This window comes from Dactylosporangium sp. CA-139066 (genome assembly GCF_050936175.1).
Taxonomy (GTDB): domain Bacteria; phylum Actinomycetota; class Actinomycetes; order Mycobacteriales; family Micromonosporaceae; genus Dactylosporangium.
Genome location: NZ_JBNJNH010000001.1, coordinates 228,848 through 286,228, shown reverse-complemented (window position 1 = coordinate 286,228; position 57,381 = coordinate 228,848). Strand labels below are relative to the sequence as shown.

Here is a 57,381-nt window from a genome sequence, read left to right as displayed (position 1 = left end):
CCAAGTGGGCCAACGTCGCCCGCGGCGACGAGGACGCGCGCATCGACCGGCTCGCCACGTACATCAAGGCCAACTTCAACAAGCCGTTCTTCATGGTGCTGCACCACGAGCCGGAGAACGACGTCAACCCGGCCGCCGGCTCGGGGCAGACCGCCAAGGACTTCGCGGCGATGTTCCGCCACACCGCGCTGCGCCTGAAGGCCGACGGGGTCACCAACGCCGTGTTCGTCGTGGCCTACATGAACTACGAGAAGTGGAACAACACCTCGTGGTGGGGCGACATGTACCCGGGCGACGACGTCGTGGACTGGGTCGGCGTGGACACCTACAACAACGCGCAGCCGGGCGGTTTCCACTACGGCGACTTCAACTACATGATGAACCGCACCAACAGCGCGAGCTTCCCCGGCTTCTACAACTGGGCCACGACGAAGCACCCGAGCAAGCCCATCATGGTCGCCGAGTGGGGCGTGTACGACTCGTCGCCGACGGTCGTGGGCAAGAACAAGGCCGACGTGTACGCCACGGTCCTGCCGCAGCTGGCGAAGATGCCCCAGATCAAGGGTCTGGTGTACTTCGAGACCGCGCACGACCAGAGCGGTCACGACATCCGCATCGACGACACCCCCGAGGCGCTGGCCGGCTTCAAGAAGATCGCCGCCGATCCGCGATTCAACGTCAAGCTCTGATTCCCGGTTCCCCCCGGTGAGCGAAGGCCGTCTGGACTGCCGTCCAGGCGGCCTTCGCCATATGCAAGACCGGCGAAGGCAGGAACGCCGCCCGTCGGGCGAAAAATCCGACATGTCGGGATGCGCCAGCATCCTGACATGTCGGCCAAAGCCCTCGGAGTCCCGGAAACGGGCAGAGCCGAACAGCCCCGAGGTCGGCCGAGCGGCAAGCACAAATTCGGGTGCGGCGAAATCGCAAAACCGTTTGGCAACCGAGCGTGACGCAAGGGGCTGAGCGCGAAACGGAATGCCGGCAACCGGGCTGCTCCCGGCGGGGTCCCGCGAGCGCCACCCGCGCACCGCAATCTTATTTCAGCAAGGAAATGCAATAACGAATCACGGCAGGTCACCAATGACGCTACGAATGCCGGCTAACCGTAAAGGGATGCAGACATAATGACGAAGAACATCGCCCGTCGCGCCATTACCGGAATCTTCTTCGGCGCCGCCGCCACGGCCGCCACCGCCTTCACCTTCGCCGGTGCCGCCGCGGCCGCGCCGGCCGAGGGCGCCGTGCAGGGAACGGACGCCGCCGGCGCGCTCAAGGACCAGTACATCGTGGTCATGAAGGACGGCACGACGACCACCTCGGACGCGCTCGCCGACAAGGTCGGCGGCAAGGTCGAGGACCGGTTCAGCAGCGCGGTGCGCGGTTTCTCCGGGCACATGAGCGCCACCGCCGCCCGCCGCCTCGCCGCCGACCCGGCCGTCGCCTACGTCGAGCAGGACCGCAAGGTCTCGATCGAGTCGTCGCAGACCGGCGCCACCTGGGGCATCGACCGCATCGACCAGGCGGCGCTGCCGCTCAACGGGACCTACACGTACGGGCCGGCGAGCAACGTCACGGCGTACATCATCGACACGGGCGTCCGCCTGACCCACAGCGAGTTCGGCGGCCGGGCCCGCTCCGGCTACGACTTCGTCGACAACGACGCGGACGCGAGCGACTGCCAGGGCCACGGCACCCACGTCGCCGGCACCGTCGGCGGCAAGACCTACGGCGTGGCCAAGGACGTCAAGATCGTGGCCGTGCGCGTGCTCGACTGCTCCGGCAGCGGCTCCTACTCGCAGATCATCGCCGGCGTCGACTGGGTCACCAAGAACGCGGTGAAGCCGGCCGTGGCCAACATGAGCCTCGGCGGCTCGGCGGGCGTCACGCTCGACAACGCGGTGAAGAAGTCGATCGCGTCCGGCGTGACCTACGCGGTCGCCGGCGGCAACGACTCCGCCAACGCCTGCACCAAGTCCCCGGCGCGCCTGCCGGAGGCGATCACCGTCGGCGCGACCGACAACACCGACGCCCGCGCGAGCTACTCGAACTTCGGCACCTGCATCGACATCTTCGCCCCGGGCTCGAACATCACCTCGAGCTCCAACTCCTCCAACACCGCCACCCAGCGGATGAGCGGCACCTCGATGGCGACCCCGCACGTGGCCGGCGCCGCGGCGCTGTACCTGGCCGCGCACCCGACGGCCACCCCGCAGCAGGTGCGTGACGCGCTCGTCGCGGCCGCCACCAACGGCGCGGTGAAGAACGCGGGCAGCGGCTCGCCGAACAAGCTGCTGTACACCGCGACGCTCGGCAACGGCGGCACCGAGACGCCGGCCACGCCGACGACCCCGCCGACGACCCCGGCCGACCCCACGACCCCGGCCGACCCGACCACGCCGGCCAACCCCACCACGCCGGCCACCCCGGCCGCCTGCACCGTGACCAGCACCGCCAAGGTCTCGATCCCGGACCCGGGCACCGCCGCCAGCCGGCTCGTGGTCGCCGGCTGCGCCGGCGCCGGCTCGAAGACGGCCGGCATCAAGGTCACGATCAACCACCGGGACCGCGGCGACCTGCGCGTCGACCTGATCGCGCCGGACGGCACCGACTACAAGGTGAAGAGCTCGACCTCCGGTGACGACAACGCGTTCGCCACGGCCACGTTCAAGGTCGACCTGTCCAGCGAGGTCCGCAACGGCACCTGGACCCTGCAGGTCAAGGACGTGTTCGCGGGCGACGCGGGCACCCTGACCGGCTGGACGCTCAGCCTCTGAATCGCCGCATGACCGAAGGCCCCCGCCGAGCCCGGCGGGGGCCTTTCATGTTTTCCACGAATCACCCTCAATCGGGGCGAATCAGACGTACGGTGTGGGCATCTACCAGCTGAGACGGCAAGGGGGACCACCATGAGCACCGCCAGAGAGTCGATCGAGGTGGCCGTACCGGTGGCGGTCGCCTACGAGCAGCTGACCCACTTCGAGAACTACTCGCAGTTCATGTCCGGCATCATGAGCCTGGCGCCGATCGACGCCTCGACCGCGCACATGGTCCTCGACATCGGCGGCAACCGGGCCGAGTTCGACGCCCGGATCACCGAGACCCGCACGGACGAGTTCCTGTGCTGGGAGGCGATGGACGGCCCGCAGGTCATCGAGGCGCTGCGCCTGGAGCCGATGGCCGACGACATGACCCGCGTGATCGCCGAGCTGCAGATCGACGCCCGCGAGCTGATGCCGAGCGAGCAGCACGCCGCGGAGGTCCTCAACCGCCGGCTGAAGTCCGACCTCAAGGGCTTCAAGCGGTTCTGCGAGGAGGCGGCGGCCAAGGCGGCGGAGGCCGAGGAGCCGGCCGAGGAGAAGGCCGAGAAGAAGCCCCGCCCGAGCGTGGCGAGCATCGCCCGCGGCATCGCGTCGGCCTCCGGGCTCACGCACCCCTCCAACGAGCGGCCCGTCCAGCCCGCGCCGCCGAACGGCAACCTGGGGCCGATGCAGCACGCCGACGACCACAGCGCGCGCCTGCGTCAGCAGCACGACCTGTAACGACACCGTCCAAGCGGGGCGCCGGCCGGACGGCCGGCGCCCTTTTGCCATCCGGCGGATCTCCGGCAAAAAGCCGCATATGCTGAAAATCCGGCAACGGTTGAGAGGAGCGGGCCGACCTATGACCGCGATCCTGGTCGCCGACGACGACATGGACATCAGGGACCTCGTCGCCTTCAAGCTGGAGCAGGCGGGCTACGACGTGGTGGCCGTCGACAACGGCCTCGCCGCGCTGACCGCGGCCACCGAGAACCCGCCGGACCTGGTGGTCCTGGACGTCATGATGCCCGGCATGTCGGGCATCGACGTGTGCCGCCAGCTGCGCCAGGAACAGGGCACGAAGGCCCTGCCGATCATCCTGCTCACCGCGCGCGCCCAGGAGGGCGACGTCGAGGTCGGCTTCGGGGCCGGCGCCGACGACTACATCGTCAAACCGTTCAGCCCGCGGGAGTTGGTGAGCCGGGTCGAGGCGGTCCTGGCCCGCATGCGCACGTGACGCTCGCCGGCGCCGCCCTGGTGGCGTTGTTCTTCGTGCTGTTCGCCGCGCTCGTCCTGGCCGGCCTCATCGTCGGGGGGCGGACCGCGCGCCGCGCCCGCGAGGCCCGGCGCGCCCGCCTGGCCAGGCCCGCCCGCCAGCTGCTGCTGGCCATCGCCGCCGGCGACGACGACCCCGCACAGGTCGACGAGCTGGTCGGGCTGCCCGAGGAGGTCTGGCTCGCCGTCGAGCCCAACGCCGTCGCGCTGCTGGGCAAGGTCCGCGGCGAGGCGCACGCCACGCTCGTGGACGTCTTCGAGCGCCGCGGCGCCGCCTGGCGGGCCCGCAGCCAACTCAAGCGGCGCGACCCGGTGGCCCGGGCGACGGCCGCCGAGGTGCTGGGCAACCTCGGGCGCAAGGACGCGCTGCTGCCGCTGTGCGACCTGCTCAGCGACCCCGACCCGGACGTGCGCGTGGTCGCCGCCCGCTCGCTCGGGCGCATCGGCGACGCCGGCGCGACCCAGCCGCTGCTCGCCACGCTGCCCAGCCGCCGCCCGGTGCCGGCGCACGTGGTGGCGACCGCGCTCACCCGGCTCGGCACCTCCGCGCAGAACGCGCTGCTGGCCGCGCTGGACGACCCGCGCACGCCGGTGCGCGCGACCGCGGCGGAGGTGCTCGGGCTCATCGGCGCGGTGGGTGCGACCGTGCGGGTGGAGAGCGCCCTGCGGGCCGACCCGGCCGTCGAGGTCCGGGTCAGCGCGGCGCGCAGCCTCGGCCGGCTCGGCACCCGCACGGCCCTGGCGCCGCTGCTGGACGCGCTGGAGGAGGACCGGCCGCCGGTACTGCGGGCCGAGGCCGCCCGCGCGCTGGGCGAGCTCGGCGCGGTGACCGCGGCGCCGGCGCTGTCGGCGCTGCTGGCCGACCCGGACTACGCGGTCGCCCACAACGCCGCGCGCTCCCTGCTCCGGCTGGGCAACGCCGGCCGGGCCGCGCTGGTGGCCGCCGAGCACCGCGCGCACGTGCGCCCCCGCCACAGCGCCGAGCCCGACGCCGGCCCGGACCCGGAGGTGCTGCTCAGCGCCGCCCACGCCCGCGAGGCACTCGCCGCCGCCGAGTTGGACGACCACCGCAAGCAGACCCTCGCGGGGGCACAGCAGCGCGCTGAGGTCCCATGACGGCCGAAATTATTCGGGACGTCCTGCGGGTCACGGACGTCTTCATCCTCACGTACTTCCTGCTCATCAACAGCAGCTACCTGGTGCTCATCGTGCTGGCCGGCCGCGAGTTCGTGCACCATCTGCGGCGGGTCCCCTTCGCCGGGCACGAGGAGACGTACCGCAGCCCGCTCACCCAGCCCGTCTCGGTGCTCGTCCCGGCGTACAACGAATCGGCCGGCATCGTGCAGTCGGTCCAGGCGATGCTGGCCCTGCGCTACCCGGTCTTCGAGGTCATCGTCATCGACGACGGCTCCGACGACGACACCTTCGAGCGGCTGCAGGAGGAGTTCGGGCTCGTCGAGGTCCCCCGCGTGGTGCCCGACGCCACCCCGACCCGCGGCGGCATCGTCTCCATCCACGTGCCCCGCGACCGGCCCGACCCGCTCGTGGTGGTGCGCAAGGAGAACGGCGGCAAGACCGACGCGCTCAACACCGGCATCAACGTCGCGCAGTACCCGTTGGTGTGCATGGTCGACGCCGACTCCATCCTCGACCCGCAGGCGCTGCTGTCCGTCGCCAAGCCGTTCTCCGACGACCCGGTGCGGACTGTCGCCTCCGGCGGCGTCATCCGGGTCGCGAACGGCTGCACCGTCGTGGCCGGCCGCATCGTCGACGTCCGCATGCCGCGCACGTGGCTGCCCCGCGTGCAGGTCGTCGAGTACCTGCGGGCGTTCCTGCTCGGGCGCACCGGCTGGTCGCGCATCGGCGGGCTGCTCATCATCTCCGGCGCGTTCGGCATCTTCCGCCGCGACCTGCTCGTCGAGGTCGGCGGCCTGGCCCACGACTGCATCGGCGAGGACGCGGAGCTCGTGGTGCGCCTGCACCGGCACCTGCGCCGGCAGAAGCGCGACTATCGGATCGTCTTCGTCGCCGAACCGGTGTCCTGGAGCGAGGCGCCGAGCACGCTCAAGGTTCTCGGCAAGCAGCGCCGCCGATGGCACCGCGGCATCACCGAGATCCTCAGCAAGCACCGCGGGATGATCGCGAACCCGCGGTACGGCCGGATCGGGCTCGTCGCGATGCCCTACTACGTGCTGTTCGAGCTGCTGGCCCCGGTGATCGAGCTGGCCGGCGTGGTACTGGTGCCGCTCGGGCTCTACGTCGGCGCGGTCGACGCCGGCTTCGCGCTCGTGTTCGTCTCGGTCGCCTACGGCTACGCGCTGCTGCTGAACCTCATCGCGCTCACCGTCGAGGAGTACTCGTTCCACCGTTACCACCGGTGGACGGACCTGGTCGCCTCGGTGCTCGCCTCGATCCTGGAGAACGTCGGCTACCGCCAGCTGACCGCGCTGTGGCGGACCATGGGCATGTGGTCGGCGATCCGGGGCGGCAAGCACGTGTGGGGCGAGATGACGCGGACGGGCTTCCAGACGGTACAGACGCAGCCCTTCGAACCGGCACCGGAGCCGCCGGCGGCGACGGCTAGAGCCAGACCGGACGCTCCCGCGGGATCCGGATCGTGAACGTGGTGCCGTGCCCGACGAGGCTCTCCACCGAGATCTCCCCGCCGTGACCCTCCACAATGGTCTTGGTGATCGCCAGGCCGAGGCCCGCGCCCTGCACCGCCTCGCGGACCGCGAACGTGCCGCGGAAGAACCGGGTGAACAGCTGCGGCTGCTCGTCGGGGTCGATGCCGACGCCGTTGTCGCGGACCCTGATCTCCACCCGCTCGCCGTCGATGCGCGCGTCGAGCTCGACCAGGCCGCCGTCCGGCGTGAAGTTGACGCCGTTGATGAGCAGGTTGGACAGCGCCCGCTGCAGCTGCTCGGGGTCGGCCTCGACCGTGCCGAGCCGGCCCTCCACGCTGAGCACCAGGCGGTGCCCGCGCCGCTTGGCCCGCGGCTCGACGGCGGCGCAGGCGGCGCTGAGCACCTCGTGCAGGTCGGTGGCGCGCAGGTCCAGGTCGAAGACGCCGGCCTCGACCTTGGAGATGGTGAGCATGTCCTCGATGAGGGCGCGCAGCCGGTCGGAGTTGCGGCCGATCACGCCGAGCATGCGCATCTGGGCCGGGGTCAGCGGCCCCGCGTCGCCGGAGGTCAGCACCTCGAGGTGGCCGATGACGTTCGTCAGCGGCGTGCGGAACTCGTGCGACACCGTCGCCACGAAGTCGCTCTTGGCCACGTCGAGCTCGCGCAGCCGGGACACCGCCTCGCGCTCGTGCTCGTACGCGTGGCGCAGCGCGTCCTCGGTGCGCTTGCGGTCGGTGATGTCGTGCACGAACGCGTTGAACGTCCAGCCCATCATCGGGTCCTGGACGGCCCACACGGCCAGTTCCACCGGGAACTCGTAGCCGTTGGCGTGCCACGCGGTGATCTCGATGCGGTTGTCGAGGACCCGCTTCTCCCCCGTCGTCAGGAAGCGCCCGACGCCGAGGTGGTGCGCCTCGCGGTACTGCGGGGGCACGATCGTGTCGGCCAGCCGCCGCCCGATCGCCTCCTCCTTGGACAGCCCGAAGACCTTCTCCGCGGCCGCGTTCCAGGAGGTGATCATTCCGCTGTCGTCCATGGCCACGAACGCCTCGACGCAGCTGTCGAGGATCCGCTCCAGCCGCTGCGAGCCGAACAGCAGCGCCTGCCGGGCCGCCATGCGGTCCGCGACCCGGCCGAGCTGGATGCCGACGTCGGCCATGATCTCCAGCAGCCCGGCGTCGGGCTCGGCCGGCGCGCGGGTGAAGAACTCCAGCACCGCGGCGACGACGCCGCGGCCGGTGATGGGGAAGGCGATCGCCGCGCCGACCCCGGCGACGCTGGGCCGCACGAACGAGGTCTCGTGGGCGACGTCGGCGATCCACTGCGGCCGGCCGGTCTTCGCCGCGCGCCCCACGACCCCGGCGCCGTACGGGAAGCGCACGTCCTCGCTGGCCTTGCGCAGCTCGGCGAACTCGCCGGGTACGTCCTCGTGCCACACATCGGTGGAGACGAACGTGCGGCGGTCGCGCTCGTCGGGCAGGCACAGGTGCCCCACCGGCCAGCCGGTCGCCGCGCAGACCGCGTTGATCACCGGCAGCCCGGCGTCGCGGATGTCGTCGGCTTCGTTCGCGATCCGCGTCGCCTCCTGCAACAGGGAGACGAGCACGAGTTCGCGATCCTTCGGCACAACTTGATCCTAAATGCCGGACCCGCCGCAATTAGCCGATTTCGGGCTAACCACGGCGGGTCCGATGCGGGTGCTCAGGCGGCGGCGGGCGAGTGCTGGACGGCGTCGGCGATCTCGCGGACGTACCGGTAATGGCCGACCTCGCCGGCCCGCACGGCGTCGCTCGCCGCGGCCAGCCGGACGCCCTGCTCGATGCAGGCCTGGACCAGCCGGAGCCCCGGCAGGCGGTGCCGCTCGCTGATCTCCACGACGGTGCCGTTGACCCGGCACGCCTCGACGAGCTCGGCGATGGCCGTGTCGGGCACGGCCGACTCCTCGATGCCGGCGCGGATCAGGAAGTCCAGCGGCCGGGCCAGGCGGGTCGGCGCGTAGCGGGAGACGCGCTCGACGGCCAGCCCGGTGACGGTGACGACCTGGTCGACAACGTCGAGGGCGCGCATGGCGCCGGCGTCGATCTGGGTCCGGACCGCGTCGGGGCTGAGCAGGCCGGCCGGCAGCGGCAGCCGGTTGAACCCGACCGAGATGACCTCGAGCCCGCTCAGGTCCGACGGGAACGCGAGCCACCCGTCGATGCCGATCGCCTCGACCTCCACGCCGCGGCGCAGGACCAGGTCGGTGCGCTGCTGGGCCCGCTGGATCGACGAGAGGTACGGCGGCAGCCAGCTGGTGTCCGGCCCGACCCGGTCGGCGAACGTGAGCTCCGTCAGGCCGGCCTGCTCGGCCGCGGCGACGAGCACGCTGACGCTGTCGCGGCCGGACGAGAACGCGGTGTGGACGTGACCGTCGGCGGAGAGGTCGATCATGTACGACTCATTTCGTGGGCGGTGGGTGACAGCTACAAGGTTGATCCGAGCGAGTCGCCGGTCCCGTTCCCGCCCGGGTGCGGGTGGGTTTACTCAGCCCGGTCCATGACCGGACGGCGGTAGCGGTAGCCGAAGCCGCGCACCGACTCGATCGGCGAGGCGTCCGGATCGGTCCAGCCGAGCTTGCGCCGCAGCCGCAGCACCGCGAACTTCACGCGCTCCGGGCCGATGCCGGTCGGGTCGTCCCACGCCTGGGCCAGCAGCTGGTTGGGCGACAGCACCGCGCCGGCGTGGCGGACCAGGACGTTGAGGAGCCGGAACTCCGTCGGGGTCAGGCGCACCTCGTCGCCGGCCACGAACGTGCGGCGGGCGGCCGGGTCGATGCGCAGGACGCCGTCGTCGTACACCTCGTCCGCCCACGATGCCGGCCCGGCGCTGCGCCGCAGCAGCGCCTCGACCCGGGCGACGAGCTCGGCGTTGGTGAACGGCTTGGTGAGGTAGTCGTCGGCGCCGCCGCGCAGGCCGCGGACCTTGTCCGACTCCTGGCCGTGCGCCGTGAGCAGCAGCACGGGCACGTCGCTCACGTCGCGCAGCCGCTCCAGGACCTGCCAGCCGTCCATGCCGGGCAGGCCGATGTCCAGGATCACCAGCTCGGGGCGCTCGGTGTACGCGTCGCGGAGGCCGGTGCGGCCGTCCTTGGCGTGTGCGACCTGATGCCCGGCGCGCGTGAGGAGCAGGCGCAGTGCCATGGCGATATCAGGATCGTCCTCGACGACGAGAAGTCGGCTCACGATCATCCCCCATTCCGTGCCGGTCGCGTGGGCAACGACAGCGTGACCGTCGTGCCGACCCCTTCAGTGCTGGCGACGCTGATGCTGCCGCCGTGTAACTCGACGATGGCCCGGCTGACGACCAGCCCGAGCCCCGTCCCGGGCATGACCTGCCGCCCGACCGCCGCGGTCACGTTGGAGCCGCGGAAAAACGCGCTGAACAGCCGCGGCAGGTCCGCCGCGGGGATGCCGACGCCGGAGTCGGCGACCGACACCGACCAGCCCTCGTCCTCCGGGCCGGGCCAGGCCTTGACCGCCACCCGCCCGCCGCTCGGCGTGAACTTCACCGCGTTGCTCACGAGGTTGTCGACGACCTGGTGCACGCGGGTGTCGTCGCAGACGATCTCCGGGCCTTCGTCGCACTCCAGGCTCAGGTCGATGCCGGCCGCCCGTGCCGCCGGCAGCCGCTCGGCCACCGCGACGCCGAGCAGGTCGGGCAGGCGGGTCGGGATCGGCTTGAGCTGCAGGGTGCGCGCCTCCAGGCGGGACAGCAGCAGCAGGTCCTCGATGAGGCGCAGCAGGCGGTTGGCGTTACGGTCGATGACGGAGAGGTACGTGCGCTGGTCCTCCGACAGCTCGCCGCTGGTGCTGTCGCCGAGCAGGTGCGAGAACGCCACCACCGAGGACAGCGGGCCGCGCAGCTCGTGCGAGACGCTGGCGATGAACTCGTTGTTGAGCGCGGTCGCCTCCACCAGCGCCTGGTTGCGCTCCTCCAGGCCCCGGCTGCGCTCCTCCAGGCCGCGCCGCACGGCGACGCGGGCGGTCACGTCGCGCAGGTGGATGAGCGTGCCGCCGTCGGCCGACCCGCCCAGGCGGGTCGGTGCGGTGACCGGCACGAGGTCGAGCTCGAGCACCCGGCCGTCCTCGAAGCACAGCTCCTCGCCGACGACGGCGCGGCGGGAGCGGAAGCCGGCGCGCAGCCGGTCGACCCGGAACGCCTCCGGGCCGAGCCGGGCGATGGTGCGCTCGATGACCGCGGCCCAGTCCAGCGGCTCGGCGTCGTCGGGGTCGTGCTCCGGGCTGACGTCGAGCACGCCGGTGTCGAGCAGCCGGTGCGCGGCCCGGTTGGCCAGGCACACGTGGCCCTGGTCGTCGAGCATGAGCAGCCCGTCGTCCATGGTCTCGACGAGCCGGGCGAGGCGCTGCTGCTCGATGCGGGCGGTGCGCTCGGCGTCGCGCTGCGCGGTGACGTCGAGGCCGAAGAAGACGACGGCACCGACGTCGGCGTCGTCGACGAAGCTGCGCGCGGCGACCTCGATGGTTCTCCACCGGCCGTTGACGGTGCACACGCGCAGGTCGGTCGCCCGCTCGGGCTGGCGACCGGCGCAGCAGGCCAGGAACAGGGCCACGGCCGCGGGCCGGTCGTCGGGGTGCACGATGTCGAGCAGGCGGAAGTCGGGCGGGCGGTGCCGGTCGTAGCCGAGCACCGTGCTGAACGAGTCCGACAGCGCGCTCCAGCCGCGGCCCGGCTCGACGCTGACGATTATCGCGCGGGCGCCGGCGGTGATGGCCCACGCCAGCGGCGAGCCCTGCATCGGCGGCGGGGACACCGCGCGGCACGGCTGGCCGAGCGCCCGGTCCGCCGCGGCGGCGATCTCGGAGGCGGCGGCGAGCAGCTCGGTCCGGGCCGGCGCGGCGCTGAACTCGACCCGCAGCTCCTGGCCCCACTGGGCGGGCCCGACGGGCAGCCGGTCGAGCAGGTCGAGCTCGCCCACGGCCGGGGCCAGCGCCGGCACGATGTCGGCCGAGCGCACGCCGGAGAAGCCGCGGAGCTCGGCAACGAGCCGTAGCGCGTCCACCACGGTGGCCGCGTTCGCCGCACGCACCACCAGGTCGACCACGGCACCCTCGATCAGGCCGGTGTCGACCAGGCGGTCGGTCTCTCCACGCAAAGCACTCCTCGCCGGCAGCGTCCGCGGCATTTGTCGCTTACTGTCGGTACGCCCGTATTCTACGCAATGTAATGACATGTCCTGTAACGTTTCCGGAGGACGAGCGGGGCTGCATGAACGACGAACGGGCCGGCCCGCCGGCCGAGATCGCGATCGACGAGCGCGGGGTCATCCGTGCCTGGCCGCCCGCGGCGACGGATCTGTTTGGCTACGAACGATCCCGCGCGCTGGGCGCCGAGTTCGCCGAGCTGCTGTTGCCGCCGCGGCTGCGGGGCACCGAGCTGCCCGAGGGCGTGGAGCTCGACGTGCCGCTGCTGCACCGCGACGGCCGCGAGGTGCGCACCGCGCTGCGGCGCTGCCCCGGCGCCGTCGCCCTCCGCCCGCTGGCGCACCGCTCGCCGCCCGATGCCGAGCTTTACCTGCGCGCCACCGCGGACCCGGACCTGCCCGAGCGGCACCGGCTGCTGACCGAGCTGTCGCAGCTGCGCACCGAGTTCATCCGGGTTGCCTCGCACGAGCTGCGCACCCCGCTGACCTCGATCGTCACGTTCGCCACGATGCTCGAGGCGGGCGACGACGCGATCGCGCTGGAGCCGGAGGACCGCCAGGCCGCGCTCGGGGTGATCCGGCGCAACGCCGAGCGCATGCAGGTGCTGGTCGCCGACCTGCTGCTGCTCACGCGCCTGGAGACGGCGGAGGCGCCGCTGGACCTGGCCCCGCTGCGGCTGGACGAGCTGCTGGATTTTCCGGGTGTACCGCTGGATGCCGGCCCCGGCCCCGACCTGCCGGGCGATCGGGAGCTGCTGCACGAGCTCTTCCACACCGCCGTACAGGTCGCCGCGATCGTCGGGCCGCCCGCCGTCGCCGCCCGGTTCGCGAACGGGCGCTGGAGCGTCGTGGTGTCCGTCGCGTCCGAGGCCGGGCTCACCGCCGAACGGCTGCTGTCGATGCGCATCCCGCATCCGCAGCGGCCGGAGGAGTACCGGACGGGCGCCCTGGCCCTGATGCTCGGGCGGGAGATCGCCGCGCGGCACGGAGGCACGATGATCACCTCCGTCGACCGCCCGGGCGTCACCGTCCGGATCACGCTCCCCTGCACCTTCGCCGACCTACCGTCGGCGCGATGAGCAGCAGTGCCTCGATCATCGACGAGACCCCGGGCGGCGGTACCACCGTGCGCGTCACGCTGCCTCAGGCGACGGTCGCGTAGGCCGCCTCGATCAGCTCCTCCACGTCGTCCCAGTCGGCGGCGCGCAGGTCCACGCCGATCCAGCCCCGGTGTCCGACGTAGGGCGGCCGGAAGTACACCCGCGGATCCTGGGCGATCAGGAGCTCCTGCACGCCCTCCGGCGCCGCGCACCACAGGTGCGGGAACTGGTTCTGGTGGTGCCCGTCCGGCCACACCTGCACGAACGCCTTGCGCCCGCGCTTGAACAGCGGGGTGCCATGGCTGACATGCTCGCTCACGCCCGGCATCGCCAGGCAGATCTCACGGACCCGGGTCACCACGTCGGACACGAACTCCACCCTAAATGGGGACGGTGTCCACCGGTGTCCGATTGTCGTGCGGTGCAGCACGGGTGCGGACGAGCGCAGGTCCATTGCAGCACCTTCCCGGCCCGCGCTGCCCCTTGCGACGCTGGTCAGGCAAACGGAAAACGCCTGGCCACGCCACCTTTAGGGAGCCCTTTGATGACGATCCGACTGGTCGCCGTCGACGAACACGTCCTTCTCCGGCTCGGACTCAACCGCGTCGTGGCCACGGTTCCCGACATCACGCTCGTCGGCGAGGCCGGCAGCGCCGCCGACGCCGAGCGCGTCGTGGCCGAGACCGGCGCCAACGTCGTGACGATCGACGCGTCGCTGGCCGACACCGACGGGATCACGCTGGCCCGCCGGCTGCGCGCCACCAGCCCCGACCTGGGCGTGGTACTGCTGAGCGCGGTGAGCGACGACAACCTGCTGTACCGGGCGCTGGACGCCGGGCTCTCGGCGTACGTCACGAAGGCCGCCCCGATCTCCTCGGTGCTCGCCGCCATCCGCCACGCCGCCGTCGCGCCGCACTCGTTCACCGCGCCCGGGCTGTCCTCCGCGCTGTCGCGGCGGCGCGGCCAGACCGGCCTGCTGAGCCAGCGGGAGCAGGAGGTGCTGTCGCTGATGCGCGACGGGCTGAGCCTGCCGACGATCGCGCAGCGCCTCGCCGTGTCCGAGGCGACGGTGAAGACCTACGTCTCGCGGCTGTACAGCAAGCTGCGGGTCAACAACCGCTCGCAGGCCCTGATGGCCGCGGTCAATCAGGGCCTGCTCGTGTCGGTCGACGCCGCCTGAGCGGTACTCGGTCAGGCTGGGCCCAATCGGTCAGGCTGGCACCGTCACGCGCTGCGCATTGGTGGCGTTGCAGTCCCAGATCTGCAGCTGGGTTCCATCGGTGGTACTGCTGGAAGGATCGTCGAGGCAGCGGCCGGACTGCGGGTTGCGCAGGGCCTGGCTCGCCGACACGTAGGTCCACTGCTGGGCGCCGGTGCCGTTGCAGTCCCACAGCTGCAGCTTGGTGCCGTTGCCCGTGCCGCCGGACGCGACGTCGAGGCACTTGCCGAGCGCTCGAACGGTGCCGTCGCCGGGCAGCGTCCACTGCTGGGCGCCGGTGCCGTTGCACGTCCAGATCTGGATCTTCGTGCCGTTGGCGGTGCCCGACCCACTCACGTCGACGCACTTGCCGAGCTGCACGAGGTTCACGGTCCCGGTGTGCGAGCCGCCGCCCCCGCCCCCGCTGGTGAGCAGGAACCGGTTGTTGGCGGTGTTCCAGTGCGTGGCCAGGTAGGAGCCGGCCGGCGGGTTGGTGTTGAAGTAGTCGTCCTTGTTGCAGTCCAGGCGGTTGTCCTGGGCCTGGTCGGTGCACACGACGCGCAGGACGGTGCCCGGCCCGTCGTTGTAGCACATGATGTCGTAGTCGTCGGTGCAGTGCCCGTAGGCGGTGTGGTTCGGCGAGCTGCTCATGACCGCGCCCATGGCGTGGGTGAGCTCGTGCGCCGCCGGCCCCGCGGCCCAGCAGCCCGAGTCGACGCGGCTGTAGCTGGCCCCGGAGTTGTTGGCGTTGTTCTGCCCGGGCTGGTCGTCCAGCGTCACGTAGGCGACGCCGCACAGGGCGGTGGCGTCGACGTACATGAGGTACTTGCGGTCGGTCCGGTTGTACCCCTGCGCCTTGATCGCGTTGACCGAGTTGCCGAAGTCGCTGAGCGCGCTGTTGGCGATGGCCACGTCGGTCACGCTGATGTTGCAGCCGCTGTCGGTGTCGAACCGGATGTGCCGCACGCCGCCGGTCTGCGCCGCGCTCGCGCTGTAGATGTCGTCCACGCCGGACGTCCACGTGCGGATCGAGGCGAGATACTGGCTGTAGCGGTCGGCGTTGCCGGAGCCGTGGATGTACAGCACCTGGACGCGGTAGCCGCTCTGCCCGTCACCGTCGCAGACCACGCTCAGCGGCGCGGCGGCGTCGGCCCTCACGGCGGCGGGGGCGATCGGCGCGACGGAGCGCGAGACGTCGAACCCGGCGAACGCGGCGTCGGGCCCGTGCGTGCAGGCCCCCGGCACGTTCTTGAGCTCGAGCAGCCCCTTGCACCGGCCGGCGCCGGCCTTGAAACCGTCGTAGTTGAGCCCGCGGCTCGCGTCGTTGGACGGCACGACGGCGTCACCGGACTCCCGGGCGGCGGCCGGCGCGGCCCCGAGCCCGGCGGCGAGCAGAGCCACACAGACGGCGAGCAGGGCTCGCCGAGGGCGGAGGATGGATCGATACATGCACACACTCCCGTTGGCGGACGGGTCTGGAACGCCCAGTGTGTGACAGTGTTACGCCATCGAACAATGTCGAACAGTGAATTGTTTAACTTTGTTCACAACTCGCAGTCGTCAGTGGTCGTACATCGCTCAGTGGTCGTACATCGCTCAGTGGTCGTACATCGCTCAGTGGTCGTACATCGCGAACCAGGCCACCGCGAGGTCGGGGTCGAAGTAGAAGCTGCGCCAGCGGGCCTGCGGCTCCTCCTCGTCGTAGAAATGGCTGTTGTGCCAGTGCACGCCGGCGGGGACGAACGGCTTGAGCGCATCCCACATCTGCGTCGGATCGTCGAGGTCTTGCGGGTCCGGCGACGGGTCGGCGGCCCCCCAGTCGTACATCCCGGCCAGGACCTTGGCGTCCTCCGGCCGCAGCTTGAGCACGCCCTGGTAGCGCCAGTCGGTCGGCCCGACGGCGCGGTCGCACGGGTCCCCGGCGGCGCGCACCTGCCAGTGAATCTCGGCGTACTCGCCGACGTCCGGCAGCTCCGCCGCCGGGTCCCAGCGGTCGGTGAACACCTTGGCCTCGCCGGCCTGCAGCGACGCCTCACACGCCGACGGCCGCTGGGCCTCGCCCGGCTGCCCGGTGCAGCCCGCGGTGCCCACCATCAGCGCCGCCGCCACGACGACGATCATCCCCCGCTTCGCCACGGCCGCCACTCTAGACGGCGCGCGCAAAGCTCACGCGACCAGACCTAGCGGCGCCGCCGGCGGTTGTGCCGGACGTACGGCACCAGGCCAACCACGATCACGACGCCCGCGAAGGGCAGGCCCCACAGGACGTTGTAGACGTTGCCGTACCCGCTGCGCCAGAACCCCTGTGCGACGAACTGCACCCCGCCGGCCAGCAACCCCAGGGCGAGGACCTGCAGCCACTCGTTCCCGCCGGGCTGGTTCGGCGGCCGGCCGAAGTACGGCAGCCGCGCGGAAGGGTTCGCCGCCGCGAGCCGCACGCCCGCGCGCAGCCAGAGCACCGTGCTGATGGCGAACATGACCGCCGCGGCGTACCACCACCCGTTCACGCCGCCATGGTGGCACGCCCCCGCACCCAGCCCGGTTACGCGCCGCGAAACAGCGACCATCGAACTGGACAGATCCCCGTATGGTGGCCAGGCGGGCCTATCCGACCTACGGGGTGCAGTGAAGTTGGACGAGGTGTTCTGGTACATCGTCATATTCCTGTTCTTCTTCGGCGGCAGCACCGCCGCGTTCGTAAAGCACCTCCAGTCCCGCCGGCACGAATTCAAGTTGGCGATGGCCAAGGAGAAGGCCAAGCTGGAGCAGGCGAAGGCGAAGCTGGTCGAGGAGCAGAACCGGCAGGCCGCACTGGAGGTGCGCAAGGCCGAGCTGGAGATCGAACGCTACGACCGGCGAATCCCAGGCATGCCATCGCTTCCGCTACCGGACAGTGACACCGGGAACGGCGTGGGGTAGGCGGACGGCCTGGAGCGCCAGGTCGTACTGGTACAGGTTGCACTTCCAGCGCTGGGCCGCCCACATGGGCGAGCACTCCGGACAACGGCGGTGAGCTGCCGCTACGGCTTCCGTCGCTTCTCATCAGTTCGTAGTGCTATAGACGGCGTTCTGTACCGGAGCCGTACCAGCCGATCTTGATGTGAGATCCGAGGATTAGAAGGCACCATCGCGGCATCGGTCGGGACGGTTCGGTCCCGCGGTCATCGAGTCGGGTGCCGGTGGTGACGGTCGTCGCCGTACGTGGCGGTTGCTGTCAACGCTGCTGTCGGCCAGGGCATTGGGCTTAACGATCTTGCGCGATAGAGCGGCTGGCGTTCCGCACCCGCACTACACCGGTCGATCTTGGTGGTCTGAAGTCCTTGGGACTAGAAGACGCGATCATACTTCCCGACTTGCTGGCGTCCGCCGCCCGTGGGCTGCGGGCCGTCCGGATATCGGCAAATTTCGACCGAACGTCCGATCATGTTTCAACTCGAACAACTCGCCTAGTGATGTACAGTGTCCCGCCAGTCGCTCGCATAAGGGAGAGGAAATGACAATTCCCCAGCTACGAAACTACCGATACCTCAATACAGCCCGACTATATGATTACCTCTCGACCTTCGAATCATCGCAGTGGTCAGAAGAAACGGAAACGCATCAGCAAAACAGCAAAGAGACCGGCACGGGACTGCCTCAATTTGATCGAGCTGCTAACGAAGGCGAGGAAGTTCGGAGTTTGACTAAGCAACGCGTGGTAAGTCTTGCTAATCGCCATGCATTTTCTCGTCTGTACGATAACTTGGCGACGCATATCCAAGAGTTTGATGAATTCACGGACCTTACTCTTGACGTCAAGAAAGGTTCCGTCGTCGAGGTAACCCGAACGTTTACCCCCTCCCCGGTCGCGAGCCTTCTTGACTCGGTTCTCCAACTAGGCGGAATGCTGAAACAATTCGGCCCGCAGATGGGTCAAGATATGGATAGCGAGGCCTTGAGGCAATTGGACCTCGTGCTTGCGCTATTCGGAGGCAACTCAGCGGAGGCAAAGGTTATCCCGATAGTCTCCGACAGGGACGGCAGCAACGTCGCCGTTCTATTCAACGCCGAAGACGTTTACGTCGATGGCGACGCAGAGGAATTAGGTGGCGAACTGACCGTCTTCGGAACCATCAACAAGGTGATTCCAGCCGGAAAGGACATCGACCTCCTCGCACTAACTAAATCAGTGCCGAAAAGCCTGAGAAGCTCCTCCTCCGGAACGTCGGTGATGCGGAATGCGATGGTGCAGATGCTCCAGAATGTTCCTGAAGGACTCGGAAATCCTGTCGCACCCGATCAGCTAAGCTTGGCCGGACCGGTCCTTATCGTCTCCCCCGTCGCATGCTACACATCATAGTAGCGCAGGCCGCCAAGGCAGACGACGGCCTGTCGTTTAAGGATATAGCATCGCCCGCGATATCGATATTTGCTCTGGTCTTCACCGTCGCCACATTTTGGTGGAACAATTGGCGAGCAGGCGCCGTAGTCGCCGACCGACCACGCGCTTTCTTTGCTACGGAAGTGGGCGGTCGGACGCGAATCCTACTCCCAGTCGTCCTTACAAACTTGGGCCCGAAAACACGTGGCGTGACCGCATTGCGTTTGAAGGTGCACAACGAAGGGATAACCCACACGATCCCCTGCGTGCGCACATACCCGGCATTTAGTCCGGATGGCAAGCTTGCAACAATTGCGACGAATTTCGTCCTCGGCGGGCGCGAGAGTAAGCTACTTTATTGCGAATTCGAGTTGAGCCAGCCAGGCATCCTCATCGAGGGGTGGAACGCAAGCAAGACGCAGATTCTATTGGCTGGCAGACAGTATTGGAAGGATTGCGGCAACTCATCGTTTCATCTTTCGAGTGCGGCATACAGCCAACGACAGACGCATAATCTGCCTCATGACAACTCGAATCTCTTGCCGCAGTAACGCGACCTTTCAGCAAATCTAGAAGACAGCCGTACCTTTCAAGTTCAAGCGACCGACCGTACCCGCAATCGCGGGCTGTCTCAAAGCCCATCGGTGGTGCCCCCACCGGACAGCGAGGCGTCGGGCAATGGGGTTGCTTGTTTTGACACGTACGTGTCAACTTCGCGCCACCGAGCGGGCGTTGCCGCTGCTTACGGCCCAGCCTCAGACCGCGGCGGCGCCCTCACCGGTGCCAGGTTCTCGTGATGGCCCAGCTTGTCAAGGTGGAGCGCCCTACCGGACGAACGACCTTGACAAGCTGGGCCATCACGCAAGAGAAGATGGCGGCGGGGAGGGTGTTGCCGCACCGCAAGTTCCGCTCAGAGCACGAGTTGCTCCACCGATCGACGTTGACGCCCTGGTCCTCCGTCTCGCCGGCGGGCGGGGGCTTCGTTGTGTCTATCGCGGTTTGCCGTCGCTGATTCCGGTGCGGGCGCCGGGGCTTGCCTGCCGCGTAGGCGAAGCCGAAGCGGCAGGTCGCGGAGCGACCCCGGAGCGCCGCGGTGCGCCGCGTCAGCGGCGCCTTGACCCCGTACAGAATGTTCTCACACAGCTCTGACTCGACACTCTGACTCGACACCTGTCGGACTCCGCTTGATCCGTTACAGGTTGACTTCACTTGATGCGTGGCACTCCGCCGAGGGCTGGTGGAGTTGACCATGACGGAATAGCGGTATCGCGCCGTGCTGGAGGTTGAGGCCGGGGTGCCGGTGACAGAGGTTGCCGAGCGGCTCGGGGTGTCGCGGCAGGCGGTGCATCGCTGGTTGGGCTGGTACCGAACGCTGGGCTTGGATGGGCTGGCTGACGGGTCGCATCGGCCTCATGCGCATCCGGCGCAGACGTCGCCGGCGGTTGAGGCGGCGATCTGTGAGCTGCGCCGCCAGCATCCGCGGTGGGGGCAGCGGCGTATCGAGTTCGAGCTGGGCCGCAAAGACTGTCCCGGGCCCGGTCCCGTCATTGAGCACAATCTGCCGATTGCTGGTCCGCCACGGCCTGGTCGACGCGGTGCCGCGTGGTCGGCGTCGGCAGGACTACACCCGTTGGCAGTGGGACCGGCCGATGGAGCTGTGGCAGATGGACATCGTCGGCGGGGTGATGCTCGCCGGCGGCACCGAGGCGTAGGTCATCACCGGAGTGGACGACCATTCCCGGTACTGCGTGCTCGCGACCGTGGTGCGCCGGGCTACCGGCCGGGCGGTGGGCCTGGCGTTCGTGACGGCGTTGCAGTCGCATCCGGTTGGATGCCAGCGTAATGACGCCGGAGGTCGCCAGTGCCATGGCGTGTTGTCCGACGTGGAAGCGCCGTTCGGCTGCGTTGCGGCAGACCGGTCCGTCAATGCTCCCCGCTCGAACCAGCGCGTTCGTCGTCTTCTTCACCACAATCCGCCACATGTCGGCGACGAACCGGGTCATGTCGGTGTTGAAGGAGGCTGCCCAGCGGCCGGCGTGCAGGACGCCGGAGTCGTCGAGCCTGCAACGAAGCCACTGGATGACCGGACCCACTGCAGGACCATCGACGACACCGGTCTCACGTCGGCTACAACCGATCGTCGGGTGGATCACGGTGTGTTCCAGATCGTGACGTGTCCAGAGCATTCGGCAATCGACGACCGCGCCGGTGGCGAGTTCGGGTCCACCCACGCTGATCGACAAAGACCACGCTGGGGTAGGCGCCCAGCAGCGCGCGTTCCACCTCGAGCTCGTCGTCAATAGTGAGCAGCAACTCGACGGACTTCGTCCGCTCCTTCCCCACCCACGCCCCCGTCCCCACTCCTGGCGCAATGCCTCCCTGCACCACAACCAACAGCACCGGGCAACTGCGATTGTCGCCACGGCAACGTCGCCTACGCTCGCACCACGAAGATCGTCTAGCCGGAGCTGTCACGCATCATCTGACGCTGATCCGAAACGGATCAAGTGGAGCCCGACACTCTGACTCGACACCTTGACCAGGCTGCTTAGACAAGGCGTCCGACCCGGCGTGACGTAGGCGTTCGCGGCATGGACGGAGAGCCGTACGGACACAAGAAGCCCAACAGTCGCGAGCGCCAGCAGCATCAACGCGGGCCGACTGTCGCAATGCACCGCTGTTTGGCGTTTGGGCAAGCGACGAGATGTGACGCGGTACAGCGGCAGGCGAATTCGCTCGGAGGACCGGCGTATCGCGGGTTATTAGCACACCCTGCCGCCGAAATGCCTGGTTCGATATGAAACGGCACACTGGTAGAGTGCTACTCGCACTTAAGCGCGTCCATGCCGAGGGTACGCCTAGGGGAAGCCAGTGTTGCTAGCAATCGAATGTCACGTGCGAGGCCCTGACCCCATCGCCTGGCTCTGTTGTGGCCTTTTCCTACTTGCAATCGCAATGCTTTTTCTAGAGTCTCAGAGTCGCAGCAGCAGTCCGGGCAGAAATGAACGTAAAGTCGGATACATCGTGATTTCATCACTTCTTGTTCTCACCTTGGCGACATGCGTCCCATTCCTGAATGGCTGCAATATGGGGTGAGGGCGAGCAACCCGCGCAGGCTCCGATTAGCCTGGCCGGACCATTTGCCCGCACATGGCGAAAACGTGACCTGTTTCAGAACTTCGGCTCCACTGGATCTGGCAGTTTGGCCGCCCAAGGTGAGCAACACCGGCAAGGACGGTGCACGCGCTGTGGGGCGGGAGGACCAACTCCTGGACCGTCGAAGAGCTGGCCGCCTTCCTTCGGCTGCCGCCCGCGACTATTTATCGGTGGCGCTACCGCAGCATCGGGCCGTGGGCGTTCAAAGTCGGGCGTCACCTCCAATTCCGGGAGGCGGACGTCCACACCTGGCTAGAGAACCAGGCGGCATAACCATGACCCTGCACGACCTGTGGTATCTCAGCGGGCGCGGGCCGGACGGAACTCGCCTTCCATCGAAACGGAACGGGCGCGGCAAACGCTGGCGCGTCGCATGGACCGACGATTCCGGCGACGAACGAACGGCCCATTTCGAACGAAAGTCGGACGCTGAGCGGTTCAATGCCAGCGCTCGGACGGATCTCAGTACGTGCACTAGTGGCCGAAGGCGGTCGACCGTACAAGGTCGCTCGTAGATCGCGCGCTCGGAACGAGGCCGGCGGCGGCCGATCACGGGGGGTGGCCCGGCGTGACCGCCGCCGTTCGTGGTGTACCCAATCCTTACCCGAGGGAGGTTGGGTACGTTCCGCCGCTGCTCAGACGGCCTACAGAGCCAGGTCGTACTGGTACAGGTTGTACTTCGTCATCAGCGCGACGACCTTCGTCGTGTACTGCGGGTCCGTCGCGTAGCCGGCCTTGTGGACCTCGGCGATGAACTGGTTCGGGTCGCTCGTGTAGTTGAAGGCGGCCGCGTAGCGCGACAGCGAGCGCAGGCTCGCGCCGTGGTCGCGGAAGGAGTCGACCGAGGCGTTGTAGGTGCGGAACGTCGCCACCGTCGTGCTGCACACACCCGCGGCGGTGCACTCCTGGGTGGTGTAGGCCTTGCAGCCGGCGGCGTACTGGCCGGGGGCGTTGTTGAAGCATTTCATGCCGAAGAAGTTCCGGTCGGTGGCCGACAGCGAGCTGCGGCCCCAGCCGGACTCCAGGATCGCCTGGGCGAGGGTGACCGACGTCGGGACGCGGGTGTCGCGCTGGCTCTGCTGGGCGGCCGGGATCGACGCGGCCAGGAACTGCTCGTTGGTCATGGTGCCGGTCGGGCCGGCCGGTACGGCGGCGACCGGGGCCGGCGTCACGGCCGGGGCGGGCGGCGGCGCGGCGCAGACCGGCAGCTTCGGGCTGCCCGAGGCGTAGGCGTGGGAGATGTAGTCGCCGGCGGCGGTGCGGTCCCACTGGGCGGTGCGGCGCACGTTGCCGCGCAGGTACTGCCCGCTCGCCCGGCAGGTGACGGTCACCTTCTTGCCGTTCTTGATCGTCCGCGTCTGGCCGAACCAGTTGGCGGCGCCGGACCGGGCGGCGAGCGAGCCCTTGACGCGGACGCTCACGACGGCGGCGTCGGCCGGGGTGGCGGCCATGGCCAGCGTGGCGGCGACGGCGAGCGTAGGGGCAAGGACGTACCGCTTGAAGGTGCGCAACATGGTCTCAAAGATCGCCAGTTGCGGTTGCGCCCCTCGCTCCCGGCGCGTTGCCGGACAGTTGCCGGCTCAGTTGGTGCCGTACTGCTGCTTCAGCGTCAGGTAGTCGCCGAGGCCCAGGCCGCGGTAGGCGGTCGAGCAGTCGGGCAGGCCGTCGGTCATCGTGAGCGCCGAGTGCTGCGCGAACGCGACGTGGCCGAGGCCGAAGGCGTGGCCGAACTCGTGGGTGACGGTGCCCTCGAGGTCCCAGCGGTTGCTGCACGACGGCGGGGTGTTCAGGAAGAACAGGCCCTCGGTGTCGTCGATGAGGATGTCGGTCTCGACGCTGCGGCCGTTCTCCTTGCCGCCGTACCACCAGATGCACGTGACGGCGAGCAGCCCCTGGTTGAGCGGGCCGAACGAGACCGAGTTGTGGCCGTCGCGCTGGCCGCAGCCGCCCGACGGGGTCACGCCGGCGATCTTGTCGGTCTTGCCCTCGTACGACTCCTGGATCCCCAGGTTCTCGGGCAGGCCGCAGTCGTTGCGCCCGGTGTTGACGTTCGTGGCCGCGCTGCGCAGGGCGTTGATGACGGCCGTGCGGTCGCCGAGGTACGCCGGGATGGTCTTCTCGTTCACCCGCCACTTGAGCTCGCTGCGCCAGCGCATCCCCAACCACGTCCCGGCCGGGTCGGCGCAGCGCGCCCCGTCCATCGTGGCCTCGGCCGGCTGCCCGATCGGCGGGCCTGGCACGACCACGGCGAAGCGCGCGGTCCGCAGCGCCGCGGGCGGCTCGCCCACCAGCCACGCGGTGCACAGCACCAGCGCCAGCAGGGCCCGCAGGATTGGCGCCAGACCATTGTCGATCTTCGGCACAACATCATTCTGAGCTGCGGTACCCCGGGCGGGGGTGGCTTTCGGCAAATGCGCCAGCGACGCCATGGCGCCCAAGATTCCCTCCCGCGCCGGGCTGACACCCACCCGGAACCCCGGTGTCGGGTGATCGTCAGCCGACCGACGAACCGCCACGGGACAGACGCCGCCGATCACGGTCCGTCATAGTCGAGTCACATCCGGTACGGCGAGGGGAACGCATCATGACGAAGCTGTTCGCGAGGCTGAAGCTGCGCGGGGACCGCGGCGCCGCCACGGTCGACGTCGGCCTCGCCGCCGTCCTCCTCGGCATCACGCTGGTCGCGGCGATCACGCTGATCGGCGGCGACGTCACGTCGTGGTAGACCCGGGCAGCAGACACGTCACGACCGTGCCCTGACCCGTGGCGGGCGTGGCCCAGATCCGCCCGCCGTGGCGCTCCACGATGCTCTTGGCGATCGCGAGCCCGAGGCCCGTGCCCTGGCTCTGCCGCTCGTGGGAGCGGCTGGAGCGGAAGAACCGCTCGAAGATCTGGTCGATCTCGTCTTCGGGGATGCCCATCCCGGTGTCGGCGACCGTCAGCCGCACCTGTCCCCCGTCGAGGCCCGCGCTCAGCCGCGCGCTGCCGCCGGGCGGGGTGAACTTCAGGGCGTTGTCCAGCAGGTTGATGACCACGCGCTCGAGCTGGTCGCGGTCGCCCTGTACGGACAGCGGGCCGTCGGGCAGGTCGACGTCCAGGCGCACGTCGCGCTGGCCGCGGACCGCCTGCAGGGCCTCCAGCGCCCCCGCCACCACCGCCCGGATCTGCACCGGCCGGCTGTTGATCTTCACCGCCCCCGCCTCGATGCGCGAGAGCATGAGCAGGTCCTCGATGAGCGCGAGCAGCCGGCGGGCGTTGCGCTCGACCGCGGCGAGCAGCCGGGCCTGCGGCGGGGCGACCGGGCCGGCGTCGCCGTCGGCGATCACCTCGACGTTGCCGAGGATGCTCGTGAGCGGGGTGCGCAGCTCGTGGGAGACGGTCGCGACCAGGTCGGCGCGGACCTTGTCGAGCTCGCGCAGGCGATCGGCGGCGGCCCGCTCCCGTTCGAGGGCGTGGCGCATGGCCTCGACGGTGCGCCGCTCGCGGGTGACGTCCCGGGCCACGCTCAGGTATCCGGTGACCTCCCCCGACTCGTCCCGGATCACGCTGACGGTGCGCGCGACCGGGACCCGCGAGCCGTCCTGGCGTACGTAGTCGCACTCGCGGGCCTCGGTGTCGCCCGCCCGGGCCGGCGCGAAGACGCTCTCGAGGTCCTCCAGCTCGCCCGGGGCGTGGAAGCGGGCCAGGTCGGCGGCGCCGACGACGTCCGCGGCCCGGTAGCCCAGCAGCCGCTCGGCGCCGGCGTTGAACACCGTCACGGTCCCCCGCCGGTCCACGCCGATGATGGCCTGCTCGGTCGCGGCGGCGAGCACGTCGGCGAAGAGCCGCTCGGTCCGGCGCTGCTCCGTGACGTCGATGCCGGTGCAGATCATGTGGGTGAAGCGGCCTTCGTCGTCGGTGAGCACGGCGGTGCTCCAGGCGATGCGCCGCCGGCCGGCGGGGACGATCCAGTCGCGCTCGGCCGGCGGCTGGTGCCCGGCGGTGACGACCCCGGCGAGCGCGGCGTCGATCTGCGCACCGTCGCGAGTGGACAGTCCGAGGTCGCGGTACCGCCGGCCGAGGACGTCGGCGGCGCGGCGGCCGGTGACCTCCTCGCAGCGGCGGTTGAAGCCCGTGACCCGCCCGGCCCGGTCCACAACGATGACGAGCAAGCCGCTCGAGTCGAGGATCGCCTGGTTGAAGTCCCGCTCGCGCCGGGCCTCGCGGGTCGCGCGGCACAGCTGGCGGGCGGACACGCGGGCCCGCCGCGTCGCGCTCTGCGCGGCGGTGGCCAGGAGCACGCCGATCGCGACGACGAGCAGGCCGCGGCGCCACTCGAAGCGGCGCAGCTCGGCGTCGAGCGCGCTCGGCACGACGAACACGACCGCCATCATGGCCACGCCGATCGCCGTGGCGAGCCGGCCGTGGTACAGCCCGAGCCACAGCACCGGCAGCAGCGCGAGCGGGGCGTAGCCGGCCGGCCCGCCCTCGGCCGCGACGTTGAGCAGCAGCACGACGCCGAAGAACCCCAGCGGCGGCACCGCCTCGTAGGCGAGCGGCAGGCGCGGCCACGGCACGAGTACAACCAGGAGCAGCAGCGCGGCGAGCAGGGTGGCGGCGCCCGTCAGCGCCGCCGGCTCGACCCGCGGCGGCAGCCACGCGACGGCGAACGAGATCAGCGTGACGGCCAGGAACGGCGTGATCCGCCGCCATCGACCGGGGGCGCTGAGCGTCCGCAGATCCGCGTCGCCGTACAGCATGGGGCTATTCTCCGGCCTTCCGCGCGGGCGGCGCAGTCAGAAGCGGAAGCGGGCGACCAGGCCGTTCATGTGACGCTCCCGTCCATGCCCGCGCCGGTGAGGAGCACCACCGGCGGGCCAAACGACGCTATTTGCTCTCGGTGCGCAGCATGCGGCTGAGCGCGCGCACGGCGACGTCACTGGGCGACGCGGCCTCGCGGTTGGCCTTCTGCAGCTCGCGGTACACCTCTTCGCGGTGGACCTGGATGCTGCGGGGGGCCTTGATGCCCAGCCGCACCACGTCGCCGCGCACGTCGAGCACGGTGACGACGACATCGTCGCCGACCATGACGCTTTCACCGGGACGTCGGGTCAGAACGAGCACGAGCCGCTCCTTCGCTGGGCGATAGGCGAACAGTACCCGATTTGTCGGCCACGCCGAGCGGGAAAGCCGGGCGCCGCCCCATTCGTGGTGGTCAGGCCGGCACCAGGAGGCGCTGGCGGACCGGGTGACCGCTGTGGCTGAGGATCAGCTGCACGGCGCGGCGGCTGCGCTGGTCGAGCACGATCGGGGCCATGAGGTTGGCCGTGGCGTCCTCGGCCCCCGACTCCCCCGCGGTGACCACCAGCAGCACGAGCAGGTCGGCCTGGTCGGTCACGCCGAGGGCGCCGAGCGTCTCGTCGTCGATCTCCGCCTCGTAGTCGGGGAAGAACTGCGCCGGCGGTACCACGAGGAAGCGCAGCCCCGCCGTGTCGACCGAGGTCAGCGCGTACAGGACGCCGGCGTCGTCGAGCCTGACCAGCACGAAGCGCCGGTCCTCGGGGAAGCCCGGGATCGGCGACACGAAGTCGATCACCGGCAGCGTGGTGGTCTCCGGGCTGCCAACGGTCGCGACGCTCATTGATTCCTCACGGTGGCTGTGGTCCCGGGCCGTTCCCTCTACCGCAGGAAGTCCACCAGCGACGGCTGGATGACCTTGGCGGTCGCGGCCAGCGCCGCCTGGTACGCGGTCTGCTGCAGGGACAGCTCGGTAATGGTCTTCGGCAGGTCGATGTCCTCGACGTCGGACAGCTGGGCCTTCAGGTCGAGCACACGGTTCTCCGCGGACTGCTGCATCTGCGAAATCTGATTGTATCGGGATCCAACGCCCGAAAGGCCCGTCTGCACGCGTTTCTGCGCCGTGTCGACGTCGGCGAGGTCGGTGTCGAGCGCGGACGGGTTGTTGCGCAGGTCGTCGGAGATGCGCTGGAGCAGGTTGAACACGTTGCCGTTGCCCGAGCCGAACACCGAGTCGGCGTTGGTGTCCACGCGCACCGAGGCGTTGGCGCCGATCGAGCGGTTCACCTCGCCGTTGTCGCCCTGGTAGGTGCCCGTCTTGTCGTAGGCGAGGCTGCCCGAGGTGGTGCCGCCGAAGATCGGGCGGTCGAGGTAGGTGGTGTTGGCCAGGTCGATCATCGAACTGCGGATGTTGTCGACCTCCAGCGCGATCGCCTCGCGGGCCTGGTCGCTGCCCGACGTACCGCTGGACAGGCCGGTCAGCACCAGTTCACGGGCCCGGTTGAGCTGGGTCGATGCGCTGGTCAGCGCGGTATCGGCCATGTTCAGCCAGCCCATCCCGTCGTCGGCGTTGCGTGAGTACTGGTTCAGGGTCGCCATGTCGCTGCGGTGCTGCATCGCGATGACGGCACCGCCGGGCGAGTCCGACGGTTTGGTGATGAGCTTGCCGCTGGACAACTGGTTCTGCAGATCCTGGTTGCGTTGCAGGTTCATCTGCAGGTTGGTCAGCGTCGTCGTGGCCATCGAGCGTTCGGTGACGCGGAAGCCGGGCATCCGTTCCCTCCTCCTACCTTTACCTCTTCATGTTGATCAGCGTGTCGAGCGTGTCGTCGACGGTGCTGATCACCTTGGCGGCGGCCTCGTACGCCCGCTGGTACATCAGCATGTTCGTCATCTCCTCGTCGAGGCTGACGCCCGACTCCGCCTGCTCGGCGGCCGTGACGTCGTCGGAGATGACCTGCTGGGCGGCGGCGCGGCGGTTGATCGTCTGCGCCTGGATGCCGACGTCGACCACGAAGTTGCGGTACACCGTGTCCGCGCCCTTCGGGTCCTTGGCGATGTCGGCCATCGCGTTGGCGTTGTCGCCCTGGTACGGCGTGCTCGACGTGCTCGACGCGGCAACCATCGTCGGGTCGGTGAACGCCGGCGCGATGTCCTTGGCGCTGGTGCCGGTGAAGAACGGGCCGCCCTGCTGCGGCGTCGGCGTCGTCGAGGGCGGGACGGTCTCGATGTCCCAGCCCTGCTGATGCTGCGCGTTGACCGTGCTGATGAGCGTCGCGGCGACGTTGTCCAGGCCGGCGACGGTGTCCGGGATCGTCTTGGTGAGCGCCTCCAGGCCCGAGGCGATCTTGCCGGTGGAGATCTCGGCCGGCGTGCTCGGGCTGTCCTGGAACACCACCTTGACCGGGGACACGCCGGTCCCGTCGACGGTGGTCGAACCGACCGCCGACAGGTTGCGCACGACGTCGCCCTGCACCAGCAGGTTGCCGCCCAGCGACACGTCGACCGAGCCGTCGGGCTTGAGCCGCCCCTGCGCGCCGGTCAGCTCGGACAGCTGCAGTACGAGCTGGTCGCGGCGGTCGGCGAGCTCGTTGGTCGGCATGCTCGCCGTCTTGGCCAGGGCGATGCGGCTGTTGAGGTCGGCGATGCCGGCGCTGGTCTGGTTGACCACCCGGATGTCGGCGTCGAGCGCCTCGCGGGTCGAGCCGAAGAAGTTGTCGAGGTTCTGCCGGACGGTGTGCATGGTGTCGGTGACGGTCCGGGCGCGGGCGAGCAGCTGCGTGCGGGCCGAGGTGTCGCCGGGCCGGTTGGCCACGTCCGACCACGCCGACCAGTAGTCCGACAGCTGCGACTGCAGCCCGGTGTCGCTCGGCTCGCCCAGCGTCTGCTCGATGTTGGCGAACACCGCGCTCTGGGCCTGCAGGTACTGGTTGAGCCCGTGCTCGGCCCGGGTCCGCGCGGTCATGAACTCGTTGTGCAGCCGGGTCACGTCGATGATCTCGACGCCGTCGCCGACGCCGCGGCTGGTCGACCAGCGGGCCGGGTTGCTGACCGCCTCGACCGGGGCGAGCTCGACGCGCTGGCGCGAGTACCCGTCGGTGTTGGCGTTGGCGATGTTCTGCCCGGTGAGGTCCAGGGCGCGCCGCTGCGCGTAGAGGGCGGTCAGCGCGGAGTTCAGGCCGGAGAAGGTGCTCATCTACATCGTCCCGTCAATCAGCCGTGTGCGGGGCGCCGCGGCCACGGTCTCGCCCTTGCGCCCGTAGGTCTCGACGGACCCGACGACGGAGAGCATGGTCTCCCGCGCCGCCCGGGCGCCGGTCGTCAGCAGGTCGCGGTTCGCCTCGGCGAGGGCGCTCACCTCGGAGGTGATCGTCAGGAACGCCTTGCGGTGCTGCGTCAGCAGCTCCCCCCAGGGCGCCGGCGCGGCGTCCGCGAGCTGGCTCAGGCTCGGGTTCGGCCCCAGCCGCAGCTCGGCGCCGATCGCCTCGACCTCGGCGGCGCGCACGACCTCGGTACGCCGGATCTCCTCCAGCACCACCTCGACCTCCCGCGTGGCGTGCGCGAGCCAACGCGTGCGCCCCGAGGCCAGGACCAGCTGTTCCTCCTCGAGCTTGAACAACAGCAGCTCGAGCATCTCGCGCTCCCGCCACAGGATGCTCGCGAGATCCGCCAGCCCCATCCGCTTGCCCCTCTTGTACGCGTTCCGTCCCGGTGCTTCGCCCGATACTTCGGCACTTCGATGCCCCGGTTGAGCACAACCGGTCTGCAACTTTGCGCCACCCGGTCCCGCACCCACGGCTGCCGAGTCTGGATCTCGTTCAACCAACTCCTTGCCACGAAGAGGTTGCCGTGACCACCACCGTTGACGCCCCGACCAGCCTGACCCCCGCGGAACTCGACACGCTGGTGCGCTCCCACCTCCCGCTCGTCGGCCACCTGGTCCGCGAGATGCTGGGCCGCCTGCCCGCCCACGTCTCCCGCGAGGACCTGGTCTCGGCGGGCATGGCCGCGCTGGCCGGCGCCGGCCGCTCCTTCGACCCGAGCCGCGGCATCCCGTTCGGCAGCTTCGCCACCAGCCGCATCCGCGGCGCCCTGCTCGACGAGCTGCGCGGCCTGGACTGGGCCAGCCGCTCGGTGCGCGCCCGGGCCCGCCGCGTCGAGACGGTCCAGCAGGAGCTGACCTCCCGCCTGGGCCGCACCCCGACCCAGGCGGAGCTCGCCGAGGCGATGGGCGTGGCCGTCGAGGAGCTCAAGACCATCGACGACGACGTCCAGCGCGCGGTCGTACTGTCGCTGCAGGGCTTCACCGCCGGCTCGGCCGAGGAACTCGTCCCCGAGCGCGCCGCCGGCCCCGAGGACCTCATCCTGCACCGGGAGCGCATCGGGTACCTCCACCACGCCATCAACGCCCTCCCGGAGCGCCTGCGCCGGGTCGTCACCGCGTACTTCTTCGACGAGCGCCCGATGAACGACATCGCCGAGGAGCTCGGCGTGACGGAGTCCCGCATCAGCCAGCTGCGCGCCGAGGCCCTGGTCCTGCTGCGCGACGGCCTGAACAACCACCTCGACCCGGAGATGCTCGCGGGCCCGGGCGGCAGCGGCTGCGTGGCCCGCCGTCGCGAGGCGTACTACGCGCAGATCGCCGCCCAGGGCGACCTGAGCGCCCGCCTGGCTGTTACGACGCCGCTGGGCATGCCCAAGGCGGCGTAGGGCGTTTTATCGCGAAAAGTCGGGCGCTCCGCGCCACGACTTTTCGGATTTATACCCCGACGGGTGATAAGTCCGAAAAGTCAGGACTCCGCCAGGAGTCCGGACTTTTCGATCAAGGGCCGCGCCGCTTTGGTCAAGGTCCTCGGTCAGCCTCCCCAGAGCAAGCAAGGCACGGACGCCGAGCACCACGGACACGGACGCGCCGGGCACGGACGCCCAGCCCGCGGCACGGACGCCGCATCACGCACGGACGCGAAACGAGCGGCACGGACGCCGCAAGCAATGCAACGCACGGATGCGGCACCAGCGGCACGGACGCCGCAACCCCCAGCGGGCACGGAAGCCCGAGGAACGCAAGGCACGGAGGCCGCGAACACGAGGCAGGGAAGCCGGACAACACGGCATGGAAGCCGACCGGGGGTGGCGCGGCGCGGAAGCCGCCCCACCCCCGACAGCACAACTCCCGGTTAGCAACCGAGAGCGACCTGTTGTGTACCCAACGTGACAGAGGCTGGGTCTTGCCAACACGAAGACCCACTCACTGCCACGAAGAGGTTGCCGTGACCACCAGCACCGCCACCCGCCCGACCGCGACCGCGACCAGCACCGCCGCCGAGCGCGAGGAGCTCGTGCGCGCCCACCTGCCGCTCGTCGGGCACCTCGTCCGCGAGATGCTCGGGCGCCTGCCCTCGCACGTCTCGCGCGAGGATCTCGTCTCCGCCGGCATGGCCGCGCTCGCTGGGGCCGCCCGCTCGTTCGACCCGGGCCGCGGCATCCCCTTCGGCAGCTTCGCCACCACGCGCATCCGCGGCGCCCTGCTCGACGAGCTGCGCGGCCTGGACTGGGCCAGCCGCTCCGTGCGCACCCGCGCCCGGAGGGTCGAGTCGACCCAGCAGGAGCTCACCGCCTCCCTCGGGCGTACGCCGACCCAGCCGGAGCTGGCCGCGGCCCTCGGCGTGGGCGTCGACGAGCTCAAGACGATCGACGACGACGTCCAGCGGGCCGTCGTGCTGTCGCTGCAGGGGTTCACGGCGGGTACCGCCGAGGATCTCGTCCCCGAGCGCGCCGCCGGCCCCGCGGACCTCATCCTGCACCGCGAGCGCATCGGGTACCTCCACCACGCCGTCGCCGCCCTGCCCGACCGCCTGCGCAAGGTCGTCACGGCGTACTTCTTCGACGAGCGCCCGATGAACGACATCGCCGAGGAGCTCGGCGTCACCGAGTCCCGCATCAGCCAGCTGCGCGCCGAGGCGCTCGTCCTGCTGCGCGACGGGCTCAACAACCACCTCGACCCCGAGCTGCTCGCCGCGCCCGGCGGCAAGGGCTGTGTGGCCCGCCGGCGCGAGGCGTACTACGAGCAGATCGCCGCCCAGGGCGGCCTCAACGCGCGCCTGGCCATCACCAACCCGCTGGGCATGCCCCGGGGCTGAAACGCAAGTGCAGGACGGGTGCACCCGGTTTCATATGCGTTGCGGAAAATATCTGAACCAAAATGCTTAGCCGCCGGGCGGGCGGGCCGATGTCAACCGCGAACGGGCCAAGGACGGTCCGCGAAGTACGACCCACACTCACGGAGGAGCTTCCATGGGTCTTCGCATCAACAACAACATCGCCGCCCAGAACGCGTACCGGAACCTGTCGGTCACCGACACCCAGATGAGCAAGTCGCTCGAGAAGCTGTCGTCGGGCTACCGGATCAACCGCGCCGCCGACGACGCGGCCGGCCTGTCGATCTCCGAGGGCCTGCGCTCGCAGATCGGCGGCCTCAAGGTCGCGGTGCGCAACGCCCAGGACGGCATCTCGGTCGTACAGACCGCTGAAGGTGCGCTCACCGAGACCCACTCGATCCTGCAGCGCATGCGCGACCTGGCCGTCCAGGCCTCGTCCTCCGGTTCGCAGGACAGCAACGCGCAGCAGGCGGCCCAGACGGAGTTCACGCAGCTCAACAACGAGCTCGACCGCATCGCCAAGACCACGACGTTCGGCAGCCAGAAGCTGCTGGACGTCTCCGGCACCGCCTACAAGGGCACGTTCCAGGTCGGCGCGAACACGTCCACGTCGGACCAGATCAACGTCGACCTGTCCGCCTCCGTCTTCGGCACCGCGTCCGGCGCCCCGACCGGCTTCGACTCGACCGGCCTCGGCGTCGCCTCGCTGAGCCTGACCAGCGCGCCCGCGTCGGCGATCGACGCCATCGACTCGGCCATCAAGGGCGTGTCGACGGCCCGGGCCACGCTCGGTGCGTACCAGAACCGCTTCGAGCACACCATCAACAACCTCAACGTGGCGGTGGAGAACCTGTCCGCGTCGGAGTCGCGCATCCGTGACACCGACATGGCGCAGGAGATGGTGTCGTACACCCGCTCGCAGATCCTGACGCAGGCCGGCACGAGCATGCTGGCCCAGGCCAACCAGGCGCCGCAGAACGTGCTGTCGCTGCTGCGATGACCGATAGCGCGGGGAGGGTCGACGGCGCCCCTCCCCGCCGCCCTTGACCAGCAACTTCTTTCACGAATCCCTTAAGGAACAAGGGTTCGTGCCGATGTGAAGAGTGACCGGACCACGGATGGACCGGCGTGACCCAACTCAAGGAGGAAGATCGTGGGTCTTCGTATTAACAACAACATCGCTGCTCAGAACGCCTACCGGAACCTGTCGGTGACGGACAGCCAGATGAGCAAGTCGCTGGAGAAGCTGTCGTCGGGCTACCGCATCAACCGTGCGGCCGACGACGCGGCAGGCCTCTCGATCAGCGAGGGTCTCCGGTCCCAGATCGGCGGCCTGAAGGTCGCGGTGCGCAACGCTCAGGACGGCATCTCGGTCGTGCAGACCGCTGAAGGTGCTCTCACCGAGACGCACTCCATCCTGCAGCGTATGCGTGACCTGGCCGTTCAGGCTTCGTCGTCCGGTTCCCAGGACTCCGATGCCCGGACGGCGGCGCAGACCGAGTTCACCCAGCTCAACCAGGAGCTCGACCGCATCGCCTCCACCACTGCCTTCGGCGGGCAGCACCTGCTCGGCGTGGGTATCAGTGGTCAGAACGCATACCAGGGCACGTTCCAGGTGGGTGCGAACACCTCGGCGGCGGACCAGATCGGCGTCGACCTGAGCACGGCCGCGTTCGGGTCCGTGAGTGTCGCGGGCTTCGACTCGACCGGGCTCGGCGTCGCGACGCTGGACCTGGTGTCCAGCGCCGCTTCGGCGATCGACTCCCTGGACACCGCCATCAAGGGCATCTCCACCGCCCGGGCGACCCTGGGTGCATACCAGAACCGGTTCGAGCACACCATCAACAACCTCAACGTCGCGGTCGAGAACCTCTCGGCGTCGGAGTCGCGCATCCGCGACACCGACATGGCGCAGGAGATGGTGTCGTTCACACGCTCGCAGATCCTGACCCAGGCCGGCACGAGCATGCTGGCCCAGGCCAACCAGGCGCCGCAGAACGTCCTCTCGCTGCTGCGCTAGGACTGACGGGCCTGACCGACTGAGGACACGACAGGGCACGGCATCCAGCCAGGGCGCCGTGCCCTGCCACATCCGGCAGGCCCATCCCCCAAAACGTCGATCCTCCCCCTCAAGCGGTGCCTGCGCGGGCCGATGGGACGGAAGAACACGCAGAGAGGGCCACGGACGGCCGGACCCAGGACTCAGGGAGGAATGCCATGGGTCTACGGATCAACAACAACATCGCCGCGCAGAACTCCTACCGGAACTTGTCCGTAACCGACACCCAGATGAGCAAGTCCCTCGAGAAGCTCTCATCGGGCTTCCGGATCAACCGGGCCGCCGACGACGCGGCCGGCCTGTCGATCTCCGAGGGCCTGCGCTCGCAGATTGGCGGCCTCAAGGTCGCGGTGCGCAACGCCCAGGACGGCATCTCGGTCGTACAGACCGCTGAAGGTGCGCTCACCGAGACCCACTCGATCCTGCAGCGCATGCGCGACCTGTCGGTCCAGGCGGCCTCGACGGGTGCACAGGACTCGGACGCCCGCGGCGCGGCGCAGACCGAGTTCAGCCAGCTCTCGGCCGAGCTCAACCGCATCGCCACGACGACGATGTTCGGCGGCCAGCACCTGCTGGACACCGCGAACAACCCGTTCACGGGCACGTTCCAGGTGGGCGCCAACACGTCCAGCGCCGACCAGATCGTGGTGAGCCTGGGCACGTCGGCGTTCGGCTCCATCACCGGCGTCTCGGGGTTCGACGTGACCGGTCTCGGCCTGGACACGCTCGACCTGTCGACCAACGCCGCCTCGGCGGTGGACGCGATCGACACGGCCATCAAGGGCGTCTCGACCGCCCGGTCGTCGCTCGGTGCGTACCAGAACCGTTTCGAGCACACGATCAACAACCTCAACGTCGCCGTCGAGAACCTGTCCGCGTCGGAGTCGCGCATCCGCGACACCGACATGGCGCAGGAAATGGTGTCGTTCACCCGCTCGCAGATCCTGACCCAGGCCGGCACCAGCATGCTCGCCCAGGCCAACCAGGCACCACAGAACGTGCTGTCCCTGCTGCGGTAACCCGTAACCGTCCGGGGAGGGGGCCGCGGTCCCCTCCCCGCTTCCTCTTCGAAGGAGGAACCGTATGGTCACCGGCGGAAGCGTCGACGGCCTCGTCTCGGGCATGCAAACCTCGTCCGTCATCGCATCGCTGATGCAGGTGGAGGCGGCGCCCCAGACCGCGCTCAAGGCGAAGGTCAGCACGCAGCAGAAGGTCGTCTCGGCGTACCAGTCGATCAACACGAAGATGGGTGCGCTGCTCACCGCGGCCAAGGCGCTGACCGACCCGCTGGCCTTCAAGAGCGCGACGGCGACGGCGAGCTCGGACGCCGTGCTCGCGACCACGAGTACCACCGGCTCCAACTCGACCGGCTCGGTCTCCTTCCGCGTGACGAAGCTCGCCGCCTCGGAGACGCACCTGTTCTCCAACGGCTCGGTGGCCAGCACCGGCGACACCGTCGTGAGCGGCTCGTCGATCGACATCTCGATCAACGGCGCCGCCCCCACGAGCGTGCCGATCACCGACGGCTCACTCAAGGGCGTGGTCGACGCGATCAACAAGACCCCGAACCTCGGCGTCAAGGCGTCGGCGATCCAGATCGGGCCCAGCAAGTACACCCTGCAGCTGACCTCGAGCACGACCGGCCAGGCGTCGACGTTCGCGGTGAACGGCGTGGACGGGCTGGGCACGGACGTCGTCACCACCGAGGGCAGCGACGCCGAGCTCTCCATCGGCACCAAGAACCCCGTCACCATCACCTCGTCGTCCAACACCTTCACCGGTCTCATGGACGGGCTCACGATCACCGCGAAGAAGGTGACCGCGGACAGCGATCCCCCGGTCACGGTCAACGTGAGCAGCGACACCGACGGGATCGCGGCCAAGGTCCAGGCGATGGTCGACGCGGCCAACGCGACGCTGACCGAGATCGCCTCCCAGACCAAGAACGCCAGCGGTACCGACACGACCGGCGGCACGCTGGCCGGCAACTCCTCGATGCAGCAGCTGGCCAGCTCGGTCCTGCAGACGGTCTCCGGCGGGGCCGGCAACCTGGGCAGCCTCAAGTCGGTCGGCATCCAGCTGACCCGCGACGGCCGGCTGTCGTTCGACAAGGCCGCGTTCACCTCGGCGCTCAACGCCGATCCGGTCAAGACGCAGTCGTACTTCGTCGGGACGGGCACCAACGCCGGCAACGGCCTGGCCGACAAGATGTCGGCGATGGCCGACAAGGCCACCCAGAGCAACACCGGCACGCTGGCGTCCCTGATCAGCAGCGGCAACTCGATGATCAAAAGCCTCAACGACAACATCTCCGACTGGGACACCCGCCTGGCCCAGCGGCAGCAGACGCTGCAGCGGCAGTTCACCGCCATGGAGACCGCGCTCGGCTCGCTGAAGAACCAGTCGAGCTGGCTCGCCGGCCAGCTGTCCTCGCTGGGCTAGTCCCCCCGTTTCGGCCCTGGAGAAGACTGCATGACGACGCAAGCCCTGCGAAACCGGTACGTCAGCGACAGCGTTTCGACCGCGCCCCCCGCGCAACTGCTGGTGATGCTGTACGACCGGCTGGTGCTCGACCTGATGATCGCCGGCCAGGCGTTCGAGTCCGGCGATCGCGGCACCGGCTCGAGCCGGGTGTACCACGCGCAGGAGATCCTCATGGAGCTGCGCGCGACGCTGGACACCGAGGCCTGGAGCGGCGGCCCCGGGATCTCGGCGCTGTACAGCTACATGATCACCGAGCTGGTACAGGCCGGCGTGTCGGGCGACCGGGCCCGGGTCGAGACCGTGCAGGGCTTCGCCGAGCAGTTGCGCGACGCGTGGCGGGAGGCGGCCGCGCAGGTGGCGGCGAACGGGGCATGAGCGCGCCCGAGGCGGAGTGGACCGAGGCCTGGACCGCGGCGCTGGAGGCGATGGAGCTCGAGGCCGACCTCGTCGAACGGATGCTGCGCCACCGCGACATGCTGCAGCAGGCCGCCGACGGCGCGCTCTTCGCGCCGCCGGAGGGCATCGGGCCGCTGCCGATGGAGCTGACCGAGCGGGCCCGCCGGCTGGTGCAGCGGCAGCTGGATCTCTCGCGTGAGCTGTCGATCGCGATCGCCGGCAACCGGCAGCAGGCCCGGCTGGTGAGCCGGCTGCAGCGCGAGGGTCCCGGTGGGCAGATGCCGCCGGTGTACATCGACAACCGCGCCTGAGGGCCGGCACCCCGCAACCGGAAAACCCTTGAAAAGCACCCGTCGGTGCCGATACGGGCAGCATGAGCCACATCCCGGTATCGGTCATCGTCGCGGCCGGCGGCAGCCCGGACGACTTCCACGCCTGCCTCGAGTCGCTGCGGCCCTCGCTGGGACTGCGCGACGAGGTCGTGTGCGTCATGCCCGCCGACCGCCCCGAGCTGCGCACCGAGCTGCGCGGGCAGACCTGGCTGCGGGTGATCGACGGCACCGGCGCCGTGCCGTGGGCCGACGGCCTGGAGGCGACGCGCAACCCCGTCGTCGTGTTCGTCGACGGCGACGTGGTGCTGTCGGCGCACTGGCTCGACCCGATCCTCGAGGCCTTCACCGACGCCTCCGTGGTCGCGGCCGGCCCGCGCTGCCACCACAGCTACGGGCCGCAGCAGACCGACCTGCCCGACGACGCGATCGTGAGCACGGCCGCGTTCAAGGCGTACGCGCGCCAGTGGCGCCAGGACCACCGCGGGCAGTTCACCGACGTCGACCGGCTCGGGCCCGTGTGCGTGGCGATCCGCCGCGACGCGCTCACGATCGCCGGCGGGCCGACGGCGGACCTGCCGTACGAGGAGCTCGCCACCCAGGGCCGGATCGTCATCGCCCAGTCGTCGCTGGTGGCCCACGTCGCCTCCCCGAAGTGCGCGCTCCGCCTGCCCGATCCCCCGGACGACGCGCCGCTGCTGAGCGCATCCCTCATCGTCAAGGACGAGGAGGACCTGCTCGAGCGCTGCCTGGTCGCGTTGAAGCCGCTGGCCGACGAGATCGTGGTGTACGACACCGGCTCCACCGACCGCAGCATGGAGATCGCCCGCGCGCACGGCGCGCGCGTCATCGAAGGCTTCTGGAACGACCACTTCGGCGACGCCCGCAGCCGCTGCCTCGCCCACTGCACGGGCCGCTGGGCGCTGTGGGTCGACGCCGACGAGGTCTTCGCCGGCGACAAGCACGACGTTCACACGATCCGCGAAGCCATGCAGTACACCGAACGCAACTCCTTCTTCGTCACCGTCGACAGCCACGAGGGCCACGAGGGCCGCGCCGGTTCGAGCGTCATCTACTACCCCCGGCTCTTCCGCCGCACGCGGGCCCGCATCTACGGCCGGCTGCACGAGCAGGTCCAGGACCGGGTCACCGGCCGGCCGCTGAGCAACGAGGCGCTGCCCGCGCTCGTGCTCGACCACTACGGGTACACGCCCCTGCGCGGCACCATCAAGGACAAGGCGGCCCGCAACCTGCGCCTGGCGGAGCTGGCCGAGAGCGACCTCAACGGCGTCACCGCGATCGGCAACCTGGCCCGCTCCCAGCTCAGCTCGCGCCACTACGACGAGGCGATCGAGACCGCCCGCCGCGGCCTGGCCGAGGCGACCGAACGGATGCCGAAGGTACTGTTCCTGAAGGTCATGACCGAGGCGTTCATGGCGCAGGGCCGCCTCGCCGACGCCAACGAGATGATCGAGCAGCTGCGCGAGACCGCGCAGTCCGAGACCACCGTCCACGAGCACGAGCTCAAGCTGCGCTTCGTCGAGGGCAACTACGAGCGCACCCTCGAGCTGATCGACGAGATCCCCGAGTCGGCGACCAACGACCTGCTGTACGGCATCGGCAAGGAGCGCTTCGCCGGCTACCGGATCGAGTGCCTGAGCCGGCTCGGCCGCTACCAGGAGGCCGCCCAGGTGGTGCGCGACGCGCTCACCGACGGGCGGGTGCCGATCTCGGTGGTGCGCATGGCCCAGGTCCTCGGCGCCGCCGGCGGCAGCCTGGTCGAGGTGGCCGAGCTGCTGCCCCGCTCGAGCGTGCGCGGCCTGCTGTTCAACATCGCCGAGGCGCCCCCGGAGGCGGCGGACGAGCTGCTCGAGGCGCTGTGGCGGCGGTACCCGGGCGAGCCCACCGTCCTGACCCTGGCCTCCCGCGTCGGGCGGTTCGTGCCGCTGATCCGCGCGATGGAGTGGTCGGCCCGGCTGCGTCAGCACGGCTTCGGGGAGCGGTGCACGCTCATTGCGCTGTCCGAGGATCCGCGCCGGACTCCGCGGGAGCGGAGCCTGGCGGCGGCGATCGCGCTGGAGATGTTCAACGACGACAAGGCGCTGCCGCTGCTGAGCGCGGCGCTGGCCGATGTGCCGGACGAGGACAGCGCGGCGGTGCTGGACGAGATCCGGATGCTGGCGCCGCGGGTGTCGGCGAGCATCGAGCTCGCCGACGCCTGATTCGTGCCCCACGCCCGGCCGCGCCCGCCCAAGGCGACCCGCGGCCGGCCGCGCCGGTCCGACGCTGGCGCTTGACCCGCGGTCGGGCGCGCCCAATTCCCCGCGGGCCGAGACCCGCGCCCGGGCGCGCCTCCCCCAGCCGTGACCCGCGGCCGGGCGCGCCTATTCGAGGCGCGACCCGCGGCCGAACGCGGCCCCGCTCACGAAGAGGCGCGCGCGCCGCAAACCACAGCCGCCGCGCGCGTCCCGTCCACCGCCTGAACCGCCGCGCGCGACCCGTGACGCGCTACCGGGTGCGCCGCGACGATGAAGGCCCACGCGCGCGAGACGTCACCCGGGATCAGACGGGTTCAGCCAACGCGCGGTCGGGCGCGGCCCGTGGCGATGCCACCTTACGGCGCCAGATTCCGGCAGAACGGATTTATCCGCCGTCAGGGTATAAATCCGAAAAGTCGTGGCGCGGAGCGCCCGACTTTTCGCATCAGCACCGAGCGGCGGAACCGGGGGCTACTCCGCCGCCAGGCTCGGGCGCGCGGCGGCCAAGGCCAGCAGGGTACGGGCGTTCTCGGCGGCGCTGTCGCTCATCGCCACCCGCACGGCCGCGTCCAGCGCCGCGCCCTCCGGCTCGCCGTACACCATGACATCCGGCAGCGGCCGGTTCCCCGCCAGCTGCCCGACCAGCGCCGCCATCGCCTCCCCCACCGCCTCCGTCACCGACCGCACGCCCTTGACGACCAGGGCCAGCTCCGCGCCCGGCACCGAGGCGGCCACGTCCAGGGCCCCGGCCACCACGACGGTGGCGGTCTCCACGAGGTCGGGGTCGATCAGCACGAGGATGCGCCGCGTGCGCTCCTCGGCGGCCTCCGGCGTGCGCCAGCGCCGCACCGTGTAGGCGTCCGGGAACGGTTCGGCGGCGCGGTGCGGCTCCATCCAGTGGTACGGGAAGAAGCGCTCCGGGCCGAACACCGCCGCCGTCGTGCCGTCGAGCGCCTCCTGCTCGGCGATGACCCGGGTCAGCAGGTCCGCGCCGGTCTGCTCGTCGCGCGGGTGCGACGGGTGCCAGGCCATCGAGTCGGGCAGCGCGGCCACCATGGCGGCGATCGCCGGGTGGCCGGGCACGCAGCCGATGAGGTCGTCGGTCAGGCGGAAGTCGTCGTCGCGCACGCAGAACAGCTCGGCGCCGTCCAGCAGGGGCTCGATGCTGCGCCGGCACTCGAGATCGGCGCCGACCGCGATGCCGCCGTGGGCGAGCAGCAGCTCGTACCGCAGCAGGTCGGCCCGCTGCGCCGGCGACTCGGTCGCGTCGAACAGCGCCTGGTTGGCCAGCGGCGGTACGTCCGCGTCGAGCCACAGGCGCAGCTGCCACTGCGGGTGGTGGCGGCGCCACGTCTCGACGAGGTCGCGCTCGCGCTCCGGCAGCGGGCCGCCGAGCCAGATGTGGTGGATGACGCCGGGGATGAGCGTCCGGGTCAGTACCGCCGTCATCGCGCGCTCCCGACGAGGTCGTGGGTCTGCAGCAGCCGTCGCAGCGTCTCGGCGACGGTGCCGCGGGGCAGGGGCAGGGCGTGGCGGGCCGGGTCGTGGCCGTCCACGGCGGCGAAGGAGGCGACGAGGTCGCACGCCCGCCACAGCTCGTCGGGGCCGGCGCACGGCAGCACCTCCACGGTGCAGCCCGCGGCGGCGGCCGGGTCGAACGCGTGCCCGGCCGGTACGCCGACGACGAGCACCGCCGAGCCGGCCGGCGCGTGGGCGACCTCGCGCGCCACCTCGCCCAGCCGCGGCGACAGGGCGCTCACCCCGATGCGCAGCGGCCGGTGCTCGGCCCGGGCGGCCGAGCGCCGCGCGGCCAGCAGCCAGCCGAGGCCGGTCTCGATGGCGCAGACCGTCACCAGGTCCTCGTGTATCCGGCTGAGCAGCGAGCCCTTGCCCTTGCCCTGCGGGTCGGGCCGGCGGCGCAGGTCCTCGAGGCGCTCGGGGCGGTCCGTGGTCATCAGCCGGATCCGCGCGTCGATGCGCCGGTCGATCTTGCGGACCGTGGCCTCGTAGGTGGTGCCGCGGTACGCCGGCTGCGTCGCCAGCGACGGGTGCCGCTCGGCGAGATGCTCGCGGGCCTGCCCGAGCCGCCCGGCCCGGCGCATCAGCGAGACCGGGTCGAGGCCGGCGCGGACCCGCTGCACGGCGTGGCGGTTGAACACCACCCGCAGGCCCCGCGGCTTGCGCGCCAGGCGGAAGGCGAGGTCGGTGTCCTCGCCGTGGGGCAGCTCGAACCGGGCGTCGCCGAGCACCGAACGGCGGATGCTGCACCGGCCGCCCCAGAACTGCGTCCAGTCGCCGGGGGCGAGGTGACGCAGGCCTTCATGGCTTCGGTACACCGCGCCGCGGAACGCGAACCACGCGTCCACGGAGGTGACGATGTCGGCGGCCGGCCCGGTCCAGCCGAGCACCGCGTCGGCCTCGTCGCCGTACTCGGCGTGGGTGCGCAGGTGCTCGGCCAGGCAGCGGGGCGCCGGCTCGTCGTCATCGTCGAGGAAGAACAGCACGTCGCCGCGGCTCGCCTCGATGCCGGCGTTGCGCGCCTCGCCCGCCCCGACGGGCTGGTCGAGCCGGATGAAGGTGAGGTCGAGGCGCGCAGTCCCGTCGATGAACGACCTCACAACCGGCTCGGCGGTCCCGGCCGAGCCGTCGTCGACGACCACGACCTGGAACCGGTCCGCCGGCAGCGTCTGCGAGCACAGGGCGGCCAGGCAGTCGCGCAGCGGGCCGGGCCGATCGTGGGTGGCGATGATGACGCTCAGGCCGAGGTCGGTGCGCGGCGTTTCGAGGTCGCCGACCAGTTCGCGGTACACGTCGGCCCACCCGGCGCCGGCCCGCGGGCTGCTGTGGTCGAGCACCGGGCTCGCCGGGTCTAGCCAGTCCGCCTGCAGGCCCCGGTGGTCGGCGATGCACACCAGGTCGGCCCGGGTGAACTGGTCGGCGAGGAAGGCCTGGGCGCCCTCGCCGCGCGGCGGCTGCCAGCCGGCGTGGACGCTCACCACGAGCGGCAGCCCGAGCATCCAGGCGCGCTCCATGTGCGCGGCGTTCGCGGTGTCGTCGGCGAGGTGCAGGTGGACCACATCGACGCCGCGCTCCATGAGCAGCTCGGCCAGCAGCCGCTCGGACGGCGTGTCGCCGTAGTACGGGTCGGGGCCTTCGAACTCGAGGGCGAAGAGGCGTACACCCTGCTCTGTATTCATTTCTCGCAATCCGGCCCGCGCCGACCCCGCGGCGGCCTCGTTCCGGACCGGCTCGATCGCCAGGACGTCCCAGCCGCGGGCGGCCACCTGACGGGCCAGGCCGATGCACCGGCGGTGGGCGATCGCGTCGCGCGACGGGAGGATGACGGCCACATGGGGCCGGCGTGTGTCGTTCCGCACACCGGCCCCATCGGCTACCGAATCAGACCTTTAGGAAAACCTTCTCGATCTCGGGGGCGCGGTGCTGCGGCTGCGGCCGGGGGCGCATGAACCGCGGCGCCCACCAGTTGGCGTTGCCCAGCAGCGTCATCACCGAGGGCAGCACGACCGCCCGGATGATGGTGGCGTCGAGCAGGATCGCCGCGGCCAGGCCGACGCCGAGCTGCTTCATGTCGATCGTGCTGAGCGTGGCGAAGATGGAGAACACCGCCACCATCACGACCGCCGCGCTGGTCACCACGCCGGCCGAGCCGGAGATGCCCTGCGCCACCGCCTCGCGGGTGGTCAGGCCCCGGCGCACCGCCTCGCGGATCCGGCTGACCACGAAGACGTGGTAGTCCATCGACAGGCCGAAGAGCACCACGAAGAGGAACAGCGGCAGCCAGGACACCACCGCGTCCATGGACTTGAAGCCCAGGATGCCCTCGGCCCAGGAGCCCTGGAAGATCAGCACCACCAGGCCGTAGGAGGCGGCGGCCGAGAGCATGTTCAGCGCGATGGAGGTCAGCGCGACGACCACCGAGCGGAACGTGAACGCCATGACCAGGAACGTCAGCACCAGCACGAAGCCCACGACGATCGGCAGCTTGTGCTTGATGTGGTCGGCGTAGTCCACGTCGGCGGCGACGAACCCGCCCACGGCGCTCTGTGCGCCCGGCACGCCGCCGATCGTCTGCGGTACCAACTGCGTGCGCAGCCGGGTCAGCGACTCCTTGGCCTGGTCGGAGCGGCCCTCGAAGGGCGTGGCGATGTCGAGCACGGCCACGGTGCCGTCCTTGGAGACCTGGATGTCCGGCGCCTCGTCCAGCGGCGCGAACAGCGGGTCGGCCGCGGCCTTCTGGGCCAGCCGGGTCAGTGCGCTCCTGGTGTTGTCCAGCTGCCCGGCCGGCACGCGCACGGCCACGGTGTGCACCGTGCCGTTGCTCGGGAAGGCCTTCACGAGCCGGTCGTACGCCTGCATCGCCGGCGTGGTGCGCGGCAGGTCCTCCATGCCGGGGAACGTCAGCCGCATCGACAGCGCGGGCGCGGCGAGCGCCAGCAGGGCCAGCACCGAGATCATCAGGGTGGCGGCGGGCCGGCGCAGGGCCGGGCGCAGCAGGAAGGACCAGACCCGGGACCCGCGCTCGTCGGTGCGGGGGCGGGTGAGGCGCCACAGCAGCGGCACGCGGGGCCGGTCGATCCAGCGGCCCAGCTTGGACATCAGCGCCGGCAGCACGGTCAGCGAGCCGAGCACGGCGACGAGCACGACCAGGATGGAGCCCAGCGCGAGCGACGAGAAGACGACGTCGCCGGCGAGGAACAGCCCGGCCATCGCGATCGTCACGGCGACGCCGGAGACGACGACGGCGTGCCCGGAGGTCTCGGCGGCGATCTCGACCGCGTCGAGGTGCTTACGGCCCTTGGCCCGCTCCTCGCGTTCGCGGCGCAGGTAGAACAGGGAGTAGTCGACGCCGACGGCCATGCCGATGAGCAGGATGACGCTCGAGGTGGTGTCGGTCGACGGCACCAGGTGCGAGGCCAGGGTGGAAAGGCCGAGCGCGGCGGCGACCGAGGACAGCGCCAGCAGCACCGGCACGCCGGCGGCGATGAGCGCGCCGAAGGCCACGATGAGGATGGCGAAGGTGACGGGCAGGCTGAGGTACTCGGCCCGCTTGAAGTCCTGGCCCAGCGTGTCGTCCATCGCCTTGGAGATGGAGGGCCCTCCGGTCTCCTCGACCCGCAGGTTCGGGTGCTTGGCCTGGACGCCGGCGGTGGCCGCCTGCAGCGGCGCGATGCGGTCCTGGGCGGTGTCGGGGTCGCCCTTCAGGGTCACCCGGACGAGCAGCGCGGTCTTGTCGTGCGAGGGCAGCGGGTCGGCGACCGACTCGACGTCCGGCAGCGCCTTCATGGCGGCGGCGACGTCGGCGGCCGCGGCCCCGGCGGCGTCGGCGTTCAGGGCGCCCGAGCGGGCGGTGATGAGCACGCTCTCGACGGCCGGGTTCTCGAAGTGTCCGTCGGAGACGATGACGTCGGCCCGGCCGGACTCGCCGATGGCCTGGTCGCGGTTGGTTGCCTCGACGGTGCCCGCCGCATTGCCGCCGATGAAGCACACGGCGACGAACACGACCCACAGTGCAATGGCGCGCCACGGGTGCTCGGCGCTCCAGCGCGCGACCCGTACGGTAATCGGTCTCTTCTCCACGCCGACGACGCTATGGATCGGGGCCTTCGCGGACATCCGGGCTGCACCCGGCCCGCACCCGGATCCACGAACCGGGGATTCCCCTGAGTATCACGGCGCACCGCGCGCCACGCGATGCCACCGGCCTGCAACCGAGCAGCAACCGAAGAAACCGCCGAACTGCCTCAACATCCGCACAGACGGGCCGATGCCCCAAATGAGCAAGGATCGCTCATCGCGCACGCCACGGACCGGCGACACACCGACGGGAGTTCGGTTCGTGCTCGAGGACATCACGTCGGTCACCCTGCACGCCGCCCTGGACGGGCTGGCCAAGCGGCAACGGGTGATCGCCGACAACATCGCCAACATCGAAACGCCCGGCTTTCTCGCCGGCCGCGTGGAGTTCGAGGACGCGCTGCGCACCGCGGTGCAGGCGGGCGACCCCGCCGGTACCCCGATCACCACCGCCCGGTCGCTGGAGCCCACCCGGGAGGACGGCAACAACGTGAACCTCGACCACGAGGTGCTGTCCAACATCGACACCGGACTGCGGTACCAGACCATGCTGCGCGCGACCGATGACAAGTTCGGCCTGCTGCGCACGGTGATCCGGGGCTGAGGGCGATGAGCATCTTCGGGGCGATCGGCATCGCCGGGACCGGGGTCACGGTGTACCGCAAGTGGCTGGACGCCGTCTCGGACAACATCGCGAACATCAACGATGCGGTCTCGCCCTCGGCCGAGGCGTTCCGGGCCCGCTACGTGCAGGCGCGCGCGGTCGCCTACGGGGAGGGCGACGGCGGGGCGGTGGTCGCCGGCACGGCGCTGTCACCGTCGAAGGGGAAGCTGGTGTACGAGCCGGAAAACCCGCTGGCCGATCACGAGGGCTACGTGAAGTACCCCGACATCGACCTCGGCTCGCAGATGACCCAGCTGATCATGGCCCAGCGGGCGTACCAGGCGAACCTGACCGTCGTCGACCGCGCGCGCGACGCCTACAACGCCGCGATCCAGGTCGGGAAGGGCTGATCATGAGCATTGACGCCATCACGCCGGTCGGGACCCTCGGCGCCATATCGGCGGTCTCCGGCTCGAACAACCCGGCGCCGACGTCCTCCGGGGCGGACTTCGGGGCGATGGTCGCGCAGGGGCTGCAGAAGCTGCAGGACGCGCAGAACACCGCCGACAACCTCGCCGTCGAGGCGGCCACCGGCCGGCTCACCGACGTGCACGACTACGTCATCGCCGCGACCCAGGCGAACCTGGCCACCAGCCTCACGGTGGCCGTGCGCAACCGCGCCCTTGACGCCTTCAACGAGATCATGAGGATGCAGGCCTGATGCGTGACCGGCTCACCGCGCTCGGCCGGCGGGCCCTGGACGGCTGGAAGTCGTTCACCCCCGGGCAGAAGGCCGTCACGGTCTTCGCCATCGTCGCCCTCGCGATCGGCGGCTACTTCTTCGCGAGCTGGGCCGGCCAGCCGCAGATGGCGCCGCTGTTCTCCAACCTGGCCTCGGCCGACGCGAGCGCCATCGTGGACAAGCTCAACTCCGACGGCGTCACCTACAGCCTGTCCGACGGCGGGAGCACGATCAACGTGCCCTCCGACCAGGTGTACGCGCTGCGCATCGAGATGAGCGGGGCCGGCCTGCCCGCGCAGGGCGACGCCGGCTACGCGCTGCTGGACAAGCAGGGCATCATGACCAGCGAGTTCATGCAGCAGGTGACCTACCGCCGGGCCCTGGAGGGCGAGCTCGCCAAGACCATCAAGTCGATCAGCGGCGTCAATGCGGCGACGGTACACCTGGCCATCCCCGAGAAGGACGTCTTCACCGACGAGCAGCAGGCGCCCACGGCGTCGGTGCTGGTGAACACCGGCACCAAGCAGCTCTCGGGCGACCAGGTCACCTCGATCGTGCACCTGGTCTCCTCCAGCGTCGAGGGCCTCGAGCCCGACGCCGTCACGGTGGTGAGCGCCGGCGGCAAGGTCCTGTCGACGTCGGACAGCAACGGCGGCGGGGGCGGGCCGGAGGGCTCGGCCGCGCAGACCGGCGCCTACGAGCAGCGGCTGCGCGCCGCCGTGCAGAACATGCTCGACACCGTCGTCGGGCCCGGGCACTCGGCCGTGAACGTCACCGCCAACCTGAACTTCGACAACACCGAGACCAAGACGCAGAAGTACGTGGCCGACCCGGCCGTGCCGCCGCTGTCGGAGCAGAAGAAGTCGGAGCAGTACACCGGCGGCAACGGCACGCCCGTCGGCGGCGTGCTCGGCCCCGACAACATCCAGGTGCCCAACGGGACCGGGACGGGCGGGGACGGGCAGTACCAGCAGACGACGGAGACCCGCAACAACGCGGTCGGCATGGTCACCGAGACCACGAAGACCGCGCCCGGGCAGGTCCAGAAGCTCGGCATCGCGGTCATCGTGGACAGCGCGGTCGCGAAGGTCGACCTCGCGCAGCTGCAGCAGCTGGTCTCCTCCGCGGTCGGCCTGGACCCGACCCGCGGTGACCAGATCGCGGTGAGCTCCATGGCCTTCGACACCAGCGCGGCCACGGCCCAGCAGAACGCGGCCAAGGAGGCCGCCAAGGACCAGCAGGCGCAGGTTCAGCAGCAGTACATCCAGATGGGCGCGATCGTCCTGGCGCTCCTGCTGCTGCTCATCATCGCCGCCCTCGCCGGGCGCAAGCGCCGCAAGGCGGAGCGGCAGAAGCTTTCGGAGGAGCAGAACGCCGCGCTCGAGGAGATGCAGGCGGCGATCGAGGCGGCCCGGGCCAAGCTCGCGCTGGAGGGCGGCGGCGGCCTCGGCGGCGCGGCCGCGCTGGAGGGCGGCGGCGCACCGGGCGACGAGTTCGACCGCGACGGGCGCTTCCGCGACCTCACCACGATGGTCGAGAAGCAGCCGGACGAGGTGGCCCAGCTGCTGCGCGGCTGGCTCGCGGACCGCCGGAGCTAGCGCCATGGCTCGAAAGACGGCGATCGATGACCGCGGGTGAGATGACGGGGCTGCGCAAGGCCGCCATCCTGCTCGTGCAGATGGGGAAGGACGACGCCGCGAAGATCATGGCGCATCTGCGCGAGGCGGAGGTCGAGGAGCTCACCGCCGAGATCGTGCGGCTGGGCCAGGTCGAGCAGGACATCGCCAACGTGGTGCTCGAGGAGTTCCATGACATGGCGACCGGGCACAAGTACGTGGGCCAGGGCGGCATGGACTTCGCCCGCGACCTGCTCGAGGCGTCGCTGGGCCGGGAGCGGGCCGGCGAGATCGTCGGGCGGCTCAACACCGTCTTCATGGACGTGCCGTTCGGCTTCCTCGGCCAGGCCGATCCGCGCCAGCTGCTGTCGTTCCTGCAGGACGAGCACCCGCAGACGATCGCGCTCGTCCTGGCCCACATGACCGCCACCCAGGCGTCGCAGATCCTCTCCGGCCTGGCCCCGGAGCTGCAGGCCGACGTCGCGCACCGCATCGCCGTCATGGACCGCACCTCGCCGGACATCATCCGCCAGGTCGAGGCGACCCTGGAGCGCAAGATGTCCTCGGTACTGCAGCCGAGCGACCTGTCCAACGTCGGCGGCCTCGAGCCGCTCGTCGAGATCATCAACCGGACGGACCGGGCCACCGAGCGGCTCATCCTGGAGGGCCTCGCCGGGCGCAACCCGGAGCTGGCCGAGGAGATCCGCTCGAAGATGTTCATGTTCGAGGACATCGTGTCCCTCGACGACCGCTCCATCCAGCTGGTGCTGCGCCAGGTCGAGACCAACGACCTCGCCACCGCGCTCAAGGGCGTGCGCGAGGAGGTGCGCCAGAAGGTCATGAAGAACCTCTCCGAGCGCGCCGCCGAAAACCTCGCCGACGAGATCGAGATGCTCGGGCCCGTGCGGCTGCGCCAGGTCGAGGAGTCGCAGGCCAAGATCGTCCAGGCCATCCGGACCCTCGAGGAGTCCGGCCAGATCGTGATCAGCAGGGGCGATGACGATGAGTTCGTGGGCTGAGTACGAGCCGCCGGCGCCCCCGGCGGACGACGGCGGCGACTACCCGCTCGCGTTCCCGCCGCCGCGGCCGAAGCGCGCGGGCGCGCCGCGGCCGGCGTTCCCGCCGCCGCCTCCCCCGCCGGTGACCCCGGCGACGCGGGCGTTCCCGCCGCCGGACGACCCGGCGCTCGTGCGCTTCGGCGAGAGCGTGCTGCGCGACGCGCGCGCGGGCGCGGCGCCGAACGCGCGCTTCGACGTCGACCTGCGCGAGCGCGAGATGCTCCCGCCCGAGCTCGTCGCGCGGTGGCGGGCCGAGGCCGAGGCGACCGGGTACGCCGCCGGCTGGGCCCAGGGCATCCGCGAGGCCCGCGAGGCGGCCGCCGCCGATGCCGCCCGCGCCGCCGAGGAGGCCGCGCAGATCGCCGAGATGCACCGCATGCGCATCGAGCGGGCGGTGCGGACCATCGGGCGGGCCGCGCAGGAGCTGGAGGCCCGCGCCGTCCCGGCCGCGCACGACCTCGAGGAGCAGATCGTGGCCACCGCCTTCTCGATCGCGGAGGCGGTGCTCGGCCGCGAGCTGCGCACCGCCGCCGAGCCGGGGCGCGAGGCGCTGATGCGCGCACTCGCGCTGGCGCCCGCCAACGTGCCCGTGGCGGTACGCCTCAATCCGGCCGACCGGCTGACGATTGGTCAGACGGAACTGGTCATGGACGGCCGCACGGTGTCCCTCGTGGACGACCCGACCCTCCGGCCGGGCGACGCGGTGGCGCTGAGCGACGCCACGACCGTCGACGCCCGGCTGGGCCCCGCGCTCGACCGGGTCCGGGAGGTCCTGCAGCAGTGACATCCGCGCTACACCACCGCCTGGCCGCCGCCACACAGGCCGCGCACCCGCGCGTCAGCGGCCGCGTCGTGTCGATCGTCGGCCTGTCCGTCACCGTGGCCGGCGTCGAGGGCCGCGTCGGCGACCTCGTCGAGATCGGCGACCCGGCCACCGGCGGCGTCGTGCCGGCCGAGGTCGTGTCGATCGCCGGCGACCGGCTCGCCTGCCTGCCGCTCGGCCCGCTGTCCGGCATCGGCGCCGGCAGCCCGGTGACGAGCACCGGCGCGCCGCTGCAGATCGCGGTCGGGCCGCAGCTGCGCGGGCGCGTGCTGGACGGGCTGGGGCGCCCGATGGACGGCGGTCCGCCGCTGTACGGCCTGGAACACGTCTCCGTCGAGAACGACGCGCCGGTCGCCCTCGCGCGCGGGCGCGTGCTCGAGCCGCTCTCGCTCGGCGTGCGCGCGCTCGACACCCTCGTGCCCTGCGGGCGCGGCCAGCGGATGGGCATCTTCGCCGGCAGCGGCGTGGGCAAGAGCTCGCTCATGTCGATGATCACCCGCGGTACCGATGCGGAAATCTCGGTCGTCGGACTGGTCGGCGAGCGCGGCCGCGAGGTGCGCGAGTTCATCGAGAACGACCTCGGCCCGGAGGGCCTCGCGCGCTCCGTGGTGGTGATCGCGACCTCCGACCAGCCGCCGCTCGTGCGCCTCCGGGCGGGCTTTGTGGCGACCCGGATCGCCGAGTACTTCCGCGACGGCGGCTCCGACGTCCTGCTGCTCATGGACAGCCTCACCCGCACCGCGATGGCGCAGCGCGAGGTCGGCCTGTCCGCCGGCGAACCGCCCGCCACGCGCGGGTACCCGCCGAGCGTCTTCGCCCTGCTCCCCCGCCTGCTGGAGCGCGCGGGCCCGGCGCCGGTCGGCAGCATCACCGGCCTCTACACGGTCCTCGTCGAGGGCGACGACCACAACGAGCCGATCGCCGACACTGCCCGCTCGATCCTCGACGGCCACATCACGCTGGACCGCCGCCTCGCCACGTCCGGGCACTTCCCCAGCATCGACGTGCTCGAGTCGGTCTCCCGCGTCGCGGGCGCCGTCACGACGCCGGAGCAGCGCGCGAACGCCACCGCACTGCGGCGCATGCTCGCGGCCCAGCGCGACGTGCGCGAGCTGGTCGAGATCGGCGCCTACGTCACGGGCACCAACCCGGACGCCGACCGCGCCCGCGAGCTGTGGCCCCAGATCGACGCGTTCCTGCGCCAGGACATGGACGACCAGACGCCCGCGCCCCGGGCGTGGCAGATGCTCGAGCGACTACTGGCAGGTGGCTGATGGCCAAGAGCGGATTCCGCCTCGGCGCCGTGCTGCGCGCCCGCAAGGCTCAGGAAGACATGGCAAAGGCGGCCGTGGTACGCGCACGAGCCGACGCCACCGCCGCCATACAACGGGTGCGGGCACGCGAGCGCGACCTCGACGGCCGCGCGGTCCCCGACGCCGCGACCGCGTCGGCGTACGCGGCCACGCTGACGTCCCGCCACGCCCTCGCCGGCGAGCTGGCCGCGGCCATCGGCCTGAGCCGGATCGCCGACGAGGGCGTGCAGGAGCGCATGCGCGAGCTCACCGACGCCGCCATCCAGCGCCGCACGATCGAGAAGCTGCAGGAGCGCCACGACGCCACCCGCAAGCGCACGGAGGCCGCGGCGGAGGCGAAGGCCGTCGACGACATCACCACCGCCAACGCCCACAGGGAGGACCGTCCGTGACCGTGCTCGAGGCCCAGGCCCGCATCGCCGAGATCCGCTCCATGCTGGGTGTCTCCCGCCCCGCCACCGACCCCACCGACGCCTCCTTCGCGGACACCTTGGCTTCGGCCACCACCTCCGCTCCTTTGAAGGGCGTCTCCGGCGTCTCGGGCCGCTCCGGCGTTTCGGGCGTCTCCGGCGTTTCGGCCGTGGAGGCCGCCCGCAAGTACCTGGGCACCCCGTACGTCTACGGCAGCAACATCCCGGAGAACGGCCTGGACTGCTCGGGCCTGGTCCAGCGCGCCTACGCCGACCTGGGCGTCAAACTGCCGCGGACGGCGGCCGAGCAGGCGAAGGCCGGCACCGCCGTACCGTCGCTGGCCCAGGCCCAGCCCGGCGACCTCCTGGCCTTCGGCCGCCCCGTGGACCACATCGCGATGTACGCCGGCGGCGGCAAGATGATCGTCGCCCCGCACACCGGCGACGTCGTGAAGCTCGAATCGGTCCCCGGCACCCCGGTGGCGATCCGCCGCATCGTCGCCGCGCCCACCACGTCGGTGGCCTTCCCCGCGCTGCGCCCCGCCAAGCTCACGCCCGGCCAGCTCTCCCCCGACGTCCCGTACGCGGACCTGTTCCGCAACGCCGCCGCCCGCTACGGCCTCGCCCCCGAGCTGCTCGCCGCCGTGGCGAAGGTGGAGTCGGGCTTCAACCCGAACGCGGTGAGCGGCGCCGGCGCCCAGGGCCTGATGCAGCTGATGCCCACCACCGCCCGGGGCCTGGGCGTGAACGCCCTGAACCCCACCGAGGCCGTGGACGGCGCCGCCCGCGTCCTGTCGGCCAACCTGAAGCGCTTCGGCTCACTGGACCTGGCCCTGGCCGCGTACAACGCAGGCGGCGGCGCGGTCAGCCGCTACGGCGGCATCCCCCCGTTCCCAGAAACCCAGGCGTACGTCCCGAAGGTCAAGGCCGCCATGGCCCAACTCTCGCCCCGCACGGCGACGCCCGCTTCCCTGTCGTCACTCGTCACCGCAGCCAACGGCTGGCCCGCCGCCGCCCTGGACCACCGCTCGAACGACCTCTCGCCCGACGCTTCCGCACTGACATCGCTACTCGCCACCGGCGACACTTCGCCCAGCGAGGAGGGCCTGCTCACGTGATCACCCCTTCGACTCCCACCGCGCGCTCCGCGCCCCCCGCGTCGTCGCCCTCGACCGCGCCGTCCTCCGTCGACGACATGTTCGCGGAGACGCTGGCCGCCGCGCTGTACGAGGCGCCGCGCCCGCGCGCGGACGTCTCGCCGGCGCTGACCGATTCCCGGCGCGACGCCCAGGCCCGGGCGCGCGAGGACGCGGTCGCCCGCGACAATGCCATGCGCGACGCCCACGCCCGCGACGCCCAGGCTCGGGCCCGCGAGGACGCCATCGCCCGCGACAACGCCATGCGCGACGCCCACGCCCGCAACAACGCCGCCCGCGACGCCCAGGACCGCGCCCGCGAGGCCGCGCAAGCCCGCGACTTTGCCGTGCGCGACGCCCGCGCCCGCAACAACGCCGCCCGCGACGCCCAGGACCGCGCCCGCGAGGACGCCGTCGCCCGCGACAACGCCGTCCGCGACGCCCGCGCCCGCGACAACGCCATCCGTGACGCCCGCGCCCGCGACAACGCCGCCCATGACGCGCAGGATCGCGCCCGCGAGGACGCGCAAGCCCGCGACTTTGCCGTGCGCGACGCCCGGACGCGTGGCAACGCCGCCCACGACACCCAGGCCCGGACGCACGCGGACGCGCAAGCCCACGAATTCGCCATGCGCGACGCCCGGACGCGCGACAACGCCACCCACGACACCCAGGCCCGGACCCGCGAGGACACCCAGGCCCGCGACATCGCCGCACGCGACGCCCGGACGCGCGTCAACGTCGCACAGGACGCCCAGGCCCGGACGCGCGCGGACGCGATCGCCCGCGACGGCGCGTGGCGGGACAACGCTTCCCGCGACGCCCAGGCGCATGACAACGCCGCCCACAACGCCCAGGCACGCACGCGCGCGGACGCGATCGCCCGCGACAGCGCTTCACGGGACAGCGCTTCACGGGACAGCGCTGCTCGCGTCGCCCGGGCACACGACGCCGCCGCCCACGACGCCCGGACGCGATCCCGCGAGGACGCGACCGCACGGGGCATCGCTCTGCACGACGCCCGGGCCAGCACCGACGCAGCGAACGCTCGCCACGGCGCCGGTACTCGCGACGAGGCCGCCCGTTACGACGCCGCCCACCAACGCACCCTGTCCGCCCGCGAGTCCGCATCGCGCGACACGTTCGCGAGGGCGCCAGAGGCCCAGCACCTCCGAGCTTCGTCCGCCGAAGCCACGACCACCGCCGGCTCCCCCACCTCATCGGACAGCACCACCACGTCGAGCACCGCAACAGGTTCTGTACAGGGCGGCGGCTCGGATGCGTTGAGTCCAAGCACGACCACGTCGGGCCGAACGGGCACGTCCCCCGCCCGCCCGAACGCCGACGGCCCGGACGGCCCGGCCACCGCCGGATCGCAGCGTCCGGACGCACCGACCACCGGCGCAACGCCCGCATCACTCAGCGGCACGCAGCTCCCCGGCGCCGCAGTCCTAGCCGATCTGGCCGCCGACCTGGAACGCAAGCTCGCGGCCGCGGCCGGCCCCGGCGCCACCGCTTCACCCGGCCCCATCGCGGCCACGGTGACGGAATCCATCGCGTGGTACTCCTCGACCCAACCCCTTGCACCCGCAACCGACGGAGCCGGCACAACAGGCGGCGCCCCGAACGAAGCGGCGGACGGCGCGGGCGCCGTCAGAGCACACGCCGCCGCGCTCGCCATTACCGGCATCGCCGACTCGTCCGACGGTGCATCAAACGGCGCGTCGACCGGCTCTGGCAACGACCCGACGGCCATCTCGCCCGGCGCGTACGGTGCCCTGTCCGGTGGAGCCGACGCCCCGTCCGGCGCCCCCGCGGCAACGACGACCGGCGAAGGCGGCCCGCTCGCCGGCACCGCGTATGACGGCACCACCACCACCGCCGCGCAGTCCGGTTCGGCAGGCACCAACCTCGCGACTGGCCTGACCAACACCACAGGCCTCAACCCATCCGCCGTCGGACTCAACGCATCCGCCGTCGGACTCGACCAAGCCACCGGATGGGCGAACGGCCCCCTCCCCACCACCGGAATCAACGGCGCGACCGCGGGCGGAATCAACGGCGCAACCACCGACGGGATGAGCGGCGCAACCACCGGCGCAACCACGGGCGGGACGAACGGCTCGAACGGCGGCATCCACGGTGCGACCGGCGGCGGGATCAGCGGCGCGACCGATGGCTGGATGGACGGCTCGGCCGGCGGCGGCGCGGGCGCACCCTCGGGCGGCGTCGGGTGGGTCGCGAGCGGGTACGACGCCACGGACGGCACCATCTGGACCGCGGCCGGCAGCACCGCAATGTCCGGCGCCGTCGGATCGCCGGCCGCGACATCCCGCGGCTGGACCCCGGCCACCTTCTCGGCCCCGTCGGGCGCGGGTCCGGCTGGCATCGGCGGCGGTACCACCGGTACCGGCGACGCCGCCGCGACCGGCACAACCGACGCGGGCAGCGCCGCGGTCACGCAGGGCATGTCGGGCGCTGCGAACCCATTTGCCACGCAGGGCACGCCGGGCACAGCGACAACATTTGCCACGCAGGGGCTGCCGAGCACGACGACTACCGTTGGTGCGCCGAACGCAGCAGGCGAGCAAGGTGCACAGGCCCGGTCCGACCGCGATGCCGACGCCCAGGATGTCGGCCTCGCCGGCGGAGCGCTCGGCAGCGCCGGCAACGTGCCCCTTGCCGCGGGGGGTGTCTCGGCCGGCGGCGCCGGCGCGGGCGGACACGACGGCGGCCGTTCGGATCGCCGCGGTCCGGGCGACTCCAATGCGGACGTTTGGATGGCGAACGTTAGTACGCCGAACGTTGGCGCCTCGAATGGAATGAACGTTAGCGTCACGAACGATAGGGGCGCGAACGTTTCCGCGCCGAACAGTATCGGGTCGACCGACCAGACGTGGAACCAATCGGACCCGAACAATCTCGATCCGAACGGCTCCGCGATCGACGGCCTCGGGGTTGACGGCCTGCAGATCGGCGGGCTCGGGGGCAGCGGTCAGGGCTTCAACTGGGCGACGGCCAACGCCCTCGGGGCGGCAGCGGCCGGTGGCGGAGGGACGGGCGTTGGCCTGACCGGGTCGGGCGGTTCCGGCCTCGGCACCGGCGGTACCGGGGGGACGGGGACCGCCGGGGCGGCGGGCACCGCTGGAGGGACGGGCACCGCTGGAGGGACGGGCACCGCTGGAGGGACGGGCACCGCCGGGGCGACGGGCACCGCTGGGGCGACGGGCACCGCTGGAGGGACGGGCATCGGCGGGGTGACGGGCGTCGGCGGCGCCAGCGGGATCGCCGCGGGTGCCGGGGCCGCCGGGATCGCCGGGGTCGCCGGGATCGCCGGGGTCGCCGGGGCCGCCGGGGCCGCCGGGGTGCTTGGGCTGGGCGCTGCCGGGTTCGGCGGTGGGGCGGCGCAATCGGCGATGGCCAACAGCGCCTGGGCCGAGGTCGCCCCGCAAGTGGTGAACGTGTTGTCCCCGCTGCGCAAGGGTGCCGACGGCGTCCACCGGATGACGCTGCGGCTGCGGCCCGAAGAGCTCGGGCCCGTCAGTGTCGTCGCCGAGGTGCGCGACGGGGCGATCGCCGTCCAGTTGCACGCCGATCGGGAGGCGGGGCACGCGGCACTCGAGGCGGCGCTGCCCCAACTGCGGCAGGACCTGACGGATGCGGGGTTCTCGGGGTGCGTACTCGAGCTGCTCCAAGATGGTTCCTCCCTCGGCAACCTGTCGCAACATTTCTCAGGTTGGGACCCCGAGGGACGATCTCAACGACGAGCGCCGGAACGCGGCGAAACCGTCGTTGCGGGGCGAGGAGCCGGAACGATCGCCACGGGCCGACCGGGCGAGACGACCGGCGACGGGCTGCTCGACGTGCGGCTCTGACGGACGACCGAGCGAAAGCGAGGCGGCTCCGAGGA

Annotated in this window: 52 protein-coding genes and 1 pseudogene (1 of these 53 running past the window's edge); 33 read left to right on the top strand and 20 right to left on the bottom strand. The window is 70.9% G+C overall.

Going from position 1 to position 57,381, the window contains the following annotated elements; genetic code table 11:
• From ACQEVU_RS01340 to ACQEVU_RS01315, 6 genes are all read left to right on the top strand, one after another.
• A protein-coding gene (locus tag ACQEVU_RS01340) for a CBM96 family carbohydrate-binding protein (RefSeq protein ID WP_433319241.1) crosses the window boundary here: on the top strand, positions 1-689 show its 3' end. Its footprint begins 946 nt before the window's first position; the window shows 689 of its 1,635 coding nt (coding positions 947-1,635); its start codon lies beyond the left edge, outside the window; it ends in the stop codon at positions 687-689.
• 435 nt (positions 690-1,124) lie between these two features.
• Positions 1,125-2,774: a S8 family serine peptidase gene (locus ACQEVU_RS01335; protein WP_433319239.1), complete on the top strand. Its 1,650-nt coding sequence runs from the start codon at positions 1,125-1,127 to the stop codon at positions 2,772-2,774.
• 132 nt (positions 2,775-2,906) lie between these two features.
• The gene (locus tag ACQEVU_RS01330; protein ID WP_433319236.1) at positions 2,907-3,539 is read left to right on the top strand and encodes an SRPBCC family protein; all 633 of its coding nucleotides are present in this window, start codon (positions 2,907-2,909) and stop codon (positions 3,537-3,539) included.
• A 121-nt stretch (positions 3,540-3,660) separates the two neighbouring features.
• Positions 3,661-4,035, top strand: coding sequence for a response regulator transcription factor (locus tag ACQEVU_RS01325; protein ID WP_432978563.1), 375 nt, complete (start codon positions 3,661-3,663; stop codon positions 4,033-4,035).
• A complete protein-coding gene (locus tag ACQEVU_RS01320; RefSeq protein WP_433319233.1) occupies positions 4,032-5,189 on the top strand; it encodes a HEAT repeat domain-containing protein in 1,158 nt (385 codons plus the stop codon). The genes ACQEVU_RS01325 and ACQEVU_RS01320 overlap by 4 nt, the downstream gene beginning before the upstream one ends.
• Positions 5,186-6,694: a glycosyltransferase family 2 protein gene (locus tag ACQEVU_RS01315; protein ID WP_433319230.1), complete on the top strand. Its 1,509-nt coding sequence runs from the start codon at positions 5,186-5,188 to the stop codon at positions 6,692-6,694. Before ACQEVU_RS01320 ends, ACQEVU_RS01315 begins: the two co-directional genes overlap by 4 nt.
• On the opposite strand, the gene ACQEVU_RS01310 is transcribed toward ACQEVU_RS01315, so the two are convergent.
• The 4 genes from ACQEVU_RS01310 to ACQEVU_RS01295 all read right to left on the bottom strand — a co-directional run bounded on the left by ACQEVU_RS01310 (position 6,654) and on the right by ACQEVU_RS01295 (position 11,852).
• Positions 6,654-8,327: an ATP-binding protein gene (locus ACQEVU_RS01310; protein ID WP_433319227.1), complete on the bottom strand. Its 1,674-nt coding sequence runs from the start codon at positions 8,325-8,327 to the stop codon at positions 6,654-6,656. The two genes, ACQEVU_RS01315 and ACQEVU_RS01310, sit on opposite strands and share 41 nt — an antisense overlap.
• A gap of 74 nt (positions 8,328-8,401) precedes the next feature.
• Positions 8,402-9,130, bottom strand: coding sequence for a hydrolase (locus ACQEVU_RS01305; protein ID WP_433319226.1), 729 nt, complete (start codon positions 9,128-9,130; stop codon positions 8,402-8,404).
• A gap of 89 nt (positions 9,131-9,219) precedes the next feature.
• Positions 9,220-9,927 carry a response regulator transcription factor gene (locus tag ACQEVU_RS01300; protein WP_246655778.1) on the bottom strand — a complete coding sequence of 236 codons (708 nt, stop codon included), beginning with the start codon at positions 9,925-9,927 and terminating at the stop codon, positions 9,220-9,222.
• Positions 9,924-11,852: a PAS domain-containing sensor histidine kinase gene (locus ACQEVU_RS01295; protein WP_433319222.1), complete on the bottom strand. Its 1,929-nt coding sequence runs from the start codon at positions 11,850-11,852 to the stop codon at positions 9,924-9,926. The genes ACQEVU_RS01300 and ACQEVU_RS01295 overlap by 4 nt, the downstream gene beginning before the upstream one ends.
• Before the next feature lie 113 nt (positions 11,853-11,965).
• Between ACQEVU_RS01295 and ACQEVU_RS01290 the strand changes: the two genes are divergently transcribed.
• Positions 11,966-12,979, top strand: a complete 1,014-nt coding sequence (locus ACQEVU_RS01290; protein WP_433319219.1) for a PAS domain-containing sensor histidine kinase — start codon at positions 11,966-11,968, stop codon at positions 12,977-12,979.
• Positions 12,980-13,043: 64 nt separating this feature from the next.
• Here ACQEVU_RS01290 and ACQEVU_RS01285 read toward each other — a convergent pair whose 3' ends face one another.
• The gene (locus ACQEVU_RS01285; RefSeq protein ID WP_433319216.1) at positions 13,044-13,370 is read right to left on the bottom strand and encodes an MmcQ/YjbR family DNA-binding protein; all 327 of its coding nucleotides are present in this window, start codon (positions 13,368-13,370) and stop codon (positions 13,044-13,046) included.
• A 174-nt stretch (positions 13,371-13,544) separates the two neighbouring features.
• On the opposite strand from ACQEVU_RS01285, the gene ACQEVU_RS01280 reads away from it, so the two are divergent.
• Complete coding sequence (locus ACQEVU_RS01280) at positions 13,545-14,180, top strand: response regulator transcription factor (RefSeq protein WP_433319213.1); 636 nt, start codon at positions 13,545-13,547, stop codon at positions 14,178-14,180.
• Positions 14,181-14,210: 30 nt separating this feature from the next.
• Here the strand turns inward: ACQEVU_RS01280 and ACQEVU_RS01275 are convergent, their stop codons facing one another.
• The 3 genes from ACQEVU_RS01275 to ACQEVU_RS01265 form a co-directional block, all read right to left on the bottom strand.
• A complete protein-coding gene (locus ACQEVU_RS01275; protein WP_433319210.1) occupies positions 14,211-15,647 on the bottom strand; it encodes a ricin-type beta-trefoil lectin domain protein in 1,437 nt (478 codons plus the stop codon).
• A 165-nt stretch (positions 15,648-15,812) separates the two neighbouring features.
• Positions 15,813-16,334, bottom strand: coding sequence for a hypothetical protein (locus ACQEVU_RS01270; protein ID WP_433319207.1), 522 nt, complete (start codon positions 16,332-16,334; stop codon positions 15,813-15,815).
• A 44-nt stretch (positions 16,335-16,378) separates the two neighbouring features.
• Complete coding sequence (locus ACQEVU_RS01265; protein ID WP_433319205.1) at positions 16,379-16,705, bottom strand: hypothetical protein; 327 nt, start codon at positions 16,703-16,705, stop codon at positions 16,379-16,381.
• A 124-nt stretch (positions 16,706-16,829) separates the two neighbouring features.
• Here ACQEVU_RS01265 and ACQEVU_RS01260 point away from each other — a divergent pair, with 124 nt between their 5' ends.
• From ACQEVU_RS01260 to ACQEVU_RS01245, 4 genes and pseudogenes are all read left to right on the top strand, one after another.
• On the top strand, positions 16,830-17,117 hold the full coding sequence (locus tag ACQEVU_RS01260) for a hypothetical protein (protein ID WP_433319202.1): 288 nt from the start codon (positions 16,830-16,832) through the stop codon (positions 17,115-17,117).
• Positions 17,118-17,691: 574 nt separating this feature from the next.
• The gene (locus ACQEVU_RS01255) at positions 17,692-18,537 is read left to right on the top strand and encodes a DUF6414 family protein (protein WP_433319199.1); all 846 of its coding nucleotides are present in this window, start codon (positions 17,692-17,694) and stop codon (positions 18,535-18,537) included.
• 230 nt (positions 18,538-18,767) lie between these two features.
• Entirely contained in the window at positions 18,768-19,109 is a 342-nt protein-coding gene (locus ACQEVU_RS01250; protein ID WP_433319196.1) for a hypothetical protein, read from the top strand.
• A gap of 722 nt (positions 19,110-19,831) precedes the next feature.
• A pseudogene (locus tag ACQEVU_RS01245) lies at positions 19,832-20,014 on the top strand (helix-turn-helix domain-containing protein); the annotation flags it as partial.
• An 88-nt stretch (positions 20,015-20,102) separates the two neighbouring features.
• On the opposite strand, the gene ACQEVU_RS01240 reads toward ACQEVU_RS01245, so the two are convergent.
• Entirely contained in the window at positions 20,103-20,801 is a 699-nt protein-coding gene (locus ACQEVU_RS01240; RefSeq protein WP_433335352.1) for a hypothetical protein, read from the bottom strand.
• A gap of 994 nt (positions 20,802-21,795) precedes the next feature.
• Here ACQEVU_RS01240 and ACQEVU_RS01235 point away from each other — a divergent pair.
• Positions 21,796-21,987, top strand: coding sequence for a helix-turn-helix domain-containing protein (locus ACQEVU_RS01235; RefSeq protein WP_433319193.1), 192 nt, complete (start codon positions 21,796-21,798; stop codon positions 21,985-21,987).
• Positions 21,988-22,358: 371 nt separating this feature from the next.
• Here ACQEVU_RS01235 and gsmA read toward each other — a convergent pair whose 3' ends face one another.
• Entirely contained in the window at positions 22,359-23,228 is an 870-nt protein-coding gene (gene gsmA, locus ACQEVU_RS01230; protein WP_433319190.1) for a sporangiospore maturation cell wall hydrolase GsmA, read from the bottom strand.
• A gap of 66 nt (positions 23,229-23,294) precedes the next feature.
• Entirely contained in the window at positions 23,295-24,077 is a 783-nt protein-coding gene (locus ACQEVU_RS01225; RefSeq protein WP_433319187.1) for a hypothetical protein, read from the bottom strand.
• Between the two features lie 221 nt (positions 24,078-24,298).
• On the opposite strand from ACQEVU_RS01225, the gene ACQEVU_RS01220 reads away from it, so the two are divergent.
• On the top strand, positions 24,299-24,439 hold the full coding sequence (locus ACQEVU_RS01220) for a hypothetical protein (RefSeq protein WP_433319184.1): 141 nt from the start codon (positions 24,299-24,301) through the stop codon (positions 24,437-24,439).
• Here ACQEVU_RS01220 and ACQEVU_RS01215 read toward each other — a convergent pair.
• The 6 genes from ACQEVU_RS01215 to flgN all read right to left on the bottom strand — a co-directional run bounded on the left by ACQEVU_RS01215 (position 24,426) and on the right by flgN (position 30,169).
• Positions 24,426-26,453 carry an ATP-binding protein gene (locus ACQEVU_RS01215; RefSeq protein WP_433319181.1) on the bottom strand — a complete coding sequence of 676 codons (2,028 nt, stop codon included), beginning with the start codon at positions 26,451-26,453 and terminating at the stop codon, positions 24,426-24,428. The genes ACQEVU_RS01220 and ACQEVU_RS01215 overlap by 14 nt on opposite strands.
• 127 nt (positions 26,454-26,580) lie before the next feature.
• Complete coding sequence (gene csrA, locus ACQEVU_RS01210) at positions 26,581-26,817, bottom strand: carbon storage regulator CsrA (RefSeq protein WP_344614898.1); 237 nt, start codon at positions 26,815-26,817, stop codon at positions 26,581-26,583.
• Positions 26,818-26,908: 91 nt separating this feature from the next.
• Complete coding sequence (gene fliW / locus ACQEVU_RS01205) at positions 26,909-27,334, bottom strand: flagellar assembly protein FliW (RefSeq protein WP_433319177.1); 426 nt, start codon at positions 27,332-27,334, stop codon at positions 26,909-26,911.
• Positions 27,335-27,372: 38 nt separating this feature from the next.
• A complete protein-coding gene (gene flgL / locus ACQEVU_RS01200) occupies positions 27,373-28,263 on the bottom strand; it encodes a flagellar hook-associated protein FlgL (protein ID WP_433319174.1) in 891 nt (296 codons plus the stop codon).
• A 19-nt stretch (positions 28,264-28,282) separates the two neighbouring features.
• Positions 28,283-29,686 (bottom strand): flagellar hook-associated protein FlgK, encoded by a 1,404-nt coding sequence (flgK, locus tag ACQEVU_RS01195; protein WP_433319171.1) that lies wholly within the window; start codon positions 29,684-29,686, stop codon positions 28,283-28,285.
• A complete protein-coding gene (gene flgN, locus ACQEVU_RS01190) occupies positions 29,687-30,169 on the bottom strand; it encodes a flagellar export chaperone FlgN (protein WP_433319168.1) in 483 nt (160 codons plus the stop codon).
• 170 nt (positions 30,170-30,339) lie between these two features.
• Between flgN and ACQEVU_RS01185 the strand changes: the two genes are divergently transcribed.
• From ACQEVU_RS01185 to ACQEVU_RS01145, 9 genes are all read left to right on the top strand, one after another.
• Positions 30,340-31,200, top strand: coding sequence for a sigma-70 family RNA polymerase sigma factor (locus ACQEVU_RS01185; protein ID WP_433319165.1), 861 nt, complete (start codon positions 30,340-30,342; stop codon positions 31,198-31,200).
• A gap of 560 nt (positions 31,201-31,760) precedes the next feature.
• Entirely contained in the window at positions 31,761-32,630 is an 870-nt protein-coding gene (locus tag ACQEVU_RS01180) for a sigma-70 family RNA polymerase sigma factor (protein ID WP_433319162.1), read from the top strand.
• A gap of 154 nt (positions 32,631-32,784) precedes the next feature.
• Positions 32,785-33,648, top strand: coding sequence for a flagellin (locus tag ACQEVU_RS01175; RefSeq protein ID WP_433319159.1), 864 nt, complete (start codon positions 32,785-32,787; stop codon positions 33,646-33,648).
• Between the two features lie 153 nt (positions 33,649-33,801).
• Complete coding sequence (locus tag ACQEVU_RS01170; RefSeq protein WP_433319156.1) at positions 33,802-34,668, top strand: flagellin; 867 nt, start codon at positions 33,802-33,804, stop codon at positions 34,666-34,668.
• Positions 34,669-34,865: 197 nt separating this feature from the next.
• Complete coding sequence (locus ACQEVU_RS01165) at positions 34,866-35,726, top strand: flagellin (RefSeq protein WP_433319153.1); 861 nt, start codon at positions 34,866-34,868, stop codon at positions 35,724-35,726.
• Between the two features lie 64 nt (positions 35,727-35,790).
• Positions 35,791-37,149: a flagellar filament capping protein FliD gene (gene fliD / locus ACQEVU_RS01160; RefSeq protein WP_433319150.1), complete on the top strand. Its 1,359-nt coding sequence runs from the start codon at positions 35,791-35,793 to the stop codon at positions 37,147-37,149.
• A 30-nt stretch (positions 37,150-37,179) separates the two neighbouring features.
• Positions 37,180-37,566 carry a flagellar export chaperone FliS gene (gene fliS / locus ACQEVU_RS01155; protein ID WP_433319147.1) on the top strand — a complete coding sequence of 129 codons (387 nt, stop codon included), beginning with the start codon at positions 37,180-37,182 and terminating at the stop codon, positions 37,564-37,566.
• On the top strand, positions 37,563-37,898 hold the full coding sequence (locus tag ACQEVU_RS01150) for a hypothetical protein (RefSeq protein ID WP_433319144.1): 336 nt from the start codon (positions 37,563-37,565) through the stop codon (positions 37,896-37,898). Before fliS ends, ACQEVU_RS01150 begins: the two co-directional genes overlap by 4 nt.
• A gap of 62 nt (positions 37,899-37,960) precedes the next feature.
• Positions 37,961-40,138 (top strand): tetratricopeptide repeat-containing glycosyltransferase family 2 protein, encoded by a 2,178-nt coding sequence (locus ACQEVU_RS01145; RefSeq protein ID WP_433319141.1) that lies wholly within the window; start codon positions 37,961-37,963, stop codon positions 40,136-40,138.
• 507 nt (positions 40,139-40,645) lie between these two features.
• Here ACQEVU_RS01145 and ACQEVU_RS01140 read toward each other — a convergent pair.
• Genes ACQEVU_RS01140 through ACQEVU_RS01130 form a run of 3 tightly spaced genes read right to left on the bottom strand, consistent with a single transcriptional unit; the run spans position 40,646 to position 45,772 of the window.
• Positions 40,646-41,623, bottom strand: coding sequence for a glycosyltransferase family 32 protein (locus tag ACQEVU_RS01140; protein WP_433319138.1), 978 nt, complete (start codon positions 41,621-41,623; stop codon positions 40,646-40,648).
• The gene (locus ACQEVU_RS01135; RefSeq protein ID WP_433319135.1) at positions 41,620-43,524 is read right to left on the bottom strand and encodes a glycosyltransferase; all 1,905 of its coding nucleotides are present in this window, start codon (positions 43,522-43,524) and stop codon (positions 41,620-41,622) included. Before ACQEVU_RS01135 ends, ACQEVU_RS01140 begins: the two co-directional genes overlap by 4 nt.
• A gap of 49 nt (positions 43,525-43,573) precedes the next feature.
• Positions 43,574-45,772, bottom strand: coding sequence for an MMPL family transporter (locus tag ACQEVU_RS01130; RefSeq protein WP_433319132.1), 2,199 nt, complete (start codon positions 45,770-45,772; stop codon positions 43,574-43,576).
• A 259-nt stretch (positions 45,773-46,031) separates the two neighbouring features.
• Between ACQEVU_RS01130 and ACQEVU_RS01125 the strand changes: the two genes are divergently transcribed.
• From ACQEVU_RS01125 to ACQEVU_RS01080, 10 genes are all read left to right on the top strand, one after another.
• Entirely contained in the window at positions 46,032-46,373 is a 342-nt protein-coding gene (locus tag ACQEVU_RS01125) for a flagellar basal body rod protein FlgB (protein ID WP_433319129.1), read from the top strand.
• 5 nt (positions 46,374-46,378) lie between these two features.
• Positions 46,379-46,783: a flagellar basal body rod protein FlgC gene (locus ACQEVU_RS01120; protein WP_433319126.1), complete on the top strand. Its 405-nt coding sequence runs from the start codon at positions 46,379-46,381 to the stop codon at positions 46,781-46,783.
• Positions 46,784-46,785: 2 nt separating this feature from the next.
• The gene (gene fliE, locus ACQEVU_RS01115; protein WP_433319123.1) at positions 46,786-47,094 is read left to right on the top strand and encodes a flagellar hook-basal body complex protein FliE; all 309 of its coding nucleotides are present in this window, start codon (positions 46,786-46,788) and stop codon (positions 47,092-47,094) included.
• Positions 47,094-48,713 carry a flagellar basal-body MS-ring/collar protein FliF gene (fliF, locus tag ACQEVU_RS01110; RefSeq protein WP_433319121.1) on the top strand — a complete coding sequence of 540 codons (1,620 nt, stop codon included), beginning with the start codon at positions 47,094-47,096 and terminating at the stop codon, positions 48,711-48,713. The genes fliE and fliF overlap by 1 nt, the downstream gene beginning before the upstream one ends.
• A 26-nt stretch (positions 48,714-48,739) precedes the next feature.
• Positions 48,740-49,750, top strand: a complete 1,011-nt coding sequence (gene fliG / locus ACQEVU_RS01105) for a flagellar motor switch protein FliG (protein ID WP_433319119.1) — start codon at positions 48,740-48,742, stop codon at positions 49,748-49,750.
• A complete protein-coding gene (locus ACQEVU_RS01100; RefSeq protein ID WP_433319116.1) occupies positions 49,734-50,573 on the top strand; it encodes a FliH/SctL family protein in 840 nt (279 codons plus the stop codon). The genes fliG and ACQEVU_RS01100 overlap by 17 nt, the downstream gene beginning before the upstream one ends.
• Entirely contained in the window at positions 50,570-51,886 is a 1,317-nt protein-coding gene (locus tag ACQEVU_RS01095) for a FliI/YscN family ATPase (RefSeq protein WP_433319113.1), read from the top strand. Before ACQEVU_RS01100 ends, ACQEVU_RS01095 begins: the two co-directional genes overlap by 4 nt.
• Positions 51,886-52,317 carry a hypothetical protein gene (locus ACQEVU_RS01090; protein WP_433319111.1) on the top strand — a complete coding sequence of 144 codons (432 nt, stop codon included), beginning with the start codon at positions 51,886-51,888 and terminating at the stop codon, positions 52,315-52,317. Before ACQEVU_RS01095 ends, ACQEVU_RS01090 begins: the two co-directional genes overlap by 1 nt.
• Positions 52,314-53,453: a transglycosylase SLT domain-containing protein gene (locus tag ACQEVU_RS01085; protein WP_433319108.1), complete on the top strand. Its 1,140-nt coding sequence runs from the start codon at positions 52,314-52,316 to the stop codon at positions 53,451-53,453. The genes ACQEVU_RS01090 and ACQEVU_RS01085 overlap by 4 nt, the downstream gene beginning before the upstream one ends.
• 77 nt (positions 53,454-53,530) lie before the next feature.
• Positions 53,531-57,346 carry a flagellar hook-length control protein FliK gene (locus ACQEVU_RS01080; RefSeq protein ID WP_433319105.1) on the top strand — a complete coding sequence of 1,272 codons (3,816 nt, stop codon included), beginning with the start codon at positions 53,531-53,533 and terminating at the stop codon, positions 57,344-57,346.
• The last annotated feature ends 35 nt before the right edge of the window (positions 57,347-57,381 follow it).

Excerpts from the sequence above, each read along its gene's own strand:
- ACQEVU_RS01335 (WP_433319239.1), top strand. The coding sequence starts at position 1,125 with ATGACGAAGAACATCGCCCGTCGCGCCATTACCGGAATCTTCTTCGGC.
- ACQEVU_RS01330 (WP_433319236.1), top strand. The coding sequence starts at position 2,907 with ATGAGCACCGCCAGAGAGTCGATCGAGGTGGCCGTACCGGTGGCGGTC.
- ACQEVU_RS01325 (WP_432978563.1), top strand. The coding sequence starts at position 3,661 with ATGACCGCGATCCTGGTCGCCGACGACGACATGGACATCAGGGACCTC.
- ACQEVU_RS01315 (WP_433319230.1), top strand. The coding sequence starts at position 5,186 with ATGACGGCCGAAATTATTCGGGACGTCCTGCGGGTCACGGACGTCTTC.
- ACQEVU_RS01305 (WP_433319226.1), bottom strand. The coding sequence starts at position 9,130 with ATGATCGACCTCTCCGCCGACGGTCACGTCCACACCGCGTTCTCGTCC.
- ACQEVU_RS01300 (WP_246655778.1), bottom strand. The coding sequence starts at position 9,927 with ATGATCGTGAGCCGACTTCTCGTCGTCGAGGACGATCCTGATATCGCC.
- ACQEVU_RS01290 (WP_433319219.1), top strand. The coding sequence starts at position 11,966 with ATGAACGACGAACGGGCCGGCCCGCCGGCCGAGATCGCGATCGACGAG.
- ACQEVU_RS01280 (WP_433319213.1), top strand. The coding sequence starts at position 13,545 with ATGACGATCCGACTGGTCGCCGTCGACGAACACGTCCTTCTCCGGCTC.
- ACQEVU_RS01275 (WP_433319210.1), bottom strand. The coding sequence starts at position 15,647 with ATGTATCGATCCATCCTCCGCCCTCGGCGAGCCCTGCTCGCCGTCTGT.
- ACQEVU_RS01255 (WP_433319199.1), top strand. The coding sequence starts at position 17,692 with ATGACAATTCCCCAGCTACGAAACTACCGATACCTCAATACAGCCCGA.
- gsmA (WP_433319190.1), bottom strand. The coding sequence starts at position 23,228 with ATGTTGCGCACCTTCAAGCGGTACGTCCTTGCCCCTACGCTCGCCGTC.
- ACQEVU_RS01220 (WP_433319184.1), top strand. The coding sequence starts at position 24,299 with ATGACGAAGCTGTTCGCGAGGCTGAAGCTGCGCGGGGACCGCGGCGCC.
- ACQEVU_RS01215 (WP_433319181.1), bottom strand. The coding sequence starts at position 26,453 with ATGCTGTACGGCGACGCGGATCTGCGGACGCTCAGCGCCCCCGGTCGA.
- fliW (WP_433319177.1), bottom strand. The coding sequence starts at position 27,334 with ATGAGCGTCGCGACCGTTGGCAGCCCGGAGACCACCACGCTGCCGGTG.
- flgL (WP_433319174.1), bottom strand. The coding sequence starts at position 28,263 with ATGCCCGGCTTCCGCGTCACCGAACGCTCGATGGCCACGACGACGCTG.
- flgK (WP_433319171.1), bottom strand. The coding sequence starts at position 29,686 with ATGAGCACCTTCTCCGGCCTGAACTCCGCGCTGACCGCCCTCTACGCG.
- flgN (WP_433319168.1), bottom strand. The coding sequence starts at position 30,169 with ATGGGGCTGGCGGATCTCGCGAGCATCCTGTGGCGGGAGCGCGAGATG.
- ACQEVU_RS01175 (WP_433319159.1), top strand. The coding sequence starts at position 32,785 with ATGGGTCTTCGCATCAACAACAACATCGCCGCCCAGAACGCGTACCGG.
- ACQEVU_RS01165 (WP_433319153.1), top strand. The coding sequence starts at position 34,866 with ATGGGTCTACGGATCAACAACAACATCGCCGCGCAGAACTCCTACCGG.
- fliD (WP_433319150.1), top strand. The coding sequence starts at position 35,791 with ATGGTCACCGGCGGAAGCGTCGACGGCCTCGTCTCGGGCATGCAAACC.
- fliS (WP_433319147.1), top strand. The coding sequence starts at position 37,180 with ATGACGACGCAAGCCCTGCGAAACCGGTACGTCAGCGACAGCGTTTCG.
- ACQEVU_RS01150 (WP_433319144.1), top strand. The coding sequence starts at position 37,563 with ATGAGCGCGCCCGAGGCGGAGTGGACCGAGGCCTGGACCGCGGCGCTG.
- ACQEVU_RS01145 (WP_433319141.1), top strand. The coding sequence starts at position 37,961 with ATGAGCCACATCCCGGTATCGGTCATCGTCGCGGCCGGCGGCAGCCCG.
- ACQEVU_RS01140 (WP_433319138.1), bottom strand. The coding sequence starts at position 41,623 with ATGACGGCGGTACTGACCCGGACGCTCATCCCCGGCGTCATCCACCAC.
- ACQEVU_RS01120 (WP_433319126.1), top strand. The coding sequence starts at position 46,379 with ATGAGCATCTTCGGGGCGATCGGCATCGCCGGGACCGGGGTCACGGTG.
- fliE (WP_433319123.1), top strand. The coding sequence starts at position 46,786 with ATGAGCATTGACGCCATCACGCCGGTCGGGACCCTCGGCGCCATATCG.
- fliF (WP_433319121.1), top strand. The coding sequence starts at position 47,094 with ATGCGTGACCGGCTCACCGCGCTCGGCCGGCGGGCCCTGGACGGCTGG.
- fliG (WP_433319119.1), top strand. The coding sequence starts at position 48,740 with ATGACCGCGGGTGAGATGACGGGGCTGCGCAAGGCCGCCATCCTGCTC.
- ACQEVU_RS01100 (WP_433319116.1), top strand. The coding sequence starts at position 49,734 with ATGAGTTCGTGGGCTGAGTACGAGCCGCCGGCGCCCCCGGCGGACGAC.
- ACQEVU_RS01090 (WP_433319111.1), top strand. The coding sequence starts at position 51,886 with ATGGCCAAGAGCGGATTCCGCCTCGGCGCCGTGCTGCGCGCCCGCAAG.
- ACQEVU_RS01080 (WP_433319105.1), top strand. The coding sequence starts at position 53,531 with ATGTTCGCGGAGACGCTGGCCGCCGCGCTGTACGAGGCGCCGCGCCCG.